At 71.0% G+C, this 56904-nt stretch carries 54 protein-coding genes and 1 riboswitch (2 of these 55 only partly in view); of the genes, 21 read left to right on the top strand and 33 right to left on the bottom strand.

The genetic code is table 11. The features are described 5' to 3' along the window. The 7 genes from murD to rsmH form a co-directional block, all read right to left on the bottom strand. On the bottom strand, window positions 1-147 hold the 5' end (the start) of the coding sequence (murD, locus tag ACIRRY_RS10595; RefSeq protein ID WP_403970358.1) for a UDP-N-acetylmuramoyl-L-alanine--D-glutamate ligase. 1287 nt of this gene lie to the left of the window's left edge; the window shows 147 of its 1434 coding nt (coding positions 1-147); its start codon is at window positions 145-147; the stop codon falls past the left edge of the window. Beyond that, window positions 129-1202: a phospho-N-acetylmuramoyl-pentapeptide-transferase gene (mraY, locus tag ACIRRY_RS10590; RefSeq protein ID WP_365309904.1), complete on the bottom strand. Its 1074-nt coding sequence runs from the start codon at window positions 1200-1202 to the stop codon at window positions 129-131. Before mraY ends, murD begins: the two co-directional genes overlap by 19 nt. Continuing rightward, a complete protein-coding gene (murF, locus tag ACIRRY_RS10585; protein WP_403970355.1) occupies window positions 1199-2617 on the bottom strand; it encodes a UDP-N-acetylmuramoyl-tripeptide--D-alanyl-D-alanine ligase in 1419 nt (472 codons plus the stop codon). Before murF ends, mraY begins: the two co-directional genes overlap by 4 nt. 4 nt (window positions 2618-2621) lie before the next feature. Then, window positions 2622-4142 (bottom strand): UDP-N-acetylmuramoyl-L-alanyl-D-glutamate--2,6-diaminopimelate ligase, encoded by a 1521-nt coding sequence (locus ACIRRY_RS10580; RefSeq protein ID WP_403970887.1) that lies wholly within the window; start codon window positions 4140-4142, stop codon window positions 2622-2624. A gap of 173 nt (window positions 4143-4315) precedes the next feature. Then, window positions 4316-6286 carry a peptidoglycan D,D-transpeptidase FtsI family protein gene (locus ACIRRY_RS10575; RefSeq protein WP_403970352.1) on the bottom strand — a complete coding sequence of 657 codons (1971 nt, stop codon included), beginning with the start codon at window positions 6284-6286 and terminating at the stop codon, window positions 4316-4318. Window positions 6287-6291: 5 nt separating this feature from the next. Then, entirely contained in the window at window positions 6292-6906 is a 615-nt protein-coding gene (locus ACIRRY_RS10570; RefSeq protein ID WP_403970350.1) for a septum formation initiator family protein, read from the bottom strand. A gap of 45 nt (window positions 6907-6951) precedes the next feature. Then, entirely contained in the window at window positions 6952-7908 is a 957-nt protein-coding gene (rsmH, locus tag ACIRRY_RS10565) for a 16S rRNA (cytosine(1402)-N(4))-methyltransferase RsmH (RefSeq protein WP_200681681.1), read from the bottom strand. Between the two features lie 439 nt (window positions 7909-8347). Between rsmH and ACIRRY_RS10560 the strand changes: the two genes are divergently transcribed. The 4 genes from ACIRRY_RS10560 (at window position 8348) to ACIRRY_RS10545 (ending at window position 13892) form a co-directional block, all read left to right on the top strand. After that, on the top strand, window positions 8348-8896 hold the full coding sequence (locus tag ACIRRY_RS10560; RefSeq protein ID WP_019067763.1) for a carbonic anhydrase: 549 nt from the start codon (window positions 8348-8350) through the stop codon (window positions 8894-8896). Between the two features lie 237 nt (window positions 8897-9133). Next, window positions 9134-10159, top strand: coding sequence for an AAA family ATPase (locus tag ACIRRY_RS10555; protein WP_403970346.1), 1026 nt, complete (start codon window positions 9134-9136; stop codon window positions 10157-10159). Next, window positions 10159-11514 carry a DUF58 domain-containing protein gene (locus tag ACIRRY_RS10550; RefSeq protein WP_403970344.1) on the top strand — a complete coding sequence of 452 codons (1356 nt, stop codon included), beginning with the start codon at window positions 10159-10161 and terminating at the stop codon, window positions 11512-11514. The genes ACIRRY_RS10555 and ACIRRY_RS10550 overlap by 1 nt, the downstream gene beginning before the upstream one ends. Beyond that, window positions 11511-13892, top strand: coding sequence for a DUF3488 and DUF4129 domain-containing transglutaminase family protein (locus ACIRRY_RS10545; RefSeq protein ID WP_403970343.1), 2382 nt, complete (start codon window positions 11511-11513; stop codon window positions 13890-13892). The genes ACIRRY_RS10550 and ACIRRY_RS10545 overlap by 4 nt, the downstream gene beginning before the upstream one ends. A 112-nt stretch (window positions 13893-14004) precedes the next feature. Here the strand turns inward: ACIRRY_RS10545 and ACIRRY_RS10540 are convergent, their stop codons facing one another. The 3 genes from ACIRRY_RS10540 to ACIRRY_RS10530 form a co-directional block, all read right to left on the bottom strand. Beyond that, window positions 14005-14400, bottom strand: coding sequence for a DUF3040 domain-containing protein (locus ACIRRY_RS10540; protein WP_200681676.1), 396 nt, complete (start codon window positions 14398-14400; stop codon window positions 14005-14007). A gap of 278 nt (window positions 14401-14678) precedes the next feature. Continuing rightward, entirely contained in the window at window positions 14679-15449 is a 771-nt protein-coding gene (locus ACIRRY_RS10535) for a methyltransferase (protein WP_403970339.1), read from the bottom strand. A 281-nt stretch (window positions 15450-15730) separates the two neighbouring features. After that, complete coding sequence (locus ACIRRY_RS10530; RefSeq protein ID WP_403970336.1) at window positions 15731-16270, bottom strand: SAV_6107 family HEPN domain-containing protein; 540 nt, start codon at window positions 16268-16270, stop codon at window positions 15731-15733. A 182-nt stretch (window positions 16271-16452) separates the two neighbouring features. Between ACIRRY_RS10530 and ACIRRY_RS10525 the strand changes: the two genes are divergently transcribed. The 5 genes from ACIRRY_RS10525 to ACIRRY_RS10505 all read left to right on the top strand — a co-directional run bounded on the left by ACIRRY_RS10525 (window position 16453) and on the right by ACIRRY_RS10505 (window position 22464). Further along, a complete protein-coding gene (locus ACIRRY_RS10525) occupies window positions 16453-17154 on the top strand; it encodes an ATP-binding cassette domain-containing protein (RefSeq protein WP_403970334.1) in 702 nt (233 codons plus the stop codon). Then, window positions 17126-19210 carry a YhgE/Pip family protein gene (locus ACIRRY_RS10520; RefSeq protein WP_403970331.1) on the top strand — a complete coding sequence of 695 codons (2085 nt, stop codon included), beginning with the start codon at window positions 17126-17128 and terminating at the stop codon, window positions 19208-19210. The genes ACIRRY_RS10525 and ACIRRY_RS10520 overlap by 29 nt, the downstream gene beginning before the upstream one ends. Before the next feature lie 62 nt (window positions 19211-19272). Continuing rightward, window positions 19273-19902, top strand: a complete 630-nt coding sequence (locus tag ACIRRY_RS10515) for a TetR/AcrR family transcriptional regulator (RefSeq protein ID WP_403970328.1) — start codon at window positions 19273-19275, stop codon at window positions 19900-19902. A gap of 366 nt (window positions 19903-20268) precedes the next feature. Further along, window positions 20269-20907 carry a DUF4126 domain-containing protein gene (locus tag ACIRRY_RS10510; protein ID WP_403970326.1) on the top strand — a complete coding sequence of 213 codons (639 nt, stop codon included), beginning with the start codon at window positions 20269-20271 and terminating at the stop codon, window positions 20905-20907. 45 nt (window positions 20908-20952) lie between these two features. Next, window positions 20953-22464: a phytoene desaturase family protein gene (locus ACIRRY_RS10505; protein WP_403970324.1), complete on the top strand. Its 1512-nt coding sequence runs from the start codon at window positions 20953-20955 to the stop codon at window positions 22462-22464. Window positions 22465-22467: 3 nt separating this feature from the next. Here ACIRRY_RS10505 and ACIRRY_RS10500 read toward each other — a convergent pair whose 3' ends face one another. From ACIRRY_RS10500 to ACIRRY_RS10475, 6 genes are all read right to left on the bottom strand, one after another. After that, window positions 22468-23451, bottom strand: a complete 984-nt coding sequence (locus ACIRRY_RS10500; protein ID WP_403970321.1) for a hypothetical protein — start codon at window positions 23449-23451, stop codon at window positions 22468-22470. Between the two features lie 56 nt (window positions 23452-23507). Continuing rightward, window positions 23508-24431 (bottom strand): methylenetetrahydrofolate reductase [NAD(P)H], encoded by a 924-nt coding sequence (gene metF / locus ACIRRY_RS10495; RefSeq protein ID WP_403970318.1) that lies wholly within the window; start codon window positions 24429-24431, stop codon window positions 23508-23510. Window positions 24432-24607: 176 nt separating this feature from the next. Then, window positions 24608-25282: a thiamine phosphate synthase gene (thiE, locus tag ACIRRY_RS10490; protein ID WP_403970315.1), complete on the bottom strand. Its 675-nt coding sequence runs from the start codon at window positions 25280-25282 to the stop codon at window positions 24608-24610. A 91-nt stretch (window positions 25283-25373) separates the two neighbouring features. Beyond that, window positions 25374-25745, bottom strand: a complete 372-nt coding sequence (locus ACIRRY_RS10485; RefSeq protein WP_403970312.1) for an Rv2175c family DNA-binding protein — start codon at window positions 25743-25745, stop codon at window positions 25374-25376. A 64-nt stretch (window positions 25746-25809) separates the two neighbouring features. Next, entirely contained in the window at window positions 25810-27039 is a 1230-nt protein-coding gene (locus tag ACIRRY_RS10480; protein ID WP_403970309.1) for an NAD(P)/FAD-dependent oxidoreductase, read from the bottom strand. Window positions 27040-27071: 32 nt separating this feature from the next. After that, window positions 27072-27422, bottom strand: a complete 351-nt coding sequence (locus ACIRRY_RS10475; RefSeq protein WP_403970306.1) for a hypothetical protein — start codon at window positions 27420-27422, stop codon at window positions 27072-27074. A 52-nt stretch (window positions 27423-27474) separates the two neighbouring features. Further along, window positions 27475-27586: riboswitch (TPP riboswitch) on the top strand. Here ACIRRY_RS10475 and thiO point away from each other — a divergent pair. The 5 genes from thiO to ACIRRY_RS10450 all read left to right on the top strand — a co-directional run bounded on the left by thiO (window position 27584) and on the right by ACIRRY_RS10450 (window position 32727). Next, on the top strand, window positions 27584-28738 hold the full coding sequence (thiO, locus tag ACIRRY_RS10470) for a glycine oxidase ThiO (protein WP_403970304.1): 1155 nt from the start codon (window positions 27584-27586) through the stop codon (window positions 28736-28738). Its footprint overlaps the riboswitch before it by 3 nt. Further along, entirely contained in the window at window positions 28735-28935 is a 201-nt protein-coding gene (gene thiS / locus ACIRRY_RS10465) for a sulfur carrier protein ThiS (RefSeq protein WP_403970301.1), read from the top strand. Before thiO ends, thiS begins: the two co-directional genes overlap by 4 nt. 3 nt (window positions 28936-28938) lie before the next feature. Then, window positions 28939-29733: a thiazole synthase gene (locus ACIRRY_RS10460; protein ID WP_403970297.1), complete on the top strand. Its 795-nt coding sequence runs from the start codon at window positions 28939-28941 to the stop codon at window positions 29731-29733. A gap of 104 nt (window positions 29734-29837) precedes the next feature. Then, entirely contained in the window at window positions 29838-31775 is a 1938-nt protein-coding gene (pknB, locus tag ACIRRY_RS10455; protein ID WP_403970295.1) for a Stk1 family PASTA domain-containing Ser/Thr kinase, read from the top strand. A gap of 91 nt (window positions 31776-31866) precedes the next feature. Next, entirely contained in the window at window positions 31867-32727 is an 861-nt protein-coding gene (locus ACIRRY_RS10450) for a deoxyribonuclease IV (protein ID WP_403970885.1), read from the top strand. A 29-nt stretch (window positions 32728-32756) separates the two neighbouring features. On the opposite strand, the gene ACIRRY_RS10445 is transcribed toward ACIRRY_RS10450, so the two are convergent. Next, a complete protein-coding gene (locus tag ACIRRY_RS10445; RefSeq protein ID WP_403970292.1) occupies window positions 32757-33371 on the bottom strand; it encodes a sulfite oxidase-like oxidoreductase in 615 nt (204 codons plus the stop codon). A 158-nt stretch (window positions 33372-33529) separates the two neighbouring features. Here ACIRRY_RS10445 and bfr point away from each other — a divergent pair, with 158 nt between their 5' ends. Then, a complete protein-coding gene (gene bfr, locus ACIRRY_RS10440) occupies window positions 33530-34006 on the top strand; it encodes a bacterioferritin (protein WP_019062355.1) in 477 nt (158 codons plus the stop codon). A 21-nt stretch (window positions 34007-34027) separates the two neighbouring features. On the opposite strand, the gene ACIRRY_RS10435 is transcribed toward bfr, so the two are convergent. Continuing rightward, complete coding sequence (locus tag ACIRRY_RS10435; RefSeq protein ID WP_403970289.1) at window positions 34028-34291, bottom strand: bacterioferritin-associated ferredoxin; 264 nt, start codon at window positions 34289-34291, stop codon at window positions 34028-34030. A gap of 172 nt (window positions 34292-34463) precedes the next feature. Beyond that, the gene (locus ACIRRY_RS10430) at window positions 34464-35816 is read right to left on the bottom strand and encodes a class II 3-deoxy-7-phosphoheptulonate synthase (RefSeq protein WP_317770918.1); all 1353 of its coding nucleotides are present in this window, start codon (window positions 35814-35816) and stop codon (window positions 34464-34466) included. A 63-nt stretch (window positions 35817-35879) separates the two neighbouring features. Between ACIRRY_RS10430 and ACIRRY_RS10425 the strand changes: the two genes are divergently transcribed. Further along, window positions 35880-35981: a trp operon leader peptide gene (locus tag ACIRRY_RS10425; RefSeq protein WP_403970286.1), complete on the top strand. Its 102-nt coding sequence runs from the start codon at window positions 35880-35882 to the stop codon at window positions 35979-35981. A 92-nt stretch (window positions 35982-36073) separates the two neighbouring features. Next, window positions 36074-37969, top strand: a complete 1896-nt coding sequence (locus ACIRRY_RS10420) for an anthranilate synthase family protein (RefSeq protein ID WP_403970283.1) — start codon at window positions 36074-36076, stop codon at window positions 37967-37969. On the opposite strand, the gene ACIRRY_RS10415 is transcribed toward ACIRRY_RS10420, so the two are convergent. The 5 genes from ACIRRY_RS10415 to ACIRRY_RS10395 form a co-directional block, all read right to left on the bottom strand. Next, a complete protein-coding gene (locus tag ACIRRY_RS10415) occupies window positions 37921-38916 on the bottom strand; it encodes a 2-hydroxyacid dehydrogenase (RefSeq protein ID WP_403970280.1) in 996 nt (331 codons plus the stop codon). The two genes, ACIRRY_RS10420 and ACIRRY_RS10415, sit on opposite strands and share 49 nt — an antisense overlap. A 71-nt stretch (window positions 38917-38987) precedes the next feature. After that, window positions 38988-40016: a 6-phosphofructokinase gene (locus ACIRRY_RS10410; RefSeq protein ID WP_403970277.1), complete on the bottom strand. Its 1029-nt coding sequence runs from the start codon at window positions 40014-40016 to the stop codon at window positions 38988-38990. A 121-nt stretch (window positions 40017-40137) separates the two neighbouring features. Further along, window positions 40138-40815, bottom strand: a complete 678-nt coding sequence (locus ACIRRY_RS10405; RefSeq protein ID WP_403970274.1) for a response regulator — start codon at window positions 40813-40815, stop codon at window positions 40138-40140. Then, entirely contained in the window at window positions 40812-42032 is a 1221-nt protein-coding gene (gene macS / locus ACIRRY_RS10400; protein WP_403970271.1) for a MacS family sensor histidine kinase, read from the bottom strand. The genes ACIRRY_RS10405 and macS overlap by 4 nt, the downstream gene beginning before the upstream one ends. Before the next feature lie 30 nt (window positions 42033-42062). Continuing rightward, a complete protein-coding gene (locus ACIRRY_RS10395) occupies window positions 42063-42821 on the bottom strand; it encodes a lysophospholipid acyltransferase family protein (protein ID WP_403970883.1) in 759 nt (252 codons plus the stop codon). A 226-nt stretch (window positions 42822-43047) separates the two neighbouring features. On the opposite strand from ACIRRY_RS10395, the gene ACIRRY_RS10390 reads away from it, so the two are divergent. Both ACIRRY_RS10390 and ACIRRY_RS10385 read left to right on the top strand, forming a co-directional pair. After that, window positions 43048-43860, top strand: a complete 813-nt coding sequence (locus tag ACIRRY_RS10390; protein WP_403970268.1) for an alpha/beta hydrolase — start codon at window positions 43048-43050, stop codon at window positions 43858-43860. Further along, window positions 43853-44458, top strand: coding sequence for a hypothetical protein (locus ACIRRY_RS10385; protein ID WP_403970266.1), 606 nt, complete (start codon window positions 43853-43855; stop codon window positions 44456-44458). The genes ACIRRY_RS10390 and ACIRRY_RS10385 overlap by 8 nt, the downstream gene beginning before the upstream one ends. A 158-nt stretch (window positions 44459-44616) precedes the next feature. Here ACIRRY_RS10385 and ACIRRY_RS10380 read toward each other — a convergent pair whose 3' ends face one another. From ACIRRY_RS10380 to ACIRRY_RS10355, 6 genes are all read right to left on the bottom strand, one after another. Next, window positions 44617-45375, bottom strand: coding sequence for an endonuclease/exonuclease/phosphatase family protein (locus tag ACIRRY_RS10380; RefSeq protein WP_403970263.1), 759 nt, complete (start codon window positions 45373-45375; stop codon window positions 44617-44619). A 269-nt stretch (window positions 45376-45644) separates the two neighbouring features. Then, window positions 45645-46598 (bottom strand): ROK family glucokinase, encoded by a 954-nt coding sequence (locus ACIRRY_RS10375; RefSeq protein WP_033284421.1) that lies wholly within the window; start codon window positions 46596-46598, stop codon window positions 45645-45647. A 265-nt stretch (window positions 46599-46863) separates the two neighbouring features. Then, a complete protein-coding gene (locus ACIRRY_RS10370) occupies window positions 46864-47349 on the bottom strand; it encodes a DUF5304 domain-containing protein (protein ID WP_403970260.1) in 486 nt (161 codons plus the stop codon). 82 nt (window positions 47350-47431) lie between these two features. After that, on the bottom strand, window positions 47432-48601 hold the full coding sequence (locus ACIRRY_RS10365) for an ArsA family ATPase (protein WP_403970257.1): 1170 nt from the start codon (window positions 48599-48601) through the stop codon (window positions 47432-47434). A gap of 209 nt (window positions 48602-48810) precedes the next feature. Continuing rightward, a complete protein-coding gene (locus ACIRRY_RS10360) occupies window positions 48811-49254 on the bottom strand; it encodes an SRPBCC family protein (protein WP_403970255.1) in 444 nt (147 codons plus the stop codon). 146 nt (window positions 49255-49400) lie between these two features. Beyond that, complete coding sequence (locus ACIRRY_RS10355) at window positions 49401-50156, bottom strand: metallophosphoesterase (RefSeq protein ID WP_403970881.1); 756 nt, start codon at window positions 50154-50156, stop codon at window positions 49401-49403. Window positions 50157-50494: 338 nt separating this feature from the next. Between ACIRRY_RS10355 and ACIRRY_RS10350 the strand changes: the two genes are divergently transcribed. After that, complete coding sequence (locus ACIRRY_RS10350; RefSeq protein ID WP_403970252.1) at window positions 50495-52291, top strand: AMP-dependent synthetase/ligase; 1797 nt, start codon at window positions 50495-50497, stop codon at window positions 52289-52291. Window positions 52292-52315: 24 nt separating this feature from the next. Here the strand turns inward: ACIRRY_RS10350 and ACIRRY_RS10345 are convergent, their stop codons facing one another. Then, the gene (locus ACIRRY_RS10345) at window positions 52316-53896 is read right to left on the bottom strand and encodes a GMC oxidoreductase (protein WP_403970879.1); all 1581 of its coding nucleotides are present in this window, start codon (window positions 53894-53896) and stop codon (window positions 52316-52318) included. 83 nt (window positions 53897-53979) lie between these two features. Beyond that, window positions 53980-55134, bottom strand: a complete 1155-nt coding sequence (locus ACIRRY_RS10340; RefSeq protein WP_403970249.1) for a glycosyltransferase family 4 protein — start codon at window positions 55132-55134, stop codon at window positions 53980-53982. A 396-nt stretch (window positions 55135-55530) separates the two neighbouring features. Between ACIRRY_RS10340 and ACIRRY_RS10335 the strand changes: the two genes are divergently transcribed. Next, window positions 55531-56766 carry a glycosyltransferase 87 family protein gene (locus tag ACIRRY_RS10335; RefSeq protein WP_403970246.1) on the top strand — a complete coding sequence of 412 codons (1236 nt, stop codon included), beginning with the start codon at window positions 55531-55533 and terminating at the stop codon, window positions 56764-56766. Window positions 56767-56790: 24 nt separating this feature from the next. Here ACIRRY_RS10335 and ACIRRY_RS10330 read toward each other — a convergent pair whose 3' ends face one another. Next, window positions 56791-56904, bottom strand: the 3' portion of a protein-coding gene (locus ACIRRY_RS10330; protein ID WP_403970877.1) for a hypothetical protein. The gene runs 1044 nt beyond the window's last position; the window shows 114 of its 1158 coding nt (coding positions 1045-1158); its start codon lies off the right edge, out of view; the stop codon is at window positions 56791-56793.

Genomic DNA, 56904 nt, shown 5'->3' with positions numbered 1-56904 from the left:
GTCGCCGTCGTTGACGACCGTGACGAGCGCGCCGAGGCCGTGCAGGACCTTGGCCGCCGGGATGCCGGAGACACCGAGCCCGGCGACGGTGACGTGCTTGCCCTCCCAGGAGAGCCCCTGCCCATCGGTCACTTTTCCGCTGCCCATCCCGCGTAGAAGAGGCCAAGGCCGACGATCACGCAGATGCCCTGGATGATCCAGAAACGGACCACCACGAGCACTTCGGACCAGCCCTTGAGTTCGAAGTGGTGCTGGAGCGGGGCCATGCGGAAGACCCGCTTGCCGGTGAGCTTGAAGGAGCCGACCTGGATGACCACCGACATGGTGATGAGGACGAAGAGGCCACCCATGATGGCGACGAGCAGCTCCGTGCGGGAGAGGATCGCCAGACCGGTGAGGACACCGCCGAGGGCCAGCGAACCGGTGTCCCCCATGAAGATCTTGGCCGGCGAGGTGTTCCACCACAGGAAGCCCAGACAGGCCCCCATCAACGCCGAGGCGATGACCGCGAGGTCGAGCGGATCGCGCACTTCGTAGCAGGCGTTCGGGTTGGTCAGGGTCGTCGCGTTGGCGCAGGATTCCTGGAACTGCCAGACACCGATGAAGGTGTAGGCGCCGAAGACCAGGACCGAGGCGCCGGTGGCGAGGCCGTCCAGACCGTCCGTCAGGTTCACGCCGTTCGACATCGCGAGGATCATGAACAGCGCCCAGATCACGAACAGGATCGGGCCGAGCTTCCAGCCGAAGTCCGTGATGAACGACAGCTTCGTGGAGGCCGGGGTGTTGCCGCGGGCGTCCTGGAACTGCAGGGCGAGCACCGCGAAGCTGATGCCGACGATCAGCTGGCCGGCCATCTTCGCCTTGGCCCGCAGGCCCAGCGAACGGCGCTTGACGATCTTGATGTAGTCGTCGAGGAAACCGACCAGACCCATCCCGACCATCAGACCGAGCACCAGCAGACCCGAATAGGTCGGCGTGTAGCCGGTGATGACCTTGGACAGGAAGTACGCGGCGACCGTCGCGAAGATGAAGGCGATACCGCCCATCGTCGGCGTACCGCGCTTGCTGCCGTGCGTGCGCGGGCCGTCGTCCCGGATGTACTGGCCGTAGCCCTTGCGGGCCAGCAGCTTGATCAGCAGCGGGGTGCCCACCAGGGTCAGGAACAGGCCGATGACTCCTGAGAACAGGATCTGCTTCATCATCGGACGGCAACCTCACCCTCGGTACCGGCCGCCTCGACGAGCGCCTGCGCCACGCTCTCGAGCCCGACCGACCGGGACGCCTTCACGAGAACGACGTCTCCCGGGCGCAACTCGCTGCGCAACAGGTCGACCGCCGCCTGTGCGTCGGACACGTGCACCGACTCCTCACCCCACGAACCCTCGTTATATGCGCCCAGTTGCAGCCAGGACGCTTCCCTGCCCCCGACCGCGACGAGCTTGCCGACATTGAGCCGGACGGCCAGCCGTCCGACCGCGTCGTGCTCGGCGAGCGCCTCGTCCCCGAGCTCGGCCATCTTGCCGAGCACCGCCCAGGTCCGCCGCCCCTTGCCCATGGCCGCGAGCGCGCGCAAGGCGGCTCGCATGGACTCGGGGTTCGCGTTGTAGGCGTCGTTGACGATGGTCACGCCGTCCGAACGCTCGGTGACCTCCATCCGCCAGCGGGAGAGGGAGCCCGCCTCGGAGAGCGCGGTGGCGATCTCGTCTGCGGACATGCCCAGCTCATGGGCGACGGCGGCCGCGGCGAGCGCGTTCGACACGTGGTGCTCACCGTACAGGCGCATGGTCACTTCGCTGCACCCGGAGGGTGTGTGAAGGCTGAAGGCGGGCTGTCCGCTGTCCGTGAGTCTGACGTTCTCGGCCCGTACGTCCGCTTCGCCGGACTCTCCGAAAAGGATCACCTTCGCCTTCGTACGGGAGGCCATGGCCCGTACGAGCGGATCGTCCGCGTTGAGGACCGCGACGCCGCCGTCTTCAACTGAAGGGAGCGCTTCTACGAGTTCACCCTTTGCCTGCGCGATCTGCTCCCGGCCGCCGAACTCGCCGATGTGGGCGGTGCCGACGTTGAGGACGAGGCCGATCTGCGGGGGCGTCAGATCCGTGAGGTAGCGGATGTGACCGATTCCGCGGGCGCCCATCTCCAGGACGAGGAACCTCGTCTCGGCGGTGGCGCTCAGCGCGGTCAGCGGCAGCCCGATCTCATTGTTGAACGATCCTGGCGTGAACACTGTGGGCGCCTTGCGGGCGAGCACCTGGGCGATGAGGTCCTTGGTGCTGGTCTTGCCCGCCGAGCCGGTGAGGGCCACGAGGGTCGCGCCGAGCCGTCGTACGACATGGCGGGCGAGGGCGCCCAGGGCGCTCTGGACGTCGTCCACGACGATCGCGGGGACGCCGACCGGGCGGGAGGCCAGGAGGGCCACCGCGCCCGCCTCGACGACCGCGTTCGCGAAGTCGTGGCCGTCGACGTGCTCGCCTACGAAGGCGACGAAGAGGCTGCCTGGTTCCACTTCCCTTGAGTCGCGGACCACCGGGCCGGTGACCTGGACGGACGGATCCGGTATGTCGTGCGTCTGCCCGCCGACGACTTCTGCGATCTCGGCGAGGGAGAGGGCGATCACAAGTTCATCCCTGGGTCTTCTGGATAGCTTCGCGGAGCACCTGGCGGTCGTCGAAGGGACGGACCACTCCGGCGATGTCCTGGCCCTGCTCGTGGCCCTTTCCCGCGACCAGCACGGTGTCCCCCGGCTGTGCGCGGGCGACCGCGGCGGCGATGGCGGCGGCCCGGTCCTCGAAGACCTGGACCTCGCCCCGCTCGTGCGCGGGCACGGACGCGGCGCCCTGGAGCATGGCCGCGAGGATCGCGAGGGGGTCCTCGGAGCGGGGGTTGTCCGATGTCAGTACGGCGGTGTCGGCGAGCCGGGCCACGGCGGCACCCATGGGCTCACGTTTCGTCTTGTCCCGGTCTCCGCCGCAGCCGAGCACGACGTGCACCTTGCCCTCGGTGACCTTGCGCAGCGCGCGCAGAACCGATTCGACGGCGTCCGTCTTGTGGGCGTAGTCGACGACCGCGAGATACGGCTGCCCGGCGTCCACGCGCTCCAGGCGCCCCGGCACGCCCGGCACCGCGGCGATGCCGTCGGCGGCGAGCTGCGGGTCGAGGCCCGCGGTGGCCAACGCGGCGATCGCGGCGAGGGTGTTGGCCACGTTGAAGGAACCGGCCAGCGGCGATCTCGCGGTGATCAGCTCGCCTTTGGGGCCGACCGCGGTGAACGTCGAGTCCATGGGGCCGATCTCGACGTCCTGGGCACGCCAGTCGGCGTCCGGGTGGCCTTCGGCGGAGTAGGTGACCACGGGGATCGTGGCCTCGGCGGCGAGCCTGCGGCCGTACTCGTCGTCGAGGTTGACCACTCCCTGCCGGCTGCGCAGCGGCGTGAACAACTGTGCCTTGGCCTGGAAGTAGTCCTCCATGCCCGAGTGGAACTCCATGTGTTCCGGGCTGAGGTTGGTGAAGACCGCGATGTCGAAGATGCAGGCGTCGACCCGGCCGAGGACCAGCGCGTGGCTGGAGACCTCCATGGCGACCGCGTCGACCCCGCGCTCGAGCATGACCGCGAACAGGGCCTGGAGATCGGTGGCTTCGGGGGTCGTGCGCTCCGACTTCATGCGCTCGTCGCCGATGCGTGTCTCGACCGTGCCGATCAGACCGGTGGACCGGACCGTCCTCAGGCCGCCCTCCACGAGGTACGCGGTGGTGGTCTTGCCGGAGGTGCCGGTGATGCCGATCTGGAGCAGATCGCGGCCGGGATGACCGTAGATCGTGGCCGCCAACTCGCCCATCTGGCCGCGCGGATCGGCTACGACCAGCACCGGCAGGCCCGTTGCCGCCGCGCGGTCGGCACCGGCCGGGTCCGTCAGGACGGCGACGGCACCGAGGCCGGCCGCCTGGCCGACGAAGTCGGCGCCGTGCAGACGGGCGCCGGGCAGCGCGGCGTACAGGTCGCCGGGGCGGACGGCGCGCGAGTCATGGGTGATGCCCGTGACGTCGGCGGCGGTCGTCGGCCCGGCGGCGCCCACTTGGTCGGCGAGTTCCGCGAGGGGTGTGGCGGAGAGCTGCGCCGGCCTGGGCGGCCCCGGATATGTCACGGATGCGCCCTTCTGAGGGGGTTGGGACTGATCGGCGGATGGCACGGCGGTGAGCGTACCGGGCGCACCCTCCGGGGAGCGAAGCGAGGGGCGGGGCCCGCTGTCCTGCTGGGCCTGGTTCCCGGACTGGGAGGTGATCATGGTCACGGATCGGTTCCTGGCTGTTGCGCTGATCAGGGCGTGAAGGTCACGGGCAGATTCGCGGCCTTCGCCCCGGTGGGCGGGACCTGGAGGGTCTTGAGGGCGAACTCCATCACCTGCTTGTAGATCGGTCCGCAGATCTGACCGCCGAAGTAGCTTCCGCTGGTGGCGTTCTGGATCGCGCAGTAGACGGTGATGCGGGGGTTGTCGGCGGGCGCGAACCCGGCGAACGACGAGGTGTAGCCCTTGTACTTGCCGGTGGCGGGATCCACGCGGTTGGCGGTGCCGGTCTTGCCCGCGACCCGGTACCCCGGAATCGCGGCCTTACCGCCCGTGCCCTGCTCGTCGTCCACCACGGACTCCAGCATCTGGGCGAGGGTCTTCGCCGTCTTCGCACTGATGACCCGGGTCTTCTTGGGCGTCGCCGCGGGCGTGAAGCGGCCGTCGGGCCCCTTCGTGCCGCGCACCAGGGTGGGTTCGACGCGGACTCCGCCGTTGGCGACCGTCGAGTAGACGGAGGCCGCCTGGAGCGCGTTGAGGGACATGCCCTGGCCGAAGGGAATCGTGTACTGCTGCGAGGTCGACCACTTGGCGGCGGGCGCGAGGATGCCCTTCGTCTCGCCGGGGAAGTTGAGCCCGCTGTAACTGCCGATGCCGAACTTGCGCAGATACGAGTACAGGACCTGGTTGGCCTCGGGCTGGGTCTTGCCGAGCTGGCCGGCCGCCTCGATGGTCCCGATGTTGCTGGACTTCGCGAGCACACCGTTGAGCGTCAGGTTCCAGGTCGCGTGGTCGACGTCGTCCTGGAAGAGCCGGTCGCCCCGGTGCAGCCGGTTCGGCACGACGACATGCGTCAGCGGGGTGGCCGCGTTCTCCTGGAGTACGGCGGCCATCGTCATGACCTTGGCGGTGGAACCGGGCTCGTAGGCGTCCTGGACGGCCGCGTTGCCCAGGGAGGCCGCGCTGGCCTGCGAGAGGTCGTTCGGGTCGAAGCCGGGCGCGTTGGCCATGGCGAGGATCTCGCCGGTGCGGGTGTCCTGCACTATCACGTACCCGCGGTCCGCCTTGGACTTCTTCACCTGCTCGGCGATGGCGTTCTGCGCGGCCCACTGGATGTCACGGTCGATCGTCAGCTCCACGTCGGCACCGGGCACCGCAGGCGTCTCCGTGGAGCCCGCGGTGGGCACCTGGAGACCGCCGGACTGGGCATAGCGGACCTTGCCGTCCTTGCCGGTCAGGTCCTTGTCGAGCTGCTGCTCGACCCCGCCGCCGCCCTTGCCGTCGGCGTTGACCCAGCCCAGTATCCCGGCGGCGAGATCGCCGTTCGGGTACACGCGCTTGGTGGTGGGGACGGCGAGGACACCGGCCAGGACGTTGACCGTGGCCGGGTCGGTCGAGGCCTTGGTGTTGAGCGCGCTCTTCAGGTCCTTGATCTGCTTCCAGACCTGCGGGGTCTGCCGGTTGGCGAGCACTACGTAGCGCAGGTTCTTGTTCGCCGGCCTGAGCTTCTTGACGAGGGAGGCCTGGTCCACACCGAGGATCGGGGCGAGGAGGGCGGCCGCCTGTTCCGGCCCGTCGTCGATCTTCAGCTGCTTGCGCGTGAACAGCGTCGGGTCGGCGGTGATCGTGTACGCGTCCACGCTGGTCGCGAGGGCCACCCCGGAACGGTCGGTGATCTCACCGCGCTCGGCAGCCAGGACGTAGTCGACGTACCGGTTCTGCGCGGCCTTGGCGGCGTACGCGCTCGCGTCGACGGCCTGCACCTGGAGCAGCCGTACGACGAACGCGATCAGGACGAGGGTCAGCGCGAGGCTGATCATGCGCAGGCGGGGGCGGGGGCTGCCGAGGCGGAGGGAGTTCGGGCCCGCCGGGCGAGCGGCGGGAGGGGCCGGTGCCGGGCGGCGGGCCGGGCGGGCGCCGGGCCCGGGGCGGCGCCGGGCATCGGGCCGTTCGGGCCTGGCCGGTCCGGGCACTCGGCGGCGCGGCGGTTCCCTGTCGGACACTTCCGTCACCTGCCGGGTGTTGTCGGGGTGGAGGACTGGACTGTCGAGGTCTGCGCGGTGGAGGTCCGGGCTGTGGAGGACTGCGCGGGCTGTACGGGCTGAGCGGCTCGGGGCGTGGTCGCGGCGGGCGAGGCCACGGGGGCCGCCGCGCCGGGTGCGGGGGTCGGGCTCGGACTCGCGCTCGGCCTGCTGATGAGCGCCTCGGGGGCGAGCACAGCCGGTGTGCTCAGGGTCTTCTCGGCGGTGGCCTGCTCCGGGACACCCTTCACCGTGCCGTTGGGGTCGAGGAAGGCGGGGTCTCCCCCGGGCACCATGCCCAACTCGTGGGCCCGGCGCTGGAGGGCGTCGGGTGCGGAGTAGGCGTCCACGTCGCGCTGGAGCGCTTGCTCCTCGTCGGTGAGGCTCTTCGTCTGCTTCTGGAGGTCGTCCAGTTTGAACTGCCCTTCGCTGAGCGCGGAGTTCAGCACGAGCAGTCCGATCAGGCCACCGCCGAGGAGGAGCACGACAAGGAGGACGAACGGGGTCCGGGCCGCGTGGATCCCGCCGGTCTGCGCGGGCCCGGTCGGAAAGAGCCGCGCGAGTCGGGCGGCCCTGCCCCTCAGTTCGGGTTTCCTACTCACTCACGCACCCCGCACCCCAACACCCCGCACCGACTTGGTACGTATTCACCCGATGTCCTCCCTGATGCGCTCGGCCCCCCGCAGCCGCGCGGGTGCCGCCCGCCGGTTCTCGGCGACCTCTTCCTCGGTGGGAAGTTCGGCACCGCGCGTCAGGAGCTTGAGCCGGGGCTGGTACTGCTCGGGCACGACCGGCAGCCCAGGAGGCGCGGTGTTGGCGGCGCCGGCCGCGAACACCTGCTTCACCAGGCGGTCTTCGAGCGAGTGGTACGACAGGACGGCGATCCGGCCGCCCACGGCAAGGGACTTCACGGCGGCGGGGATCGCGCTCTCCAGGACGGACAGTTCGCCGTTGACCTCGATGCGCAGCGCCTGGAAGGTGCGCTTGGCCGGGTTGCCGCCGGTGCGCTTGGCGGCCTGGGGCAGCGAGTCGCGGATCAGCTCGACGAGCCGCGCGCTGTTGCCGAACGGCTCCTTGTCGCGCTCGCGGACGACCGCGGACACGATCCGCTTGGCCTGCTTCTCCTCGCCGTACGCCCGCAGGATGCGGACGAGTTCACCGGGCGCGTAGGTGTTGAGGACCTCGGCGGCGCTGATGCCGGTCGTCTGGTCCATGCGCATGTCCAGGGGCGCGTCCTGGGCGTAGGCGAAGCCGCGGTCGGCCTCGTCCAACTGCATGGAGGAGACGCCGAGGTCGAACAGAACGCCCTCCACGCGCGCGAGGCCGAGCCGCTCCAGTACCTCGGGCAGTTCGTCGTAGACGGCGTGCACGAGGGTGGCGCGGTCGCCGAAGGGGGCGAGGCGCTCGCCGGAGAGGCGCAGGGCCTCCTTGTCGCGGTCCAGGGCGACGAGGCGGGCCTCGGGGAACCGGGTCAGCAGGGCCTCGCTGTGCCCGCCGAGCCCGAGGGTGCAGTCGACGACCACCGCTCCCGGGCGCTCCAGCGCGGGGGCCAACAGGTCCAGGCACCGCTGGAGCATCACCGGGACGTGTCGACTCTGGCTCAAGGGGCCCTCTCAGGTCCGGCACGGGCCGTACGCACCGCCGGGTCCCCGCCCTCCCTCAGCTCCGCTGGGGGACCCCAGAGAAGGGGAGGCCTGCCGGCACCGGAAGCGTCAGCCGACCGGGAGCGGGAGGAGGCCGAGCCGTACGTACGCGCCGCGCACGTGGGGAGAATCCGGAAAATCGCCGGATTCTCCGGGAAAAGTCCAGCAGGGAGAGCCTCGCCTCCCGCTTCGCGCAACTTTAGTCCACGCTGTCTCACGGTCAATCAACCGGCCTGCGCGTCGCGGGCCCGGGTGCGTGCGAAGCCTCAAAACGGGAAGAATCACCCACACGGGTGCACCCCCGCCACCCGTGTGGGTTACCTCACAAGAGGACGCGATGACGCTCTTTTTCCCCTCCCGCACCGAGACCGCACCGCCGGTGACCAGTACCGTCATAGATATGACGACCTCCGCATCCGTACCCACAGAGTCCGAAGGCGCCATAGCTCACGGCGGGACCGTGACGGACCGCCTTGTCGACGCCAACGCGCAGTATGCCGCCGCCTTCACCGATCCCGGGATGGACGCCCACCCCGTCCTCCAGGTGGCCGTGGTGGCCTGCATGGACGCCCGCCTCGACCTGCACAAGGCGCTCGGCCTCCAACTCGGCGACTGCCACACCATCCGCAACGCGGGCGGCGTGGTCACCGACGACGTGATCCGCTCCCTCACCATCAGCCAGCGCGCGCTCGGCACCCGCAGCGTCGTGCTCATCCACCACACAGGCTGCGGCCTGGAGTCCCTCACCGAGGAGTTCCGGCACGACCTGGAGATGGAGGTCGGCCAGCGCCCCGCCTGGGCGGTGGAGGCCTTCCGGGACGTCGAGCAGGACGTACGGCAGTCCATGCAGCGTGTGCGCACCTCACCGTTCCTGCTGCACACTGATGACGTGCGCGGCTTCGTCTTCGACGTGAAGTCGGGTCTGCTGCGCGAGATCGACCCCGCCTGACGCGCCCGCCCGCCCCGAAAATTTCGAAAAGCTCAGCACTGGGACCGCCCAAAAGGTCATAAGACCCGACAAAGCGAAGGCAGTTGTCCACAGGCGAGTGACACGAACCGGTAACGGCAACAAGAATGCGGGTGTGGCGTCGCGCGGAACTTTTTCCGCGCGGTGTCCGTGTTTCGGGGTGGGCCGGTCCGCATCACACGCGTCGGCCCATGGAAAGAACGGGCCGAGGAGGGCCGGGTGACGACCTATGACGATCGAGCGAGCCTTACAGATCTGACCGCCACTGTGGAGCGAGTCCGCAGTTCGGTGGAAGGAGTGATCGAGGGCAAGCCCGAGGTCGTACGGCTTTCGCTGACCGTGCTGCTCGCCGAGGGACATCTTCTGATCGAGGACGTTCCGGGTGTGGGCAAGACAATGCTGGCCAAGGCGCTGGCGCGGTCGATCGACTGCTCGGTGCGGCGAATCCAGTTCACGCCCGACCTGCTGCCCTCGGACATCACCGGTGTGTCCATCTGGGACCAGCAGCAGCGGGACTTCGAGTTCAAACCGGGCGCCATCTTCGCGCAGATCGTGATCGGCGACGAGATCAACCGCGCCTCGCCGAAGACCCAGTCCGCGCTCCTGGAGTCCATGGAGGAGCGCCAGGTCACCATCGACGGCCAGACCTACGAGCTGCCCAGCCCCTTCATGGTGGTCGCCACGCAGAACCCGGTCGAGATGGAGGGCACCTATCCGCTGCCCGAGGCCCAGCGCGACCGCTTCATGGCCCGGGTCTCCATGGGCTATCCCAGCGCGGAGGCCGAGCTTCAGATGCTGGACATCCACGGCGGGGCGAGCCCGCTGGACGACCTCCAGCCCGTGGCGCACGCGCACGACATCGTCAAGCTGGTCGAGGCGGTCCGCGGCGTCCATGTCGCCGACCCGGTGCGCCGATACGCGGTGGAGCTGGTCTCCGCCACGCGCAACCACGCCGACCTCAGACTCGGCGCCTCCCCGCGCGCGACGCTGCACCTGCTGCGCGCGGCGAAGGCCTCCGCCGCCCTCAGCGGCCGCGAGTACGCGCTGCCGGACGACATCCAGGCGCTCGCGGTGGCGGTCCTGGCGCACCGCCTGCTGCCCACCGCCCAGGCCCAGCTGAACCGTCGTACGGCGGAGCAGGTCGTCCAGGAGATCCTCCAGCGCACCCCCGTGCCCGCGGCGCCGTCCCCGCAGAGCGGCCTGGGTCTCGGGGGGTACGGCCAGCAGCCTCCCCGGAGGCTGTGATGCCCCCCGGGGAGGCGGAGACCGACCGGGACGAGAAGGGCGGTGTCCGTACGGCCCTGGCCGGGCTGACCACCCGGGGACGCTCGTTCCTGGCCGCCGGTATCGCCGCCGCGGTCTGCGCGTACGTCCTGGGTCAGAGCGATCTGCTCCAGGTCGGACTCCTGCTGGCCGTGCTGCCCCTGCTCTGCGCGACGGTGCTCTACCGCACCCGCTACCGGGTGGCCGGCAGCCGTCGGCTCTCCCCCGCGCGCGTGCCCGCCGGCAGCGAGGCCCGCGTCCATCTGCGGATGGACAACGTCTCGCGGCTGCCCACGGGCCTGCTGATGCTCCAGGACCGGGTGCCGTACGTGCTCGGCCCGCGCCCCCGCTTCGTCCTGGACCGGGTCGAGGCGGGCGGCCGGCGCGAGGTGTCCTACCGGGTCCGCTCCGACCTGCGCGGCCGCTATCCCCTGGGCCCGCTCCAGCTCCGTCTGACGGACCCCTTCGGGATGTGCGAACTGACCCGCTCCTTCTCGACCTTCGACACCCTGACGGTCATCCCGCGCGTGGAGGCCCTCCCCCCGGTCCGCCTCAGCGGCGAGGCCAAGGGCTACGGCGACGGCCGCAACCGCTCGCTGGCCCTGGCGGGCGAGGACGACGTGATCCCGCGCGGGTACCGCTACGGCGACGATCTGCGCCGTGTGCACTGGCGCTCCACCGCGCGCTACGGCGAGCTGATGGTGCGCCGCGAGGAGCAGCCCCAGCGCGCCCGCTGCACGGTGCTCCTCGACACCCGGGGCATCGCCTTCGCGGGCCAGGGCCCGGACTCGGCCTTCGAGTGGGCCGTCTCGGGCGCCGCCTCCGTCCTGGTGCACATGCTGGAACGGGGCTTCTCCGTACGGCTGTTGAGCGACACCGGCAATTCGGTGCCCGGCCAGGACGCCGACGGGTTCGCGGGCGCGAGCCAGGAGTCGGCGGACGCGGCCGGGCTGATGATGGACACCCTCGCGGTGATCGACCACTCGGACGGCGCGGGCCTGTCCCGGGCCTACGACGTCCTGCGCGGCGGGAACGAAGGACTTCTGGTGGCCTTCTTCGGCGACCTCGACGAGGAACAGGCGGCCATCGTCGCCCGGATGCGCCAGCGCAGCGGGGGCGCTCTCGCCTTCGTGCTGGACGCCGACGGCTGGGTGCGTGAGTCGACCGACGTCTCCGGTCCCGGGGACGAGCAGGAGGAGCGGCTGCGGATGCTGCGCGACGCGGGCTGGACCGCCGTGGGCGTGCCGCGCGGCGCGTCCCTGACGGACCTGTGGCAACAGGCGGACCGGGAGCGCAACGGCATCACCGCGACCGGCCTCGGGAAGGGATGGGCATGAGCGGGCGGGCACGACTGGCGATCTGCGCCTGGGTGGCCACACTGCTGGCGTCCTGCGCGCTGCTGCCCCTGGTCTCCCCGGCGACCTGGATCGTCCAGGCCGCCTTCATGCTGGCGATCCAGACCGGGGTGGGTGCGGCGACCCGGCGGGTCCCCCTGGCCCGGCCGCTGACCGTCGCGGCGCAGGCCCTGGTCACGCTGCTGATGCTGACCCTGGTCTTCGCGCACGCGCAGGCCCTCGCCTGGATCGTCCCGGGCCCCGAGGCCTTCCGGCACTTCGGCGATCTGCTGCAACAGGGCTCCGACGACGTCTCCCGGTACGCGATCCCGGCACCGCTGCACGACGGCATCCGGCTGATGCTCATCGGCGGTGTCCTGGTGATCGGCCTCGCGGTGGACACGCTCGCGGTCACCTTCCGCAGCGCGGCCCCGGCCGGACTGCCGCTGCTCGCGCTGTACTCGGTGGCCGCCGGACTGTCGGAGAGCGGTTACGGCTGGCTGTGGTTCCTGCTCGCGTCCTCCGGCTATCTGATGCTGCTGCTGGCCGAGGGCCGGGACCGGCTCGCCCAGTGGGGCCGGGTCTTCGGCGGGGCGCCCCGCACCACCTCGGGCCCGGAGTCCTCGGGACCGCTCGCCCCGGTCCGTACCGGGCGGCGGATCGGCGCGGTCGCGATGGCCATCGCCCTGCTGCCGCTGCCCACCATCTCGGGCGGCCTGCTGGACACCGCCGGGACCGGCGTGGGCGCGGGCACCGGGGGCGGCGGCACGATCTCCGCGGTCAACCCGCTGGTCTCGCTCCGCGACAGCCTGAACGTGGACGAGAACCGCCAGGTCCTGTCCCTGCGGACCAGCACGAACGACAGCTCGGACATGTATCTGCGGATCGTGTCCCTGGACGACTTCGACGGCACCACCTGGAAGCCGTCCCAGCGGCACATCGAGGGTGTGCCGGGCACGTTCCCCACCCCGACCGGCCTCGGCGCCGACATCAAGCGCTCGGTGATCCAGACCCGGATCTCGGCCGCTGACTGGTACGCCCAGGACTGGCTGCCGATGCCGTACCCGCCCAGCGGCGTGAAGATCGACGGCAGTTGGCGCTACGAGCCCGTGGGCATGACCGTCGTGGGCGATCACGGCCAGAACACCCGCGGGGTGACCTACACGGTCAACAGCCTCGATGTGCAGCCGACCGCGGAGCAGTTGGCCACGGCGCCGGAGCCGTCGGCGAACCTGAGGAAGCAGTACACCGAGGTGCCGAAGTCGCTGCCCGCGGTAGTGGCCGACACCGCCCGCACGGTCACCGCGGGCTCGACCAGTCACTACGAGCAGGCGGTCAAGCTCCAGGACTACTTCGCGGTGAGCGGCGGCTTCCAGTACGACACCCAGGTGGACGTCGGCACCGGCCGCGACGCGATCGCCAAGTTCCTGAAGGACAAGCAGGGCTTCTGCGTCCACTTCTCCTTCGCGATGGCGGCGATGGCCCGCACCCTGGGCATTCCGGCCCGGGTCGCGGTGGGCTTCGCGCCGGGCACCCCGGAGGCGAACGGCACGGTGTCGGTGGGCCTGAAGGACGCGCACGCCTGGCCGGAACTGTACTTCGAGGGCGTGGGCTGGACCCGCTTCGAGCCGACCCCCAACCGGGGCTCGGTGCCGTCGTACACCCAGTCGACCACGCCCGGCAGCGACATCCCGGACCCGGCCGGCTCCTCGGCGGCGACGAGCGCGGCGCCCTCCGCGGCCCCTTCGACGAGCGCGAGCTGCACGGCCCAGATGCAGAAGCTGGAGGGCTGCGCGAGCCAGGCCCCGGCGATCGTGGCGGGCGACGACTCGAACGGTCCCTCGTGGCTCGTGGAGGTGGTGCTGATCAGCCTGGGCGTGCTCCTGCTGCTGGCGCTCCTGTTCTCGCCGCTGCTGTGGCGGACCCGGATGCGTTCGGTACGGCTGGGAGCACACGGTCGTGGCGAGGCGGAGGCGGCGATCCACACGCTGGCGGTGTGGGAGGAAGTGACCGATACGGCCTGGGACTTCGGGATCTCGCCCGACGATTCGCTGACCCCGCGCAAGGCGGCCGCCCGGATCGTGCGGCTCGGGCAGCTCGACCCGCCGTCCGCCGCCTCGGTGCATCGGGTGGCGGATGCCGTGGAGCAGGTCCTGTACGCGCCTCGGCCGCAGTTGGCGGCGGGGCTCGCGAAGGACGCCCGGCGGGTGATCGTCGGGTTCCGGGACACGGCCGACCGCTCCGCGGAGCTGCGCGCACTGGTCGCCCCGCGCTCGACCGTCCGGGTGGTGTGGGCGCTGTCGGCCTGGTGGACGTCGGTGACGACGCGGGCGGCGGCGCTGCGGCCGAACCTGCGCAAGCCGTCCGACCAGCAGGGCTGAGGGGCACTGCGAGGGAGAAGCAGGGCACAGGTGAGGGGGTGACCACCGGTTCGGTGGTCACCCCCTCACTCGTGTCTTGAGGAGCGCCGTGTGCGCTGCGGGCCGGGTGCCGCTACTGGCCCTGTTGCTCGTCGCGGCGGCGCTGCCAGCGCTGCTCGATACGATCCATCACCGAGCGCCGCTGCCGTCCCTGACGGCGGGCGTGCGGTGCGCCCGCGGCGGGCTGTTCGCCAGGCTTGGGGGCTTTGCGCCAGCCGGTCACGACGAGCACCGCACAGCCCAGCATGACGAGGAACCCCATCACGCTGACCCAAATCTGCTTGGCGACCATTCCTGTCATGAGGAGCGCAATACCCACGAGGAAGCCGGCCATCGCCTGGTAGACCCGTCTCCGGGTGTACGTGCGCAGCCCGCTTCCCTCAAGCGCTGTCGCGAACTTGGGATCTTCGGCGTACAGCGCTCGCTCCATCTGCTCGAGCATTCGCTGCTCGTGCTCCGAGAGCGGCACGGAGTCCTCCTCATCGTGCAGTCGCCGGGGCGACCCGGGGGGTCCCTTCAGGATAGGCAGGGAATCGCCCCCGTGAAACCCGCCCCTCTACGCCAATTGACCAACCGGAATCCGACAAGGCCGTTCCGGCTCGCTGAAGCTTCCATTCCCCAGCGACCCTCCCGTCATGCCGGGCGGTCTCCCTCGATCATACGGCGCCGGGCCCCCGATCGGGGGGCCTGTGGCGTACTCCATGTGCGGCCGAGCCCCTGATCAGGGGGTCCGGCACGGGAGGCCGCTCACGCCTCACCGGCCCCTCGCGTCTCGCCGAGCACATGAAGCTGCGTGGCCACGGAGTGGAACGCCGGGAGCTCGGCCGCCGCGGCCTCCAGCTTCAGCAGCGCGTCCAGGGCGCCGGGTTCGGTGTCCACGAGCACTCCGGGCACCAGGTCGGCGAAGACCCGCACCCCGTGCACGGCGCCGACGTGGAGCCCCGCGCCCTCGACGAACGCGGCGAGCTGGTCGGCGGTGAAGCGGTGCGGGACGGGATCGGCGGCGCCCCAGCGGCCGTTCGGGTCGTCGAGGGCCTGCCGGGCCTCCGTGAAGTGGCCGGCGAGGGCGCGCGCGATCACGGCACCGCCGAGCCCGGCGGCGAGCAGGCTCAGGACGCCCTCGGGGCGCAGCGCGGCCACCACGGTGCGGACGCCCTCGGCGGGGTCGTCCACGTACTCCAGGACGCCGTGGCACAGCACCGCGTCGTAGCCGCCGCGCCCGACCACGTCGAAGAGGCCGTGGGCGTCGCCCTGGACGCCCTGCACACGGTCGGCGACACCGGCCTCGGCGGCGCGGCGCTCCAGCGCGAACAGCGCGTTCGGACTCGGGTCGACGACGGTGACGCGGTGCCCGAGGCGGGCGACGGGCACCGCGAAGTTGCCGCTGCCGCCTCCGGTGTCCAGGACGTCCAGCGCGTCCCGCCCCGTGGCCTTGACCCGGCGGTCGAGGGCGTCCTGAAGGACGTCCCAGACCACGGCGGTACGGAGGGAGGCGCGGGGGCGGCTCGGGTCCGACACGGCAGTTGACTCCTCGGCGCGGCACCGCCTGTGCACGGCGGAGCGAACGGGCTGCCTCCCCGGCCCGGAGGCGGGCGGAGGGAGGGCTTCAGGCGCCCTCCACCCTATTGCCTCCGGTGCCGTACCTGGTCATGTGTCTCGCGCGGCGACCTCCGTGCGAGCGCTCCGCCGGCCGAGCGGTGATGAAGCTGCGGGTCGGTGGGGGCCGGTCGCGCGCACACGGCGGAGCCGCATATCGACACAGCCCCGCGGCCCTTCGGGTCGCTCCGCCTCACCGGGGTTCATCCCGCGCGGTCCTCCGGCCGCTCCGGGTCCTGGCGCGGCTGGGGCAGGACCGGCTGGAGGACGAGCATCCGCTCGACCAGGCGCAGGAACATCGCCACGTCGCGTATGAGGTCGTCGGCGTCCCGGCGGGTCGCCGCGCCCTGGATGCCCGCCTCGGCCCGGGCCCGGCGCCGGGCTCCGGAGGCGAACAGGGCGCTCCACTCGGTGAGTTCGGGTGCTATCTCGGGGAGCACTTCCCAGGCGCTGCGGATGCGGCCCCGGCGTCGGCCCGTGGGCTCCGGCTGGACCCGCGCGGCGAGTACCGCGGCGGCGGTGCGCAGAGCTGCCAAGTGGGCTGTCGCGTAGCGCTCGTTCGACGTCTCGAGAACGGCTGCCTCGTCCAGTCCCGCGCGGGCCTGGGCCAGGAGGTCGAGGGCGGCGGGCGGGGCCGTGGCCCGGCGGAGCACGGGGTGCACATCGCTCGCCGGGCCGGTCAGTGAGGGGGCAGGGCCGGCGGCGCGGCGCCGGCGGGCGGCGGCTGCGGACGGGTGGGCCATGACGAACCTCCTGTCGTCGTGTGACGGCACGCCCAGTCAGGTAGTGCCGTATGTGCCCATCGTGAGGTATGGCACTGACAATCCGTTCTGACCTGCGCTTTTGCTTCGATCGAAGGTTCGCGTTAGTTTTGCACTGACTGGTCAGTGCAAAATTTCGATGTGCGGGCAGGGATTGGGGAACCGTGGGTGGGGTCGGTGTCACCACCGAGGACTTCGGGCTGAGGGGGCCGCGCGGCTGGGCGTTCCGGGGAATCTCCCTGGACGCCGGGCCCGGCTCGCTGATCGCCGTGGAAGGACCGTCCGGGTCCGGGCGTACGAGCCTGCTGCTCGCGCTCACCGGGCGGATGAAGGCGTCCGAAGGGACCGCCTCCGTGGGCGGGTTCACGCTGCCGAAGCAGTCGGCGGCCGTCCGGCGGGTCAGCGCGCTCGCCCATGTCGCCGGGGTCACCGACCTCGAACCGGCGCTCACCGTCGGCGAGCATCTGCGCGAACGGGCGCTGCTGCAAAGGCGGTTCGGGGACTCCGTACGGGGGCTGCTACGTCCGCGATCGGAGCGGGCGGTCGAGGCGGGGCTGCGGATCGAGCGGGCGCTGACCGCAGCCGGTCTCGACCTCGCGGAGCTGCCCAAGGGCGCCCGGACGGCAGTACGGGATCTGGAACGGCCGCAGGAGGTGCGGCTGTCCATCGCGCTGGCGCTCATCGGGCGCCCGGCGCTGCTCGGTGTGGACGACGTGGATCTCAAGCTCTCGGATGCCGAACGGGCCGAGATCTGGGGCCTGTTGAGGTCCCTCGCGGATTCCGGAACGACCGTCGTGGCGGTGTCCACCGAAGGAACCGAGGGAACGGAGAAGGCCGATGCACGCGCCACGACTGGCCGCGCTTGAGCTACGGCGCTTCGGCAGGGGCAAGCTGCCGCGCGCCGCGCTCGTCGCCCTCCTGCTGCTGCCGCTGCTGTACGGCGCCCTGTACCTGTGGTCCTTCTGGGACCCGTACGGCCGCCTGGGCCGCATCCCTGTGGCGCTCGTCAACGACGACAAGGGGGCGAGTGCCGACGGGAAGAGGGTCACGGCGGGCGACGACATCACCCGGGGGCTGCGCGACAGCGGGACGTTCGCGTGGCACGAGGTGAGTGCGGCCAGCGCGCGGAAGGGCGTCGAGGACGGCACGTACTACTTGTCGTTGACGATGCCGGCCGACTTCAGTGAGCGCGTCACCTCCAGCGCGGGCGACTCCCCGGAGACGGGCGCGCTCCAGGTGCGGACGAACGACGCGAACAACTACATCGTCGGGCAGATCTCCCGGACGGTGTTCAGCGAGGTGCGGTCGGCCGCGTCCACGAAGGCCTCGCGGTCCTTCCTGGACCGGATCTTCGTGTCGTTCTCCGACATCCACGGCGAGACCGTGAAGGCGGCCGACGGCGCCGACCGGCTCAAGGGCGGCATCGGTACGGCCGAGGAGGGCTCCAAGGATCTCGCCGACGGCCTGAAGGACGCCAAGGAGGGCAGCGGCACGCTCTCCAAGGGCCTGAAGAGGCTCGACTCGGGCGCCGGTGACCTGGAGGACGGCTCGCGGCAGGTGGCGGCCGGGACGCAGACCCTCGCCGACACCGTCAACGGGGTCGCGGACAAGGTGGGGCCCTTCCTTGAGGACAACGAGAAGACCATCGGGGACACGGCCCAATTGGTGGCCGACTCGGCGAAGACGATCCGCGCCAACCTGGGCACCCTGGTGAAGACGGCCCCGATCGCCGCCAAGGGCGCGCACGCGGCTTCGGACACCCTGGACGACGTCTACAGGGCGCGCTGCGAAACCGCCGTCCTGGAGGACGCCGCCTGTCCCGACCTGAAGAAGGCCGTGCAGGCCGCCTCCGATGTGGCAAAGGTGGCCGACGACGTGAACAGCCTGGTCGTCGATCAGAACGGCGACCTGAAGAAGCTCGACGCCGGCCTCGGCACGCTCCAGACGCAGGCCCAGGCGCTCGCCGACCGCGCACCGCACCTCTCCGAGGACCTCGACGACGCGGTGGCCGAAATCAACAAGCTGAACGCCGGTGCCGGGAAGGTCGCCGCGGGCGCCAAGACCCTTCACACCGGGCTCGGCACCGCCAAGACGGGCGCTGCCACTCTGGACACGGGTGTCGGCAGGCTGAAGACGGGCGCCGTGGATCTGAGCGGCGGCCTGTACAAGCTCGTCGACGGCTCCGGGAAGCTGGCCGGCGGACTGCACGACGGCGCCGCGCAGATCCCGGACTACGACAAGCAGGACCGCGACCGGCGCACCGGCGTCATGGCCGACCCGGTCCAACTGGCCTCCCAGGACCTGCACAAGGCGCCCAACTACGGCACCGGATTCGCCCCGTACTTCATCCCGCTGTCCCTGTGGGTGGGCGCGATGGTGGCCTACATGCTGATCGCGCCCATGAACCGGCGCGCGCTCGCCGCAGGTGCCTCGGCCTGGCGGATCGCGCTCGCGGGCTGGCTGCCGGTGGTCGCGGTCGGGGTGCTCCAGACGGTGGCCCTGATGGCCGTACTGCACTGGGCGATCGGCCTGGAGATGGCGCGGGCGGCCGGCGCGATCGGCTTCCTGTTCCTGGTGACGGCGTGCTTCGCGGCGATCGTGCAGTGGCTGAACGCACGCTTCGGGGCGGCGGGCCGGATCCTCGTACTCGCCCTGCTGATGCTCCAGTTGACGTCGGCGGGCGGCACCTATCCGGTGCAGACCAGCCCGGGCTTCTTCAACGCGATCCACCCCTTCTTGCCGATGAGTTACATAGTCGAGGCCCTACGGAGGCTCATCACGGGCGGTGGTCTCGAACCGGTGTGGCACGCGTGCGTGGTGCTCACCGCCTTCACCGCGGGCGCCCTCGCGCTGACCGCGCTGTCCGCGCGCCGCCGCCAGGTGTGGACCCTGGACCGGCTGCACCCGGAGCTGACCCTGTGACCCCGCCCAGGACCCCGGCACCCGTGCCCGGCGCCGGAGCCGGGCCTGTGACAATCAGGCCCATGGAAAGCAGCAGCACCCCGTCGGGCGGCAGCACGCGCCGCGAGGCCACCCGGCAGAAGCTCTACGAGGCGGCCGTCACGCTCATCGCCGAACAGGGCTTCTCGGCCACCACGGTGGACGAGATCGCGGAGCGTGCCGGGGTCGCGAAGGGCACCGTCTACTACAACTTCGCCAGCAAGTCCGTCCTCTTCGAGGAGCTGCTGCGGCACGGAGTGGGCCTCCTCACCGCCTCGCTGAGGGAGGCGGCCGAGCAGACCGCGCGGGACGGCGGCAGCAAGGTGGACGCCCTGGACGCGATGATCCGCGCGGGCCTCGGCTTCATCGCCCGCTACCCGTCCTTCACCCAGCTCTACGTGGCCGAGCTGTGGCGCACCAACCGCTCCTGGCAGCCCACGCTCATGGTGGTGCGCCAGCAGGTGAACGCGGCCATCGAGGACGTGCTGCACGCGGGCGTGGCGAACGGCGAGTTCAGCCCTGAGATCGATGTCCGGCTGACCGCGGCCGCGCTGGTCGGGATGGTCCTGGTGGCCGCCCTGGACTGGCAGTCGTTCCAGCCGGAGCGCTCCCTGGACGACGTCCACTCGGCGCTGTCCCGGCTGCTCCAGGGGCGGGTCAGCGGGGGGCACTGAGCGCACGCGCAGAAGCGCCGGTCCGATGTGGCCGCGTCCCCCGCGGGCCACCTCGAACCGGCGCCTCCTTGTGCTTCCCCCGTACGTTCCCCCTGTTGAAACCCCCGTCGGTCGGTCCCCCTGGGTTCCCCCGTGCCTCGCTTCCGCCGACGTTCCGGCGGAAGCAGCGGCCAAGGGCGCGGGCCCCGTTCCGCCGCCCCGTGTCGGCGGTACCGGAGCCGCGCCCCTTTCCGTGTCCCCACTCTCTCGTTCGCGCAGGTCGCACCCCATCCGCGCGCGTACTCATCTCACTCCCTAGGTACGGATACTCAGCCGTACGCACTCAGGCCCAGGCCGCCTCGTTGCCGAGTGGTTACTATCGCCTCCGTGTCCGTACTCCCCCTGGTCTTCACCAGCGGCTGGGCCAGCGGCATCAACGCCTACGCGGTGGTGCTGCTGCTCGGCGTCTTCGGCGCGACCGGGGTGAGCGACGCCGTCCCCGAGACGCTGCAACGCCCTGAGGTCCTCATCGCGGCGGCCGTGCTGTTCCTGTGCGAGGCCGTCGCCGACAAGATCCCCTACGTCGACTCCGTGTGGGACTCCGTGCACACGGTGATCCGGCCGGCCGCCGGAGCCTGGGTCGGCGCGGTCCTCGCGGGCCACAGCGGTTCGCTGAACGACGTGGCGGCGGGACTGATCGGCGGTTCGACGGCGCTGGCCAGCCATACCGTCAAGGCCGGGACGCGGATGGCGATCAACACCTCGCCCGAGCCGTTCAGCAACGTGATCATGAGCTTCGCGGAGGATCTCGGGGTCGGCGGGATCGTCTCGTTCGCGATGTTCCATCCCCAGGCGGCGGCGATCATCGCGGCCGTGCTGCTGGCGGCCGGACTCACCGTCCTGTTCTTCCTGATCTCGCGGATCCGGCGCTTCCTGCGCCGCCGGGCCCAGCGCCGGGAGGAGAAACGGCTGGCCGCGCAGGTGGGCTCCCCACCCGGCCGGCCACCGGACCCACCGCCCTGGTGACAGCCCGTGGCCGGATTGTCGGTGGCGGCCGATAAAGTCGCGGGCATGGCACGGATTGCGGTGATCGGCGCCGGCATGGGCGCGATGGCGGCCGCTGCCCGGCTGGCCGTCGCGGGCCACCGGGTGGTGGTGTACGAGCGTACGGAGACGTACGGCGGTGCGGTGCGCCGCTTCGAGCGGGACGGGTTCGCCTTCGACACCGGCCCCGGACTGCTGCCCGTGCCCGCGGTCTTCCGCGACCTGTTCATCAAGACCGGCAAGGAGCCGCTGGAGGACCTGGTCGAGCTGGTCCAGGTCGACCCGTCCTCCCGGCACGTCTTCGCGGACGGCACGGCGGCGTCGTTGCCGAACGCCTCCCGCGCGGGTGTCGTCACGGCCCTGGACGAGGCACTGGGCGGCGGCGCGGGGCAGCGCTGGGGCGACTTCCTGATCCGGGCCCGCGAGGCCTGGGACCGCACCCGCAGGCCCCTCCTGGAGGAGCCCCTGTGGCCCAACTGGTCGGTGCTGGCCGACCAGGAACCGTATCCGGCGGTCCCGCACAAGAGACTGCTGCGCACCCGCCGGGCGAGCACCCTCGCCGAGATCGGCGCCTGGGAACTGCGCGACGAGCGCCTGACGGCCCTCCTGGAGAGCCACGCGCTCGCGTACGGCCTCGAACCCCGGACGGCTCCGGCGAGCGCGGCCGTGCTGCCGTACATGGAGCATGCCTTCGGCACCTGGTATGTCCGGGGCGGCATGCGGGAGTTGGCGCGCGCGGTGTACGAGCGGTGCGTGGCGAGAAGGGTCGAGTTCGTCTTCGGGGCCGAGGTCGCCCGGGTCCTGGAGAAGGACGGGCGGGCGGCGGGAGTTGAGCTGGCCGACGGCTCGGTGGTCGACGCGGACCATGTCGTCGCCGACGTGGACCCCGCGCGGCTGCGGGCGCTGACGGACCGTCCGCTGGACGAGGACGGCGATGTGCGGGCCGATCCGGCCGCGCCCCGGCCGGTGCGGTTCACGCTCCTGCTGGCGCTGCGCGGCCCGCGCGAGGCCGGAGCCGTCCACCGGACGGTGGTCCACGCGCCGGACCGCGAGGCCGAGTTGGACTTCCTGGCCTCCCCCGGCGGCGACGAGCCCCGCTGTCCCACGGTGACGGTGCTGCGCCCCGACGACCCCGCGCTGCGGCCGGACGACGAGCACGAGTCGGCGGTGGTGTCCGCCGTACTGTCGGGCGAGGCCGACTGGGACGACGAGGGCACGGTCCGGCGGTACACGGACTTCCTCCTCGAAGCCGCCGGACGGGCCGTACCGGCGCTGCGGGAGCGCCTGTTGTGGCACGAGGTGCGCACACCCGGGGACACGGGGAGCGAGACCGGCGCCCGCTCCGGAGCCGTACCCGCTCCCTCGCTCGCCGCCGACCGGGGCCGATTCCTGCACCCGGCGAACACCACCCGCCTGCCCGGGCTCTACCGGGTCGGCGGCTGGTCGCACCCCGGCGGCGGGCTTCCGCACGCCGGAATGTCGGGGGCGCTGGTCGCCGGACTGATCGTGGAGGGACCGCAGTTCAGAGGGTCTCAGTAGGCTTCAGAAACGGTACTGCTCGTCGTAGCCGGTGTTCTGCTGCGGCTGCTGCTGGCCGTTCTGGGCGTTGCCGTCGTACGGGTACTGCTGCTGCTCCGGCGGGACCTCGCCGCCGTAGGTCTCGTCGTTGCGCTGCTGCGGGACCCACACCCCGCCGGCCGGGGTCTCGCCGCCGTAACCGGTGTTGCCGTACTGGTCCTGGGTGTAGCCCTGCTGGGGGTACTGCTGCTGGCCGTCGTAGCCCGTGTCGTAGCCGGTGCCGCCGTAGGTCTGCGTGCCGATGTACGGGTCGGAGTAGGCCGCGTACTGCTGCTGGCCGGTCGTGTCGTAGCCGTACTGCTGCTGGTCGTAGCCCGCGTAGTTGGCGTCGTAGCCGTAGGACTGGTCCTGGGTCTGGCCGGCGGCCGCTGCCGCGTAGGCCTGGTCCGTGCCCGCGTAGTCGGGGTCGGTGGCGTTCGCGAACGCGGCGGCGCTGTAGACGCCGTAGGAACCGGTGTCGTCCGGGAGGGGCTGCGGCTCGTAGACCGAGGTGGACTCGGCGGCCGTGGGGGTGAGGGGGCGGTTCGGGGTGAACACGTCGTCGCGGTCGAAGTCGTCGTCCTGGCCGAAGGCCGACTTGTTCTGGCCGTACTCCTGGAAGCCGCTCTCCGCCCCTTGGAGGCCGGAGGCGTCCAGGCTCGGGTCCTGCTCGTCCGGCTCGCCGCGGCGGCGCTTGGTGCCGCCCGCGCCCGGCCGGCCGGAGACCGCCCAGCCGGCTTCGAAGCCGCGGCGGAACGACAGCGTGACGTAGGTCTGGCCGACGGCGAAGGCCACCGCGCCCAGGGCGATCACGGCGACGTTGGGGATCAGCACCCCGAGCACGACGCCCAGGAAGCCGCCGAAAGCGAGCAGCCGCCAGCGCAGCCTCGCCTTGTACTGCAGCAACACCTCACCGAGCAACCACAGTGCGACGATGCCGAACGCGATGTAGAGGACCGTCCAGCCCATGTACGCCCCTCTCCCAGTGGCCGCTACGCAGTGTGTCGTATGTCCGGGCGGCCGGTCTAGGCCCGCGGTGGGTGGTGCAGGCCCAGGTTCTCGTAGATTTCCAGCGTCGCCGTGGAGTTGTTCAGCGTGATGAAGTGCAGTCCTGGCACTCCCTCGGCCAGCAGCCGGGCGCAGAACTCCGTGGCGAAGTCGATTCCGATCGAGCGTACAGCGGCCGCATCGTCTTTGGCTGTGAGGATTCGCTCTTTCAGAGCGGCCGGGATGTCGGCGTTGCTGAGCTGCGGCAACCGCTCCAGCATCCGGACGCTGGTCACCGGCATGACCTCGGGGATGACCGGGGTCGCGCAGCCAGCGGCCTCGACACGGTCGCGCAACCGCAGGTACGACTCGGGTTCGAAGAACATTTGCGTGATCGCGTAGTCGGCGCCGGCCCGGCACTTGTCGACGAAGTGCGCGACGTCCGTGTCCCAGTCCGGGGAGCGCGGGTGCATCTCCGGGAAGGCGGCGACGCCGACGCAGAAATCGCCCGACTCCTTGATGAGCCGGACCAGTTCGGCCGCGTACGTCAGCCCCTGGGGGTGCGCCACCCAGTCGGCCATGGGGTCGCCGGGCGGGTCGCCGCGCACCGCGAGGATGTTGCGGATCCCGGCGTCGGCGTACTGGCCGATGATGTTGCGCAGTTCGGCGACGGAGTGGTCGACCGCGGTGAGGTGGGCGACCGGGGTGAGCGTGGTGTCGGCGACGATCTGCTCGGTCTCCCTGACGGTGCCCGCGCGGGTCGAGCCGCCGGCGCCGTACGTCACGGAGACGAAGTCGGGGGCGACCGCCTCGACCCGCCGCAACGCGCTCCACAGGTTCCGCTCGCCCTTCGGGGTTTTCGGCGCGGAGAACTCGAACGAGTAGGTCCCCTTGCCGGTCGCGAGCATGTCGCGCACGGTGCGTGCGCGATCAGTCCTGGTGGATGCGGTTCCGAAGGCCATACCCGCAGGTTAGTCAGGGCGTGGCGGTGACCCAACCGGAACGGGGAATTTGCCTGTTTTGTCGCCCTCTTGTCCACCCATCGGACGGCGAAGCTCCAACCGTACGACCGTCAGGCTCCAGCCGTATGACCGTCACGCCCCAGCCGCAGGACCATCGGGCTCCAGCCGTACGCCCCTCAGGCCTGCCGCAGCCGCTTGGCGAACTCCGCCGCCGCCGCGCCCGGGTCGTCGGCCTCCGTGATCGCCCGTACGACGACGACCCGGCGGGCGCCCGCTTCGAGCACCTCGTCGAGGTTGCCGAGGTCGATGCCGCCGATGGCGAACCAGGGGCGGTCGGTGCCCAGGGCGGCCGTGTACCGGACCAGGTCGAGGCCGGGGGCGTGCCGGCCGGGCTTGGTGGGGGTGGGCCAGCACGGGCCCGTGCAGAAATAGTCCACGCCCTCCTGGACGGCGGCCGCGGCGGCCTCGTGCTCGGCGTGCGTGGAGCGGCCGATGAGGATGTCGTCGCCGAGGATCGCGCGGGCGGCGGGGACCGGGAGGTCGCCCTGGCCCAGGTGCAGTACGTCGGCGTCGGCGGCGTGGGCCACGTCCGCGCGGTCGTTGACCGCGAGGAGCCTGCCGTGCCGGGCGCAGGCGTCGGCGAACACCCGGAGGTGCTCCAGTTCCTCGGCGGCCTCCATGCCCTTGTCGCGCAGCTGCACGATGTCGACCCCGCCGGCCAGGACCGCGTCCAGGAACTCCGCGAGGTCGCCCTGGCGTCTGCGGGCATCCGTGCAGAGGTAGACCCGGGCGTCGGCGAGTTCGGCGCGCGCGGCGGCGGCCGCGGTGGTGGTGGTGGTGGTGTCGGGCATGCGTGTGTCCCCCGTTGTCATGGCGTCGTGATGCCGTGTTCGGGCCGCGGACGAACGTCGCCGCGGCCCGAACACCGGTCGGTCGTGCGGGTCAGACGGCGAGCGCCTGGGCGCGGCGCTTCACCTCCGTGCCGCGATTCTCGCTCAGGGCCTGCGCGGGGGTGCCGGGCAGGCTGGGGTCGGGGGTGAAGAGCCATTCGAGCATCTCTTCGTCGGAGAAGCCGTCGTCCCGCAGGAGCGTCAGGGTCCCCGTGAGGCCCTTGACGACCTTCTGCTCGGCCCCGTCGATGAAGGCGGCGGGGACGTGCAGTGCGCGGTTCTCACCACGGCGTACGGCGATGACTTGGCCCTCCTTGACCAGCTGCCGCACGCGTGTCACCTCGATATCGAGCACTTCTGCGATGTCGGGCAGCGTGAGCCAGGCGGGGACGAGAGCATCGATCTTTGCGTCAATCTCGGTCACGTAAACAGCGTGCCATCCCGGACTGACAGTCGGAAGTCGGGCCGGTCCGACCCGGGGGTACGAACTAGGCGATAGCCGCCTTCATCGGCAGAGAAGGGTCCGCAAGCAATACGGGATTCATCCGGGTCGCCGACTCGATCAGGCGGCGGCCCTGGGCCAGGTCACGGGGGCGGCCGACCGCCAGGAGGGCCACCAGACGGTCCTCGCGCAGCCAGCAGACGCTCCACGCCGGGGTGGCCGGGTCACCGCGCCACAGGGTGGTGTCGGCGGACCCGTGATGGCCGGCGTACTGGACGAAACGGCCGAACTGCTCCGACCAGAAGTACGGCACCGGGTCGTAGACCGCCGGGGTCTCCCCCACGATGTTCGCGGCGACCGTGCGCGGGCCCTGGAGGGCGTTGTCCCAGTGGTGGACCAGAAGGCGCTCGCCGTACCTTCCCGAAGGGAAGGAGGCGCAGTCGCCGACCGCGTACACGTCCGGCACCGAGGTGCGCAGCCCGTCGTCGGCGAGGACCTCGCGGTGCGCGCCCAGTTCGATGCCGGAGCCCGCCAGCCAGGCGGTGGCGGGGCGGGCGCCGATGCCGACCACGACGGCGCCCGCGGGCAGCCGGGTGCCGTCGTCGAGGACCACCTCGCCGGGTTCGACGTGCGCCACGCGTGCGTGGGTGCGCAGCGTGGCTCCGGCTGCGGCGTACCAGGCGGCCATCGGGGCGGCCACCTCTGCGGGCAGCGCACCCGCGAGCGGCCGGTCCGCGGCTTCCACGACGGTCACCGCGCAGCCCGCCTCGCGCGCGGCCGAGGTGAACTCGGCGCCGATCCAGCCCGCGCCGACGACCACGATGTCGTGCTGCCTGGTGAGCACCGGCCGCAGCCGCTCGGCGTCGTCCAGGGTGCGCAGCAGATGCACCCCGGGGATGCCGTCGGCGCCCGGCAGCCGGATCGGTTCGGCGCCGGTCGCGAGCACGAGGACGTCGTAGGGCACCGGGCCCTCGGCGGTGTCCAGTTCGTGGTCGGCGGGGCGCACGCCCACCACCTCGCGCCCGAGTTGGACCTCGATGCCGAGCGCCTCGAAGTCGACGTCGAAGGCGGAGCCCTCGGCCTTGCCGAGCAGGACGGCCTTGGACAGCGGGGGCCGGTCGTAGGGCTGATGGGGTTCCGCGCCGATCAGCGTGACGGTGCCGGTGAAGCCCTGTTCGCGCAGGGCGACCGCGGTCTGCACCCCGGCCATGCCCGCGCCCACGACGACCACGCGCCGTCCCGTCCCCGCGCCCTGTCCCCGTGTCTGCTCGCTCATCCGATCACCATAGACACCTGACAAATCGTCAGTCAGGGGGCGCGGTCAGTGACCTGTTCCACAACACTCGTCCCGCTGCCCGCCTGGGACTCCCACTCCCAGGTCTCCTCCAGGCGCACGCGGCCGTCGGGCAGCTCGACCACGTCGGACACGCAGTGCCCGCCGGACGTCGTCCCGTCGGTCTTCAACTGCACGTACCGGAAGTCGAGTCGGTCCCCCGCGCGCGTGCCGACGAGATGTCCGCGGACGACGTCGCCGCCCGTGTACTCGGCCCAGATCTCGCCGTCCCGCTCGTGGTACGCGAACCGGGTGCGGGTGCCGACCTGCCCCGGCGCCTGATCCTCGACCGGGGCGAGGACGAGACCGTCGAGCGAGCGGGCCATGGACGGAGGCTCCCTTACTGGGACATGGGGTACGGGCTAGGGTGGCCAACGTACAAGCACTCGCGGGAGTCCGGACGCACCGGGCTGAGAGGGAGGCTGGCGGCCTCCGACCGTAGGAACCTGATCCGGGTCATGCCGGCGAAGGGAGGGGCTGGACGCCCATGCCTACACGTACGTCAGACGTCCTCGTCGTCGGGGGCGGGATCATCGGCCTGGTCACGGCCTGGCGCGCGGCCCAGCGCGGGTTCGCGACGGCTCTGGTGGACCCCGAGCCGGGTGGCGGGGCCGCCCAGGTGGCCGCCGGCATGCTGGCCGCCGTCACCGAACTGCACTACGGCGAGCAGACCCTGCTCGCCCTCAACCTCGCCTCGGCGCGCCGCTACCCGGACTTCGCGGCCGAGCTGACCGACCTCACCGGCCTGGACCTCGGCTACCGCCGCTGCGGCACCCTCGCCGTCGCCCTGGACGCCGACGACCGCGCCCACCTCCGTGAACTGCACGCCCTCCAGCACCAGTCGGGGCTGGACTCCGAGTGGCTGTCCGGACGCGAGTGCCGGCGCCTGGAGCCGATGCTCGCGCCGGGGGTGCGTGGCGGGCTCCGGGTCGACGGGGACCACCAGGTCGACCCTCGGCGGCTGGCACGCGCGCTGGTGGCCGCCTGCGAGCGCGCCGGGGTCGTCCTCCACCGGACGTGGGCCGAGCGGCTGACCGTCGTACGGGAGCGGGCCGCCGGGGTCGTCACGCGCGAGGGCGAGACGCTGGGCGCGGACCAGGTGGTGCTCGCGGGCGGCAGCCTCAGCGGGCGGCTGGCAGGGGTCCCTGACGACGCCCTGCCGCCCGTACGGCCCGTCAAGGGGCAGGTGCTGCGGCTGACCGTGCCGGAGCGCCACGCGCCCTTCCTGAGCCGGACCGTGCGGGCCGTGGTGCGCGGCAGCCACGTCTATCTCGTGCCGCGCGAGAACGGCGAGCTGGTCGTCGGCGCCACCAGCGAGGAGCTGGGCTGGGACACCACGGTGACCGCGGGCGGCGTCTACGAACTGCTGCGCGACGCCCACGAGTTGGTGCCCGGGATCACCGAACTGCCGCTCACCGAGACCCGGGCCGGACTGCGCCCCGGGTCCCCCGACAACGCGCCGCTGCTCGGCCCGACCGCCCTGCCGGGGCTGCTGCTGGCGACCGGGCACTACCGCAACGGCGTGCTGCTCACACCGGTCACCGGTGACGCCCTCGCGCAAGCGCTGGCCACCGGTGAACTCCCGGACGAGGCACGCCCGTTCACACCGAAGCGATTCGCTCTCACGGAGTTGTCCGCATGAACGTCTCCGTCAACGGGGAGTCCCGGATGATCGATCCCGGCACGGCGCTCGACGCCCTCGTGCGGACCCTGACCCCGTCGCCCTCAGGCGTGGCCGCCGCCCTCAACGAAACCGTCGTCCCGCGCGCGGAGTGGCCCTCGACCGCCCTCTCCGAGGGAGACCGCGTCGAGGTCCTCACCGCCGTCCAAGGAGGCTGACCCATGGCCGACGATCCGTTCGTCCTCGGTGGCACGCCCTTCACGTCCCGACTGATCATGGGCACCGGGGGTGCGCCCAGCCTCGACGTCCTGGAGCGCGCGCTGGTGGCCTCCGGTACGGAGCTGACGACGGTCGCGATGCGGCGCGTCGACGCCTCCGTGCACGGTTCGGTGCTGTCCGTGCTGGAACGGCTCGGTATCCGCGTGCTGCCGAACACCGCGGGCTGCTTCACGGCGGGCGAGGCCGTGCTGACGGCCCGGCTCGCGCGGGAGGCGCTCGGGACGGCACTGGTCAAACTTGAGGTGATCGCCGACGAGCGCACGTTGCTCCCCGATCCCATCGAGCTGCTCGACGCCGCCGAGACGCTGGTCGACGACGGGTTCACGGTGCTGCCGTACACGAACGACGATCCGGTGCTGGCGCGGAAGCTGGAGGACGTCGGGTGTGCGGCGATCATGCCGCTGGGGTCGCCGATCGGGTCCGGGCTCGGGATCCGCAATCCGCACAACTTCCAGTTGATCGTGGAGCACGCGCGCGTGCCGGTGATTCTGGACGCGGGGGCCGGTACGGCGTCCGACGCGGCGTTCGCGATGGAGTTGGGGTGTGCGGGGGTGATGCTCGCGTCGGCGGTGACGCGGGCGCGGGAGCCGGTGCTGATGGCCTCCGGCATGCGGGCGGCTGTGGAGGCGGGCCGGTTGGCGTTCCGGGCGGGGCGTATCCCCCGTCGGTATTTCGCCGAGGCGTCCTCCCCGACAGCGGGACTGGCACGGCTGGACCCGGAACGCCCGGCCTTCTGAACGCCCTCTCCCCAGCGTGCGATCCGTCACAGGTCGGCTTCAGTACCGGCCCGATTCTGGCCGAAAAGACCGTGCTGTCAGCCTCGGCTCGTACACTCACCTGCGTGGATACGACCCTTCATGACCCTCTCGTCGGGCAAGTGCTCGACGGCCGCTATCGCGTCGACGCGCGGATCGCCGTCGGCGGGATGGCCACGGTCTACCGGGCCGTGGACACCCGCCTGGACCGGGTTCTCGCGCTCAAGGTGATGCACCCGACGCTGGCGGCCGACGCGCACTTCGTGGACCGGTTCATCCGCGAGGCCAAGTCCGTGGCGCGCCTCGCGCATCCGAACGTGGTGCAGGTCTTCGACCAGGGCGCCGACCGGTCGTACGTCTATCTGGCGATGGAGTACGTCGCCGGCTGCACCCTGCGGGACGTGCTGCGCGAGCGCGGGGCGCTGCAGCCGCGGGCCGCGCTGGACATCCTGGAGCCGGTGCTGGCCGCGCTGGGCGCCGCGCACCGGGCCGGGTTCGTGCACCGGGACATGAAGCCGGAGAACGTGCTCATAGGGGACGACGGCCGGGTCAAGGTCGCCGACTTCGGTCTTGTCAGGTCCGTGGACACGCATACCAGCACCACGGGGGCCGTGCTCGGCACGGTGTCGTATCTCGCGCCGGAGCAGATCGAGGGCAGCACCGCCGACCCCCGGGTCGACGTGTACGCGTGCGGTGTCGTCCTCTACGAGATGCTCACCGGCCAGAAGCCGCACGACGGGGACTCCGCCGCGATCGTGCTCTACAAGCACATCCACGAGGACGTCCCGCCGCCCTCGGCGCTCGTGCCGGGGCTGGCGTACGAGCTGGACGAGCTGGTCGCCACGGCCACCGCGCGCACCCCCGATCTGCGGCCCTACGACGCGGTCGCGCTGTTCGGGACGGTCCGCGAGGCACGGGCCCGACTGAGCGACGAGCAGTTGGACGCCGTGCCGCCGCAGGCGCTGACCTCGGAGCATCCCAACGCGGAGAACCGTACGAGTGTGATCCCGCGCTCGCTCACCGTGCCGCGTCCGCTGCCCGTCAACGAGGACGACGGGCCCGGTGACCCGTTCAACCGGACCAGCCGGTTCGAGAGCGGGCCGCCACTGGCGCCGCCCCGGCGACGCGAGGCGCGGCGGCCCCGGCGCGGGCTGCTGGCGGTCGTCGCCGCACTGCTGCTGATCATCGGGGTCGGGACGGGCGTCTGGTACATCAACTCCGGCCAGTTCACCGAGGTCCCGCTGCTGCTGGCGAAGACCGAGGCCCAGGCGAAGGAGCGGCTGGACGACGCCGGTCTCGACGTCAAGAAGGTCGACCACGCCTACAGCGACACCGTGAAGCGCGGCACGGTCATCAGCACGGACCCGGTGTCCGGCGCCCGTATCCGGAACAACGACTCCGTGGCCCTGACCATCTCGGACGGCCCGGAGACCGTGAAGGTCCCCGATGTGACGGGCCTCGCCCTGGGCAAGGCGCAGGCCCTGCTCAAGACGGACGGGCTGGCGGCCGGCATGGTCACCAAGGAGTTCAGCGACGACGTCCCCAAGGGCTCCGTGATCAGCACGGACCCCGAGGCGGGCACCACGCGCCACTCGGGCTCCGCGATAGCCCTGACCGTCAGCAAGGGCAGCGCGGTCGACGTGCCCGACGTCACCGGTGAGGACCTGGACGACGCGAAGGCGGACCTCCAGGAGGCCGGTCTCAAGGTGACGGTGTCCGCCACCCAGGTCACCTCGGAGTACGACGCGGGCCAGGTCGCCGAGCAGACCCCGGCCGGCGACAGCCAGGCCGCCGAGGGCGACACGGTGACGCTCACGGTGTCCAAGGGCCCGGAGCTGGTCGAGGTCCCGAGCGTGGTCGGCGCGACTGTCGACGCGGCGACGAGGCTCCTGGAGGAGTCCGGCTTCAAGGTCAAGGAGGACCGCGGTCTGCTCGGCCTGTTCGGCGACACCGTGAAGAACCAGTCCGTGGACGCGGGCGAGCAGGCCCCCAAGGGGTCGACGATCACGATCGAGATCCGGTGACGGGGGCGGCACGCGCGCGTGACACCCTGGACGGGTGAGCAGCGAGTCCCCCTCCAGCACCCCCGCGTTCCCTTCCGACGCCCCGTCCCGCATGCCGTCCCGCAACCCCGTCGGCGGCCATGTCCCGGTCGCCGGCGGTCTGCACTCCGTGGGCCTGTCCTACGCCCGTGAGCTGGCCGCCGAGACCGTGCAGGTCTTCGTCGCCAACCCGCGCGGCTGGGCCACACCGGTCGGGAACCCGCGCCAGGACGAGGAGTTCCGCGCGGTCTGCGAGGCCGAGTCGATCCCGGCGTACGTGCACGCCCCGTACCTGATCAACTTCGGCTCGCACACCGAAGCCACCGTGGAGAAGTCCGTCGAGTCGCTACGGCACTCGCTGCGGCGGGGACGGGAGATCGGCGCGCTCGGGGTGGTCGTGCACACCGGGAGTGCGACAGGTGGGCGGGAGCGGGCGGTGGCGCTGGCCCAGGTGCGGGAGTATCTGCTGCCGCTGCTGGACGAGTTGACCCACGACGACGATCCGTTCCTGCTGCTGGAGTCGACGGCCGGCCAGGGTTCCTCGCTGTGCTCGCGGACCTGGGACTTCGGGCCGTACTTCGAGGCGCTGGACGCCCATCCGAAGCTGGGCGTGTGCCTGGACACGTGCCACATCTTCGCCGCCGGGCACGATCTGACGGGCCCGAGCGGTATGCACCAGACCCTCGATCTGCTGGTGGACACGGTGGGCGAGGGACGGCTGAAACTGATCCATGCCAACGACTCCAAGGATGTCGTCGGCGCCCACAAGGACCGGCACGAGAACATCGGGTCCGGCCATATCGGCGAGGACCCGTTCCGCGCGCTGATGACCCACCCAGCGACCGCGGGCGTACCCCTGATCATCGAGACGCCCGGCGGCAAGGAAGGGCACGCGGCGGACGTGGAGCGGCTGAAGAAGCTCAGGGACGCGTAGCCCCGAAGGGTCGGCGACACTGCGGGGTCCTACAGCTCGGGCCCCTCACCAGGCCCTTCCTGGTACGAGTACCGCTGCTCCCGCCAGGGATCGCCCACGTTGTGATACCCGCGTTCCTCCCAGAACCCCCGCCGGTCCGCCGTCATGTACTCGACGCCCCGGACCCACTTCGGGCCCTTCCAGGCGTACAGATGGGGGACGACCAGGCGGAGCGGGAAGCCGTGTTCCGCGGTGAGGAGTTCGCCGTCCTTGTGAGTGGCGAACAGGGTGGCGTCGGACGCGAAATCGGCCAGTCGCAGATTGGCGCTGAAGCCGTACTCGGCCCAGACCATGACATGGGTGACGGCCGGTGCGGGCGGGGCGGTGTCCAGGATCGTGCGGGCGGGGATGCCGCCCCATTCGGCGCCGAGCATGCTGAACTTCGTGACGCAGTGCAGATCGGCCACGACCGAGTCGTAGGGCAAAGCCGTGAACTCGTCGTGGTTCCAGCAGTGCTTGCCGCCGTCGGCGGTGGCGCCGAAGACCCTGAACTCCCAGCGCTCGGGGCGGAACTTGGGTACCGGGCCGTAGTGCGTGACCGGCCAGCCGCGCTGAAGTCGCTGGCCGGGCGGCAGCTCGGACTGTTCGACCCCTCTCTGACCCATGGCTCCATCCTGACAGACGGGGGGCGGTGCACATGACCGGCTCTGGGCGGATTCGGGCAACTCCTACTAAGCATGCACTTACTGGACGACGTCTTCGCGCCGGTGCAATCATGCGGCGCACCCCACCAGTTCCCCCCGTTGTGGAAGGAGCCTCTGCGATGCAGGGCGACCCCGAGGTCCTTGAATTCCTGAACGAGCAGCTCACCGGTGAGCTGACCGCGATCAACCAGTACTGGCTGCACTACCGCATCCAGGACAACAACGGCTGGACCAAGCTCGCCAAGTACACGCGTGAAGAGTCCATCGACGAGATGAAGCACGCGGACAAGATCACCGAGCGCATCCTGATGCTCGACGGTCTGCCGAACTACCAGCGGCTGTTCCACGTCCGGGTCGGCCAGACGGTCACCGAGATGTTCCAGGCGGACCGGCAGGTGGAGGTCGAGGCGATCGACCGCCTCAAGCGCGGGATCGAGGTGATGCGCACGAAGGGCGACATCACGTCCGCGAACATCTTCGAGGACATCCTTGAGGACGAGGAACACCACATCGACTACCTGGACACCCAGCTCCAGCTGATCGAGCAGCTCGGCGAGGCGCTCTACATCGCGCAGCAGATCGAGCAGCCCAGCTAGGACCGCTCCACCGGACCGGCTCTAGGCCGCGTCCTCCAGCTCGGCCATTCCGGCTCCGGCCATTCCGGCTCCGGCTAGTTCGGCGAGGATCGGCTCGCCCTGGTCCGCCGCCTCGCGGCGCGGGCAGGCACCCCGGCCCAGCAGTGCCTGGATACGGCGTACGCACGACCCGCAGTCGGTGCCCGCCTTGCAGGCCGAGGCTATCTGCCGGGGGGTGCAGGCACCGCCCTCCGCGTGCTTCGCGACCTGCGCCTCGGTCACACCGAAGCAGTTGCAGACGTACACGCGGGTCACCTCCCGGGCGGGGATCGAAGTAGTCGCGCCATCCCGACAATCGGTGAGGCTAACCTAACCTTACCCGCCGCGCAGGTGCCGCAAAAGTGCCGTGGGGCGGGGATCGTATGTGATCCCCGCCCCACGGCACACTGCTGTAACAGGTGAACCCGATACTGATCTGCTACTGGTCCCTGTACATCTCGGCGACGAGGAAGGCCAGGTCAAGGGACTGGCTGCGGTTGAGGCGCGGGTCGCAGGCCGTCTCGTAGCGCTGGTGGAGGTCGTCGACGAAGATCTCGTCGCCGCCGCCCACGCACTCGGTGACATCGTCACCCGTGAGCTCCACGTGGATGCCGCCCGGGTGGGTGCCGAGGCCCTTGTGGACCTCGAAGAAGCCCTTCACCTCGTCGAGCACGTCGTCGAAGCGGCGGGTCTTGTGACCGGAGGCCGCCTCGTACGTGTTGCCGTGCATCGGGTCGGTGATCCAGGCGACGGTCGCGCCGGACGCGGTGACCTTCTCGACCAGCTCGGGCAGCTTGTCGCGGACCTTGTCCGCGCCCATCCGCACGATGAAGGTCAGCCGGCCGGGCTCACGGTCCGGGTCGAGGCGCTCGATGTACTGGAGCGCGTCCTCGGCGGTCGTCGTCGGGCCGAGCTTGATGCCGATCGGGTTGCGGATCTGGGAGGCGAACTCGATGTGCGCGCCGTCCAGTTGACGGGTGCGCTCGCCGATCCACACCATGTGCGCCGAGACGTCGTAGAGCCTGCCGGTGCGCGAGTCGACGCGGGTGAGGGCCGACTCGTAGTCCAGCAGCAGCGCCTCGTGCGAGGAGTAGAACTCGACGGTCTTGAACTCCTCCGGGTCCGTCCCGCAGGCCCGCATGAAGTTCAGCGCGCTGTCGATCTCGCGCGCGAGCTGCTCGTAGCGCTGGCCGGACGGGGACGACTTCACGAAGTCCTGGTTCCAGGCGTGCACCTGGCGCAGGTCGGCGTAGCCGCCGGTGGTGAAGGCGCGGACCAGGTTGAGCGTGGAGGCGGACGCGTTGTACATCCGCTTCAGGCGCTCGGGGTCCGGGATGCGGGACTTCTCGTCGAAGGCGAAGCCGTTGACCGAGTCACCGCGGTACGTCGGCAGTGTCACGCCGTTACGGGTCTCGGTGCCCTTCGAGCGCGGCTTGGAGTACTGGCCGGCGATACGGCCGACCTTCACGACCGGCACCGAGGCGGCGTACGTGAGCACGGCGCCCATCTGGAGCAGGGTCTTCAGCTTGTTGCGGATGTGGTCGGCGGACACCGCGTCGAAGGCCTCGGCGCAGTCGCCGCCCTGGAGGAGGAACGCCTCTCCCTTGGCGACGGCCGCCAACCGGGCGCGCAGCTGGTCGCACTCGCCCGCGAAGACGAGCGGCGGATACGACTCGAGGTCCGCGATCACTGCGCGCAGAGCCTCGGTGTCGGGGTACTCGGGCTGCTGCGCCGCGGGCAGGTCTCGCCAGGTGTTGCCAGCGCTGGCGCTGGTCTTAGCGTTCACGGTCACGCCCTCAACATTACGGGGTCGTGTCGAGTCGTTTTCCCGCGGCTCGACAGGTGAGACGCCCCAATGCTCACTTGTGCGTGGGGTAGGGTGCCTCGCATGTTCGCGCACTCGACCCAGCACACGATCCAGAACTGGTGGTGGACCGCTCATCCGGCGGCCCACTGACTGCGCGTACTCCCAGTACTCCGCGAAGGCCGCCCGAGGGCGGCCTTCGGCGTTTCCGGGGCCGTTCCTCACCCACCGATGGCAGAGGAACCATGGACCTGACACAACTGCTGACCGACGACCGCCCGTTCGCCCTGCTGCGCCGGCGCACCCCGGGCCACGACCACGACGTGATCGAGGTCATGACCGGCCCGGTCGCCTCCTACGACCGCCTCGCCGACCTCCCCGCCGAGGGCCTGGCCCTGATCCCCTTCCGCCAGATCCGCGAGCGCGGCTTCGACGTCCGCGACGACGGCACCCCGCTGTCCTTCCTCACCCCCGAGGAGTCGTACGGGATCCCGCTCGCCGACGCCCTGGAGCAGCTCCCCGCGCACGACGTCCGGGTCGAGGGCGGTGGCTTCGACGTGGACGACGAGGCGTACGGCGAGATCGTCGGGCGGGTGCTGCGGGAGGAGATCGGGCGCGGCGAGGGCGCCAACTTCGTCATCCGGCGGACGTACGAGGGCGAGATCCCGGGGTACGGCAGGGCGGACGCGCTGGCGTTGTTCCGGCGGCTGCTGGTGGGCGAGCGGGGCGCGTACTGGACATTCGTCGTGCACACGGGTGAGCGCACGCTCGTGGGCGCGAGCCCTGAAGTGCACGTCCGGATGTCCGGCGGGACGGTCGTCATGAACCCGATCAGCGGGACGTACCGCTATCCCGCCGAAGGCCCCACCCCCGAGCACCTGCTCGCCTTCCTCGCCGACGGCAAGGAGATCGAGGAGCTGTCGATGGTCGTCGACGAGGAGCTCAAGATGATGTGCACGGTCGGCGACATGGGCGGGGTCGTGGTCGGGCCCCGGCTGAAGGAGATGGCCCATCTCGCGCACACCGAGTACGAGTTGCGCGGCAGGTCCTCGCTGGATGTGCGCGAGGTCCTGAAGGAGACGATGTTCGCGGCGACCGTCACCGGCTCGCCCGTGCAGAACGCCTGCCGGGTCATCGAGCGGTATGAGCCCCTCGGGCGGGACGGTGTCGGGCGCGGCTACTACGCCGGCGCCCTCGCCCTGCTCGGCCGCGACTCCGGCGGCGCCCAGACCCTCGACTCCCCCATCCTCATCCGCACCGCCGACATCGACCCGGCCGGCCGGCTGCGGGTGCCGGTCGGCGCGACCCTCGTCCGTGGCTCCGACCCGGCGGGCGAGGTCGCGGAGACCCACGCGAAGGCGGCGGGAGTGCTCGCGGCTCTGGGCGTACGGCCGTCCCGGCCGCGGGACGAGAGCACGCGCCCCCGGCTGGCCGACGACCCCCGTGTGCGGGCCGCGCTCGACGGGCGCCGCACCTCGCTGGCGCCCTTCTGGCTGCGGATGCAGGAGCGGTCCGAGGAGCTGACCGGGCACGCGCTGGTCGTCGACGGGGAGGACACCTTCACGGCGATGCTCGCGCACGTGCTGCGGTCGAGCGGCCTCGAGGTGACCGTGCGGCGGTACGACGAGGAAGGGCTGCGGGAGGCGGTGCTCGCGCACGAGGGGCCGGTGGTGCTGGGGCCGGGCCCCGGTGACCCCTCCGACACGGCCGACCCGAAGATGCTGTTCCTGCGGGAGCTGACCGCCGAGGTCCTCCGGGACAACCGGCACGGTGTCCTCGGCGTGTGCCTCGGGCACGAGTTGATCGCGGCGGAGCTGGGCCTGGACATCGTACGGAAGGAGGTTCCGTACCAGGGGGCGCAGACGGTGATCGAGCTGTTCGGGCGGGAGGAGACCGTCGGCTTCTACAACAGCTTCGTGGCGCGCTGCGACGACGAGGCCGCCGCCGAACTGGCCGCCCATGGTGTGGAGTTGAGCCGGAGCGAGCAGGGGGAGCTGCACGCGCTGCGGGGGCCGGGGTTCGCCGGGGTGCAGTTCCACCCCGAGTCCGTGCTGACGCTCGACGGGGCCGCTGTCGTACGGGAGTTGGTGGGTCAGCTGCGCGGGACGAGCACGTTCTCGGAGCGGCGGCCGGCCGTGTAGTCGAGGACGTTCCGCACGGTGGCGTCGATGATCTGGCCGACGGCGTCCTCGGTGTAGTACGCCTGGTGGGACGTGACCAGGACGTTCGGGAAGGTGACCAGGCGGGCCAGGGTGTCGTCGTCGACGGCCTCCAGGGACTTGTCGAGGAAGAACAGGCCCGCCTCCGCCTCGTAGACGTCGAGGCCGACGCCCGTGAAGCGGCCCTCGCGCAGTTCGGCGACGAGGGCCGCGGTGTCGATCAGGCCGCCGCGGCTGGAGTTGATGAGGATCGCGTCGTCCTTCATCACCTTCAGGGCGTCGGCGTCGATGAGCCGCCGCGTCGCCGGCAGCAGCGGGACGTGCAGGGTGACCAGGTCGGACTCGGCGAGGAGCTGGTCCTTGGGGACGTAGGTCATGCCGAGTTCCACGCAGGCCGGGTTCTCGGCGACGTCCCAGCCGAGCAGCCGCATCCCGAAGCCGTGGGCGATCCGGGTGAACGCCTCGCCGATCTTGCCGGTTCCGAGCACTCCGACGGTACGGCCGCGCAGGTCGCGGCCCATCAGGCCGTCGAGGCGGAAGTCGAAGTCGCGGGTGCGGGTCGCCGCGCGGACGATACGGCGGTTGACCGCCATCGCGAGGGTCCAGGCGAACTCGGCGACGGAGTGCGGCGAGTAGGACGAGACGCGGGCGATCGTCATGCCGAGACGCTCGGCGACGTCGAGGTCGATGTTGTTGAAGCCGGTGGAGCGCTGGGCGACGAGCTGGGTGCCGCCGGCCGCGAGGGTCTGCAGGACGCGGGGGTTCAGGTCGGCGTTGACGCTGGTGGAGATGATCTCGTGGCCCGTGGCGATGGGGGCGGTGTCCTCGTCGAGGAAGACGCTCAGACAGCGGACCTCGTGGTGGCCGGCGAACGCGCTCTCGATCAGCGGCTTCTCGTCGGCCTGGACACCGAAGGCGAGGATCTCCACGAGTGCTCCCGTTCTGGTGGGTTATGGGCCGAATATACGGCCGACAACCCACCAGCGCCGGTTCGGCCGGTTCAGCCGAAGAAGACCCCGACCTCCTCGTACAGCTTCGGGTCGACCGTCTTGAGCCGGGCCGTGGCCTCCGCGATCGGCACGCGGACGATGTCCGTGCCGCGCAGGGCGACCATCTTGCCGAAGTCGCCGTCGCGGACGGCCTCGATGGCGTGCAGGCCGAAGCGGGTGGCGAGCCAGCGGTCGAAGGCGCTGGGGGTGCCGCCGCGCTGGATGTGGCCGAGGACGGTGGTGCGGGCCTCCTTGCCGGTCCGCTTCTCGATCTCCTTGGCCAGCCACTCGCCGACCCCGGACAGCCGGACGTGCCCGAAGGAGTCGAGGGTCCCGTCCTTCAGCACGACCTCGCCGTCCTTGGGCATGGCCCCCTCCGCGACGACCACGATCGGGGCGTACGACGCCTTGAAGCGGGACGTGATCCAGCCGCACACCTGGTCCACGTCGAAGCGCTGCTCGGGGATGAGGATGACGTTCGCGCCGCCCGCGAGCCCGGAGTGGATGGCGATCCAGCCGGCGTGGCGGCCCATGACCTCGCAGACCAGGACCCGCATGTGCGACTCGGCGGTGGTGTGCAGCCGGTCGATGGCCTCGGTGGCGATGCCGACGGCGGTGTCGAAGCCGAAGGTGTAGTCGGTGGCGGACAGGTCGTTGTCGATGGTCTTCGGTACGCCGACGCACGGCACGCCGTACTCGTCCGAGAGCCGCGCGGCCACCCCGAGGGTGTCCTCGCCGCCGATCACGATGAGCGCGTCGACCTCCTGCGCGGCGAGGTTGGCCTTGATCCGGCCGATGCCGTTCTCCAGCTTCAGCGGATTGGTGCGGGAGGAGCCGAGGATGGTGCCGCCGCGGGGCAGGATGCCGCGCACGGCGGGGATGTCGAGACGGACGGTGTCGCCTTCGAGCGGGCCTCGCCAGCCGTCCCGGTAGCCGACGAAGCCGTAGCCGAACTCCTGGACGCCCTTGCGGACGATGCCCCGGATGACGGCGTTGAGTCCGGGGCAGTCGCCGCCTCCGGTCAGTACTCCGACGCGCATGGAAATATCCCTTCGCCGCAGTTTCCCGTGACAGCCACGCTAATGGTGATCCAGGTCACAGAGGGATGGGCGGGAAGGTCAATTCAGCTGAATTGTGGGGCAGTTGATCTACCCGGCCGGTCTACGCGTCGTCGAGGCCGCGCTCTATCGCGTACCGGACCAGCTCCACCCGGTTGTGCAACTGGAGCTTGCCCAGGGTGTTCTGGACGTGGTTCTGCACCGTGCGGTGCGAGATGACCAGGCGTTCGGCGATCTGCTTGTAGCTCAGGCCCTTGGCGACCAGGCGCAGTACCTCGGTCTCGCGGTCGGTGAGTTGGGGCGCCTTGGGCTCGTCGCTGCCCGAGGCCGGTGCCGGGTCGGAGGCCAGGCGCCGGTACTCGCCGAGGACCAGTCCGGCGAGGCCCGGAGTGAACACCGGGTCGCCGACCGCCGTCCGGCGCACCGCGTCCAACAGCTCTTCCGTGGAAGCCGACTTGAGCAGATAGCCGGTCGCGCCGGACTTCACCGCCTCCAGCACGTCGGCGTGCTCACCGCTCGCGGAGAGGACCAGGACGCGCAACGCCGGGTTGGCGCCCACCAGTTCCTTGCAGACCTGGACGCCGGGCATCGCCGGCAGGTTCAGGTCGAGGACGAGGACGTCGGGGGCCGCGGCCCGCGCCCGGCGTACCGCCTGCTCGCCGTCCCCGGCGGTGGCGACCACGTCGAGACCGGCCTCGGCCAGGTCGCGGGCGACGGCGTCCCGCCACATCGGGTGGTCGTCGACCACCATGACCCTGATCGGGCTCCGCTGCTCACTCATCGTGTCCCCGCCTTCCCCCGCGCCTTCGGTACCTTCAGCTCAACTTCCGTGCCCTGCCCGGGAATCGACACCAGCTCGGCGCTGCCCCCGAGGTCCCGCAGCCGCCCCCGGATCGACAGCGCGACCCCGAGCCGCCCCTCCCCCTCGGCCTGCGCCAGCCGCCCCTCGGGGATACCGGGCCCGTCGTCCCGTACGGTCACGACGACCTCCCGGGGCTCGTCCTCGACCAGGATCCACGCACGGGCGTCGTCACCGGCATGCCTGCGCACATTGTCCAGGGCGGCCCCGACCGCGGCGGCCAGCTCCTTCGCCGCGTCCGCGGGCAACGGCACCGGAGCCCCCGGCTCGGCGAAACTCACCTTCGCGGCGGCGTACGGCGCGAGCAGCGCCCGAAGATCGACCGGCCCGCCGTCGTCATCGTCGGACTCTTCCTCCACGACTCTCACGACCGCGCCCTCCGCCGCGTCCAGCGAGACCCGGGAGACCGGGACCAGGCCGCCGGAGACCAGGGTGCGCAGCGCGATCTCCTGTTCGCCCGCCATCCGGCCCAGCTCGCCCGCGTCACCGCCGAGCACGGCACCGCGCCGCTGCACCATGGCCAGCACCTGGAGCACGCCGTCGTGGATGTCCCGGGCGAGCCGTTCCCGCTCCCGGGTGGTGGCCTCGATCTCCAGAGCACGGGCGAGGGTGCGCTCGGAGGCACGGGCGACCTCCACGACGTAGCCGATGGCGATGGAGGCGACCCAGACGAGGACCACGTTGTGGACGGTGTCGCGGGCCGGGGAGCCGCGCTCGATCAGGTTGGCGACGGCGACCGGGGTGGAGGCGAACGCGGCCCAGCGCCAGCCGCCCTTGATGGCGTAGGCGAGGACCGAGCCGGCGGTCCATATCGACGGCAGGGTGGGGCCGCCGCTGTCGATGTGGTGGGCGTCGGCCGCGAGCGGGGTGAGGACGATGCCGACCAGCGCGACCGTGAGGTCGGCGGCGAGGAAGCGCTTGGTGCAGGCGACCGCGCTCTGGACCCGGGGCAGGGTGACGATCGTCCAGACGAACAGGACGGCGTAGAAGGCGATCGCGATGCCCGGACGGTCGAACTCGTCGTAGGCGGCGGCGAACAGCCCGATCGCGTACAGCATGGTCAGCACCCGGTAGCCGCTGAGCGCGCGCCACAGCGGCTGCTCGACGGACATTCTGACGACACGTACCTGCTTGGCCAACTCCCCCACCCCCGACACAGACCGCCCCCTCTAGGGGCTGGTCTGTTCCTTCTCCGCCTCTGCGAGTGCGGCCTTGGCCGCCTTCTCGACTGCCTTCTCCACTTCCTTGTCGGCCTTCGCCGCGTCCGCGATCCGCCGCTTGGCGGCGGTCGCGTAGATGTCGACGTACTCCTGGCCGGAGAGCTTCATGATCTCGTACATGACCTCGTCGGTCACCGCGCGCAGGACGAAACGGTCGTGCTCCATGCCGCTGTACCGGCTGAAGTCGAGCGGCTTGCCGATCCGGATGCCCGGGCGCATCAGCTTCGGCATGACCTTGCCGGGCGGCTGGATCTTCTCGGTGTCGATCATCGCGACCGGGATCACCGGGGCGCCGCTGGCGAGCGCCACGCGCGCGAGGCCGCCGGGCTTGCCGCGGTAGAGACGGCCGTCCGGGGAGCGCGTGCCCTCCGGATAGATACCGAACAGCTCACCGCGCTCCAGGACGTCGATCCCGGCCTTGATCGCGGCCTCGCCCGCCCCGCGCGCACCGGAGCGGTCCACCGGGAGCTGGCCGGCGCCCTTGAAGAACGCGGCCGTCAGCTTGCCCTTCACCCCGGGCGTCGTGAAGTACTCGGCCTTCGCGATGAACGTCACCTTGCGGTCCAGGACCGCGGGCAGGAAGAACGAGTCCGAGAACGAGAGGTGGTTGCTCGCCAGGATGGCGGCACCCTCGTCCGGAATGTTCTCCAGGCCCTCCACCCAGGGTCGGAAGGCGACCTTCAGCGGTCCCCCGATGGCGACCTTCATCGTGCCGTACAACAACCGAGTGCCTCCCGTTTCCGTCGATCAGACCTTAACCCGGAGCACTGTCAAAGGACCCGACGACCCTGGTCGGTGTCAGTGCGGTCGCGTACGGTTAACCGCATCTGGACTTGTTCACATCCCTCTCATGAACTCGCGTCCTATGATCACGCCTCTCTCATGAACACGCCTCTCCCATGAACTTGCCCCTCTCATGAACAGGAGACCGAAGGTGCCGGTCCTCCCCGGAGCCGAGCCGTACCGCCACGAGGGCGGGGAGGTCGGAGTGCTCCTCTGCCACGGCTTCACCGGTTCCCCGCAGTCGCTGCGCCCCTGGGCGGAGCATCTGGCCGAGCGCGGCCTCACCGTGTCGCTGCCGCTGCTGCCCGGGCACGGCACGCGCTGGGAGGACATGCAGCTCACCGGCTGGCAGGACTGGTACGCGGAGGTGGACCGCGAGCTGCGCGCCCTGCGCGAGCGCTGCTCGCAGGTCTTCGTCGCGGGCCTGTCCATGGGCGGCGCGCTGGCCCTGCGGCTGGCCGCGAAGCACGGCGACGAGATCAGCGGTGTCGTGGTCGTCAACCCCGGTATCAAGGTGCACGGCCTCGCGGCGTACGCCCTTCCGGTGGCCCGCCACCTGGTGCGTACGGCGCCGGGTATCGCCAGCGACATCGCGAAGGAGGGCAGCGAGGAGGTCGGGTACGACAAGGTGCCGCTGCACTCCGCGCACTCCCTGCGCAATTTCTTCCGGCTGGTCGACCGCGAGCTCCCGCAGGTCACCCAGCCGCTCCTGCTGCTGCACAGCCCCCAGGACCATGTGGTTCCGCCGGCCGACTCGGCTCGTGTCCTCAGCCGGGTTTCCTCGACCGACGTGACGGAGATCCTGCTGGAACAGAGCTACCACGTCGCGACGTTGGACCACGACGCGGACCGGATTTTCGAGGAGAGCTTCGCGTTCATCGGCCGGCTCGCACCCAGTGCCGGCAAGCAGGTGTCCGACACGGGCCGGGTGAGCGAGCAGGAAGGGACGGCCACAGGTGGCTGAGCACGACTCCGACCGCGAGGGCCTCGAACCGGACGAGCAGGGCGTCCCGTTCGACGAGGAGGCCGCGTGGGCCGCGATCGTCGCCGGGTACGGCGACGAGCCCAAGGATCCGCCGGGCGCCAAGCCGTTCAAGTCGATCGAGGACCTGGCGCTGCTGGATCCCGAGAAGAACGACGCCAAGTCCACTGACAAGGCGGAGAGTTCACAGAGCCCGGTGAGCGCCGACACGGAGGAGCCGCCGGCGCCCGCCAAGCCGTTGGGCAGTTCGGTCTCCTTCGCGCCCGGCGTCGGCGGGCCCCGTGACTACAGCTCGCCGGACGCCTCCGAGGAGGACTTCGACGAGGACGACGAGGGCCACTTCGTACCGCCGGAGCCGCCCCCGCTGCCGGAGGCCGACGTCACGGCCAAGTTCGCCTGGCTCGGGGTGATCGGCGGCCCGATCCTGCTGCTGGTGGCGGTGCTGCTCGGCTGGGACATGACGTGGTGGCTGGCGACCGTCGGGATCGGCGGGTTCCTGGGCGGCTTCGCCACGTTGGTGATGCGGATGCGGACGGACGAGGAGGACGGGGACGATCCGGGGCGGGGCGCGGTCGTCTAGCGGCTGGCCCGCGGGGATTCCGAGGGCGGCGTGGACCGGGAAGTGGTCCGTGGCCGCCCTCACGGCAGTGTCTCTCGACGCCCCCCTCGCACTGCTCGGCCCCGGTGGGCCTCACAGGCTTCGGGTGGCTGCGCCGGACTCCGCCCGGCGGCTGTGGTTCAGGTCGCGGGCACGCGCAGTGCGGCCAGCACGGGGAAGTGATCGGTCGCCCCCTTGATGTCGGCCTCCGTCACCCCCGGCAAGCCCAGTGGCACCCCGCACCCGAGGACCTCGATGCCCGGCGTGGCGAAGATCGCGTCGATGCGTTGGAAGGGGTTGCCGGGGGTCCAGGTGTGCTCGGCGCCCCAGGGGGTGGTGGCCCAGCAGTCCTGGAGGTCCTTGGCCAGCCGGGTGAAGGTCCGGCCGTCGGGGCGGTCGTTGAGATCGCCGCCGGCGATCGCGTGGTCCACGCCCATTCCGGCCAGCCGGTCGAGGAGCATGCCTGCCTGGTCGTAGCGCTCGTCCTGGCGAAGGCTGAGGTGGCAGCTGAGGACGCCCAGGCGGGCGGCTCCGAAGTGGACGACCGCGGTCGCGAAGCCTCGGCGGTGTTCGCCGGGGGTCAGGGGGAGGAGTACGTCCTCCGTGCGTTCGACCGTCGCGCGGAGCGAGCAGAGGAGGGCCGGGCCTGCGGCGGTGCCTCCGCCGGAGAGGACGACCAGGTCTGATGCGGAGGCCAGGCGGGCGAGCTTCTTGCGCCAGCGGAAGAAGAGGGGGGCTTCCTGGATCAGGACGAGGTCCGGGGCGCAGGCTCTGATCACCCGGGACAGGGCGGCGGTGTCGTCGCGCATCGAGCGGATGTTGTAGCTCAGGACGCGGATGATCGCGGAACCGTCGGGTTCAGTGCGGGAGTTGGGTAGCAGCGGGGTCGAGGTCGCCATGCCGATCAAGATACGACTAAGCGTGGGAATGTGCGGGTCGTGTGTCGGCTGCGGGTCCGCTGTGGCTGGTCGCGCCGTTCCCCGCGCCCCTGAAAGCAAAAAGCAGGGCGCGAGGTACGTGGGCGACTGCCGGTCGGATGTGGCCGGTCGCGCCGTTCCTCGCGCCCCTGAAAGCAAAAAGCAGGGCACGAGGTACGTGAGCGACTGCCGGTCCGCTGTGGCTGGTCGCGCCGTTCCCCGCGCCCCTGAAAAGCAAAAAGCAGGGTGACTTACATGATCGGGTCGGGTTCCCTTGCCAGGTCTGCTGCTCCGACCATGCCTGCCTTGTTGCCGAGTTGGGCGGCGATCACGTCGGCGACGGGGCGCCAGTTGCCGCCTACCAGCCAGCGTTTGTAGGACTTGCGGATCGGGTCGAGGACCAGTTCGCCCTCGTCCGAGAGGCCGCCGCCGACGATGAACGCGGAGGGGTCGAAGAGGGAGGCCAGGTCGGCGAGGCCGGCGCCGGCCCAGCGGGCCAGTTCGCGGTAGGAGTCGACGGCCACCGGGTCGCCCTGCCGGGCGGCCATGGAGATGTGCTTGCCCTCGATGCCCTCGGGGGTGCCGTCGCCCAGCGAGAGCAGTACCTCGGCGGACTCGGGGGTCGCGTTGGCACGCTGCTTGGCGTAGCGGACGAGGGCGCGGCCGGAGGCGTACTGCTCCCAGCAGCCCTGCGAACCGCAGCCGCACAGCAGGCCGTCCGGCACCATGCGGATGTGGCCGAACTCGGCGGCCACCCCGAAGTGCCCGCGCCGCAGCTTGTTGCCGATGATGATGCCGCCGCCGAGGCCGGTGCCGAGCGTGATGCAGATGACGTTGCGGTGGCCCTTGCCGGCGCCGAACTTGTACTCGCCCCAGGCCGCGGCGTTCGCGTCGTTCTCCACGACGACGGGGAGGCCCACGCGGGCCTCGACCTTCTCCTTCAGCGGCTCCTGGCGCCAGTCGATGTTCGGCGCGAAGTAGACCGTGGAGCGCTGACGGTTGACGTAGCCCGCGGCACCGATGCCCACGCCGACGATCTCGTGCCCGGCGCGTGCCCCGTCGACCGCGGCGGCGATGGCGTCGACGATGCCCTCGGCCGTGCCCGGGGTCGGCACCTTGTGGGTCGAGAGGATGTTGCCTTCCTCGTCGACCACGCCGGCCGCGATCTTGGTGCCGCCGATATCGACGCCGATGGTGAGTCCCATGAATCCCTCAGTTTCGGTCGAGCCCCGCTACGGCCCACCGTACCCGAGGGGTCGACGTCGGAATCGCGGCGCCGGTCCGCAGAACGGGACCCCTCGGACCTGTCGGGCGGTGCGCGCCACGGACGCGGGGTTCGGCATGCCCGGCCTGCCGCGTCGCCGTAGGTCACCGGCTTCTTCCTCGGCCTCGCGGCCGCACGCGCCACACCCGCTCACCGGCGCCCGTCAGGCACCGCCGATCTCCCGCGGCCTGATCCGCCGGGCCGGCCTAGTCGAGGTCGATGCGCTCCCCCGGGCCCGGGTCCTCGCCCCGGTCGCGGCGGTCCTTCAGTTCGCTGTCGCGTGCCGTCCAGCGCTGTTCCTGGGCCTGGACGGCGGAGCGGTACGCGGCGAGGAGTTCGCCGCCGGCCGCCGCGAGGTGGTCGAAGACGTCCGGGTTGCGTTCGATGACGGGCTCGACGGCGGCCCTGGCCTGCTGGACGACCTGCTTCACCACCTGCTGGGCGGCCGGTCCGGCGACCTGGCCGAGCAGCGGGGACTGGAGGCCGGACAGCTTGTCCGCGACGGTGTCGACGAGCTTGCGCAGTTCCTCGGCGGCCGAGCCCGGGGGCGGGCCGTACTGGGTGCGGCGGCGGGCCTTCTCCGCCGCGAGGTCTTCGGCGGCCGCCGTCGCCCAGGCGTCGGCGTCGGTCGCCCGTACCTCGTCGAGCGCCTCGTCCTTGCCGGCGTCGTACGGGGGGAGCTCTTCGCTCATGACGGACTCCTGACTACGGTTCGTCTCTACGACGTTACCCGAATGGGCGTACGTGCTTCACCGTCTCCGCGCCCACCAATCCTCACCGTCCCTGGGGCCACAGGTCCGGGTCGGGCGCGAAGCGGATGCGCAGTTCGCCCTCGCGCAGCGCGGCACCTGCCACGGTGCAGCGGCGCAGGGCCGACGGCAGCGGCACGATACGGCGGAACCGGCCGACGGTGACGACGAGTTCGTCACCGCGCCGGACCAGGTCGAGGTCGTCCCGTATGGCGCCGGGCAGCGGGATGTGCCAGACCAGCACGCCGTCCTCGGCCAGCCTGTCCGTGACGGGCCACTCGACCGTGGAACCGGCCGGGTTGACACCGGGCACCGCGAGCGCGGCGAGATCGTCGGCGCCGCGCGGGTCGTGGCCGAGGTGGGCCACGTGATGGACGTCGTACGTGCCCTGCCACTCGTCCAGGGTCTTGCGCTGCTGCACGCCCAGGCCGGCGAGCCAGGTGTCCTCGACGGACTCCGGGAGCACCCGGTTGGCCACCAGCACGTCGGGGCGCAGTCCGCGCAGGGCGAGGGCCAGGCCTGCGGCGCGGACGGCGTCGACGCCCGCCGGTCCGGGCTCGGCGATCAGGCGTACGGATGTGTTCCGGTCGGCGAGAACGGCTTCTACGGCGGCCAGTTCCACGTCCCAGCGGCCCGCCGTGTCGTAGAGCCACTCCGAGGGCATCGGGACGCCGGCGAGACGGCCGAGGACCGGGCGCAGGGCGCGGGCGGCCTGCCGTTCGGCGGGGAGGAGGCGGCGGAGGTAGCGGCGGAGTTCCTCGGGGAGGGCGAGGAGGGCGAGGGCCTGGGGGGTGGGCGGTAGGTCCACGACGAGGAGGTCGTAGGCCTCCGACAGGGCCGCGTCCCGCAGTGCGCGCAGGAGGGTCAGTTCCTCGGCGCCGGGGAGGGGGGTGAGTTCCTCGGCGTCCAGGCGTGCCGCGCCCAGGAGTTCGAGGGCGGTGGTGGCGCGGTCCTGGAAGGCGGTGAGGTCCGCGCGGAACGACTCCGTCGCGTCCGGGCGCCAGGCGGTGAGGTGTTCGGCGACCCGTGCCGGCGCCGGTCCCGTCGCCACGCCCAGGGCGGCGCCGAGGGTGTCGGCACGGTCGGCACCGAGGAGCAGCGTGCGGGTGCCGGTGCCTGCGGCGGCTTGTGCGGTGGCTGCGGCGAGGGTGCTTCGGCCGCTGCCGCCTGGGCCGGTGATCAGGAGGGTACGCATATGAGTGAACGGTAGTCGCTCGGTGGGGGCTGGGCGCCGCTGCCGAGGGCTCCGCCCCCGGACCCCCGTCGGCCCTGAAGGGGCCTCGTCCTCGAACGCCGGACGGGCTGATTGTGCGGGCCTGTGCTGGAAAGGCCCCGGACGAGCCAGCAGATGACCGGCGCTGAGAGGTGACCGGCTCTGAAGAATGGCCGGCGCTGAAAGGGCCCCTACTTCTCCCCCGACTCCACCCGCTTCTTCAGCCCCGCCAGCGCCCGGTCGATGATGACCTTCTCCGCCTTGCGCTTGATCATGCCCAGCATGGGGATCTTGACGTCCACCGTGAGGAGGTACGTGACCTCCGTCGCCCCCGCGCCCGTGGACTTGAGGAGGTAGGAGCCGTCCAGGGAGCGCAGCATCTGGGACTTGACGAGGGTCCAGGAGACCTCGTTGTCGCCGGTCCAGGTGTACGCGAGGGTCTGGTCGTCCTTGATCGCGCCGGCGTCCATGACGAGGCGTACCTGTTCGGCGCGGCCCCGTTCGTCGGTCTTGAGGACGTCCGCCTCCTTCACCTCGCCGGTCCAGTCCGGGTAGCGGGCGAAGTCGGCGATCACCTCCATGACGTCGGCCGCTGCCGCCTCGATCGTGATGCTCGAACTGGTGTGTTCCGCCATCGCTGTGGCTCCTCCAGATGCGGACCGGCAGGGCGTCGTCGTGCGCGTGTGCGTGCAGCGTGAAGGCTACCTCTCCGCCGACCGCCCCCACGCACCCCCTACCTGCGGACATCGGGGGCGGGCACAACGGATGCCACCAACACGAGTCACCATTCGAGCACCCACGGCTTGCCGCTCCCCGCGAAGTGACCCACGTTCACGCACTCCGTCGCCCCGATCCGCATCCTGCGCACCAGCGGCTGGTGGACGTGGCCGAAGAGTGAATAGCGGGGCCTGGTGCGGCGGATGGCGTCCAGGAGGGCACGGCTGCCCCGTTCGAAGCGGCGCGCGACCGTGTCGTAGACCAGCTCGGGGACCTCGGGCGGGATGTGCGTGCACAGGACGTCGACCTCGCCGACCGCCTCGATCTTCGCGGCGTACTCCTCGTCGCTGATCTCGTACGGCGTGCGCATGGGGGTGCGCAGGCCGCCGCCGACGAAGCCGAAGGTGCGGCCGCCGATCTCGACCCGTTCGCCGTCGAGGACCGTCGTGCCGGGGCCGGCGTACTCGGGCCACAGGGTCGGCATGTCGACGTTGCCGTAGGTGGCGTACGTCGGGGTGGGGAAGGCGGCGAACATCTCGGCGTACTGCTTGCGGACCGCCTTCTCGATCAGGGCCGCGCGGTCCCCGCCGACCGCGCCCCAGAGGCGGGCGCCGAGTTCGCGGGCCTCCTCGAAGCGGCGGGCGGTGCGCAGCTCGACGAGGCGGTCGGCGTTCTCCTCGCCGAACAGCTCGGGGAAGATGCCGCGCGAGTGATCGGCGTAGTCGAGGAAGAGGACGAGGTCGCCCAGGCAGATCAGGGCGTCGGCACCCTCACCGGATCTGGCCAGGTCACGGGCGTTGCCGTGCACGTCACTGACCACATGGATGCGCGTCCCGGAGCTGCCGGCTGGTGTGGGTGCCATGACGATCAAGCGTAGGCGTGTGCGGCAAACGTGAACAGTGGCGGCGGACCTTGCGGTTACTGGCCAGTCAAGAAAGGCGTGGACTACTGTGCGCGAGGAAACACCAATCTGTGTGACGCAGCGAACATCTCGCCGGACCCCCCTGTCGTAGGACCCATACCGACGGGTAACGTCCGGGCAGTCCAGTCGTGCTCAGGATTTCAACCACCCGGTCCTGACGCACCTGCCCGAGCCTTGGACCGGACCGTCGCATCACACAACGTCGTGGCGCCGGCGCCCTATGAGGAGCAGCAGTCTTGCGCGAGTTCAGCCTTCCGGCTTTGTACGAGGTCCCTGCGGACGGCAATCTGACCGACATCGTCCGCAGAAACGCCGCGCAGCACCCAGATGTCGCCGTCATCGCCCGTAAGGCGAACGGCGGCTGGCAGGACGTGACCGCGACGGTCTTCCTCGCCGAGGTGCACGCCGCCGCCAAGGGGCTGATCGCCTCCGGCATCCAGCCCGGCGACCGGGTCGGGCTGATGTCCCGTACGCGGTACGAGTGGACGCTGCTCGACTTCGCGATCTGGTGTGCGGGCGCGATCACCGTGCCGGTGTACGAGACCAGCTCGCCGGAGCAGGTGCAGTGGATCCTGAGCGACTCGGGTGCCACCGCCGTGATCGTGGAGCAGGACGTGCACGCCGCCGCCGTCGAGTCGGTGCGCGCGCAGTTGCCCGCCCTCAAGCACGTCTGGCAGATCGACACCGGCGCGATCGAGGAGCTGGACCGCGCGGGCAAGGACGTCAGCGACGCGACCGTCGAGGAGCGCAGCTCGCGGGCGAAGGCCGACGACCCGGCGACCATCGTGTACACGAGTGGCACCACCGGCCGCCCCAAGGGCTGTGTGCTCACGCACCGCAGTTTCTTCGCGGAGTGCGGCAACATCGTGGAGCGGCTGCGGCCGCTGTTCCGTACCGGCGAGTGCTCGGTGCTGCTGTTCCTGCCGCTCGCGCACGTCTTCGGGCGGCTCGTGCAGATCGCGCCGATGATGGCGCCGATCAAGCTGGGCCTGGTCCCGGACATCAAGAACCTCACCGACGAACTCGCCTCGTTCCGGCCGACGTTGATCCTCGGTGTGCCGCGCGTCTTCGAGAAGGTCTACAACTCGGCGCGCGCCAAGGCGCAGGCGGACGGCAAGGGCAAGATCTTCGACAAGGCGGCCGACACCGCGATCGCGTACAGCCGCGCGCTGGACACACCGGCGGGCCCTTCGCTGGGGCTGAAGATCAAGTACAAGACCTTCGACAAGCTGGTCTACAGCAAGCTGCGCGCGGTGCTCGGCGGCAAGGGCGAGTACGCGATCTCCGGCGGCGCCCCGCTGGGCGAGCGGCTCGGCCACTTCTTCCGGGGGATCGGGTTCACCGTCCTTGAGGGGTACGGGCTGACCGAGTCCTGTGCGGCTACGGCCTTCAACCCCTGGGACCGGACGAAGATCGGCACCGTCGGACAGCCGCTGCCCGGCTCGGTCGTACGCATCGCGGACGACGGCGAGGTGCTGCTGCACGGCGAGCACCTGTTCAAGGGCTACTGGAACAACGAGGCCGCCACGGCCGAGGCGCTGGCCGACGGCTGGTTCCACACCGGGGACATCGGCACCCTCGACGAGGACGGCTACCTCAGCATCACCGGGCGCAAGAAGGAGATCATCGTCACCGCGGGCGGCAAGAACGTCGCCCCGGCCGTGATCGAGGACCGCATCCGCGCGCACGCGCTGGTCGCGGAGTGCATGGTCGTCGGTGACGGGCGGCCCTTCGTGGGCGCGCTGATCACCGTGGACGACGAGTTCCTGGGCCGTTGGTCGGCCGAGCACGGCAAGCCGGTGGGTTCCACCGCGGCGTCGCTTCGCGCGGACCCGGATCTGGTGCAGGCGATCCAGGACGCTGTCGACGACGGCAACGCCGCGGTGTCGAAGGCGGAATCGGTGCGGAAGTTCCGCATTCTGTCCTCCCAGTTCACGGAGGAGTCGGGCCACTTGACGCCGTCCCTGAAGCTCAAGCGCAATGTGGTGGCCAAGGACTACGCGGACGAGATCGAGGCCATCTACCAGAAGTAGACGGGTAGTTGGGGCGTTCGGAGTTTAGAAGTCCTCGGCGAGGACCCGTTCCAGCGTGCGTTCGGCGAGCGCGGTGATGGTGACGAACGGGTTTACGCCGATGTTGCCGGGCACCAGCGAGCCGTCCGTGATGTACAGCTTCGAATACCCCTTCACCCGGCCGTAGTTGTCGGTCGCGTTGCCCAGCACACAGCCGCCCAGCGGGTGGTAGCAGAAGTCGTCCGCGAACACCTTGCTGGGCGTGCCGAACAGGTCGGAGCGGTAGACCGTCGCGTTGGCCGAGTTGATCCGGTCGAACAGCTTCTTGGCCATCGCGACCGAGACCGCGCTCTGTGCCGCGGTCCAGCCCAGCTTCACCGTGCCGCTCGCCGAGTCGTAGGTGAAGGAGGCCCGTTGGGGGTTCTTGGTGATCGCCAGATAGAGGCTCACCCAGGTCTCGAAGCCGATGGGCAGCGGGGCGATCTCCGCGAAGACCGGGTTGGCGGTGTTGGCCCAGTCGTCGATGCCCATGACCGGCATCGTCGCCTGGTTGGCGCCGGTGGTGTCCCAGATGTGGTTGGCGCGGCCCACCATGGTGTTGCCGTTCGGTCCCCAGCCCGCCCCGACCGTGGAGTTGAGCGCGGGCAGGGTGCCCGTGTCCCTTGCCCGGACGAGGAGTTCGGTGGTGCCGAGGCTGCCGCCGCCGAGGAACAGATAGGTGCAGCTGTACTGCTTGGTCTCGACGACGGCGCCGGTGTCGTCGATCCGGTTCACGCTCAGGACGTACGACCCGTCGCTCGCGCGGCTGACCCCGGTCACCTTCTCCATGGTGTGGATGGTGACCTTGCCGGTGCCGAGCGCGGAGGCGAGGTAGGTCTTGTCGAGGCTCTTCTTGCCGTAGTTGTTGCCGTAGATGACCTCCTGGGCGAGCGCGGACTTGGTGGCGGTGCCGGCCGCCTCCTGCTGCATGTAGCCGAAGTCGTAGACGTTGGGCACGAAGGTGGTCGTCAGACCGGTGTTCGTGGCGGCCTTCCGCGAGGTGCGGGTGAACTGGTACCACTCGGTCGACTCGAACCAGGTCGGGTCGACGGTGTTGACGCCGAGCATGGTGCGGGCGCGCGGGAAGTACGTGTTGTACATCGCGGTCGCGTCCACGGCGGGGAACTGCTCGGTGAAGTACGACTGGCGCGGGGTGACCGCCATGCCGCCGTTGACCAGCGAGCCGCCGCCGACCCCGCGTCCCACGTACACGGACATGGCGTCGTAGTGCACGCGGTCCAGGACGCCGGGATACAGGCCGATGTCCTTGTTGACGACGTCCAGCCACAGGAAGCTGGCGAGCGGGGCCTCGGTGCGGGTCTTGAACCACATCGAGCGCTGGTCCGGGGCGGCGGTGGAGCAGAAGATCTTGCCGTCCGCCCCTGCCGTGTTCCAGAGCTTGCCCATCTCCAGGACGAGGGTGGTGACGCCGGCCTGGCCCAGGCGGAGGGCGGCGACCGCGCCGCCGTAGCCGGAGCCGACGACGATCGCGGGTGCGGTCTGGACGGCGGCGGGTTCGACGGCCTGCGCGGACTGGAGGCCGATACGGGTGAGACCGGCGGTGGCGGCGGTCTGGAGGGCGATCATGCCCAGGATTTGACGTCTCGTCAGCTGATGCTGCGTCAGTTTTGCTGTCATGCGCGCAGCATCTGCGGATTATCCGGTTCCGCCTAGCCCCCCGTGTGCAACAAGGTCTTCAACTTCTCCGCGAGTAGATCCCAGCGCCACTTCTCCTCGACCCAACTGCGGCCCCGCTCCCCCATGTTGCGGCGCAGTTCCGGGTCCGCGAGCAGCGCGACGATCCGGTCGGCGGCCTCCTCCGGGGACCCGCCACGCACGACCCACCCGGTCTCGCCGTCGAGCACGGCGTCGGGCGCGCCGCCGGAGTCACCGGCGACGACGGGCAGCCCGGTGGCGGACGCCTCCAGGTAGACGATGCCGAGCCCCTCGACGTCGAGCCCGCCGCGCCGGGTGCGGCACGGCATCGCGAAGACGTCACCGGCGCCGTAGTGCGCGGGCAGTTCGGACCAGGGCACGGCGCCGGTGAACCGCACGGAGTCGCTCACACCGGTCTCCCGCACCAGCCTGCGCAGGTCCTTCTCGTACGGTCCGCCGCCCACGATCAGCAGGACGGCGTCGGGCTGCCGGGCGAGGATGCGCGGCATGGCGAGGATCAGCGTGTCCTGCCCCTTGCGCGGCACGAGCCGCGAGACGCACACGACGACGGGCCGCTCGGTCAGCCCGAGCCGCGACCGCACCTCGTCGCCGCCGGACCCGGGATGGAAGACCTTCTCGTCGACGCCGGGCGGCAGTTGGACCATCCGCGCCGCGGCCTCCGGGCTCAGCGCACCGGCGATCCGCGACCGCGTGTACTCCCCGAGGTAGGTGATGGTGTCCGTCGACTCCCCGATGCGGTGCAGGAGTTGACGCGAGGCGGGCAGTTGCGCCCACCCGGCCTCGTGCCCGTGAGTCGTGGCCACGAGCCGCTCGGCACCGGCCTTCCGCAGCGCCGGCGCCATCAGCCCGAGCGGCGCCGCGGCCCCGAACCACACCGCCGTACACCCGTGTTCACGCAGCAGCCCCACAGCCCTGCGGGTCGCGGCGGGCGTCGGCAGCAGCATCGTCGTGGCGTCCCGTACGACGGTGAAGGGCTGCTCCGCGTCGAAGGCGGCCGTCGCCTCCACGCCCTCCCGACCGCGCTTCCAGGTCGAGGCGTAGACGACGAGCCGCTCGGGCTCCAGCCGTAGCGCCATGTTGTGCAGGAAGGCCTGGATGCCCCCGGGCCGGGGCGGAAAGTCATTGGTCACGATCAGGGTCTTGCGCACGCGGCAGACCCTACCGGGCGAGGGTCTGTCCGGCGGAGCGGGCCACGGCGGAGCGCCGGCTGCCGGACCGGTGCCGGTGAGCGGGGTGTGGTGCGTGCGGCTGCGAGGCGGAGGAGGCGTGGACCCGAGCGGCCGCGGCCGGCCACGCGATGGAGGTCCTCCCGGTGGGGCGAAGCCGAGGCCGGGGAACCGGCGAGTGACGACAACGCGGCCGGGGAGCCGCACTCCATCAGGACAGTGGGGAAGCGCGTGCCACACCCCGCGTCCGCGGCGGGACCCACCGGACCGGCCCCAGGGTTCACAGCTCCGCACGGCCGCGCTTCATGGCCCTCGCACAGGCCTTCGGGAGATCATGTGCCCCTCAAAAGCGGCACGCGGCACGGAACAGGGGCTCACGTGGAGATTGCGGGCGCGAGACGGCGGCTGGCGCTGCTGCTGGGGACCTGGGGACTGACCAGGCTGGTGCTGCTGCTGTTCGTCTTCAAGGTGCTCGTGTTCCCGGGTCCCGACGTCACCAGCGATGTGTCGGTGATCTACCAGGGCTGGTACGACACGCTCCGCCACGGCTCCTTCCCGCTGGACGACGTCACCTGGCAGTACCCGCCCGCCGCCGCCCTCCCGATCCTCTCCCCCGCCCTGCTGGGCTTCCTGGACTACGCGTCGGCGTTCTTCGTCCTCGCCTTCCTGGCCGACCTGACGGTCCTGGCCCTCCTGCTCTACACGGGCCTGCGCCCCGGCCGGACGCTCCGCGGCGCCTGGGTGTGGGTCGCGGGCGTCCCGCTCCTCGGCCCGACCGTGTACGCGCGCTACGACGTGATGGTGACCGCCGTCGCCGTGGCCGCGCTGCTCGCCGGTGCCCGGCACCCGCGTGTGATGGGCGCGCTGGCCGGCTTCGGGGCGCTGTTGAAGGTGTGGCCGGCGCTGCTCCTGCTGGGCGCGGTCAAGCGCCGTGCGTGGGGCGCGGCGGCGGTGACGGTCGCGGTGGTCGCCGGTGTCTTCGCGGTGTCGATGCCGGGCGCGTTCGCCTTCCTGACCTTCCAGCGCGAACGGGGCACGGAGGTGGAGTCGCTGGGCTCGCTGGTCTTCCATGTGGCCCGGCACTTCGGCTGGCGGGGCGAGGTGCTCCTGAACTACGGCTCGGTCGAGTTCGTCGGCCCGTACGTCGACCAGGTCAGCACCGCGGCCCTGGGTCTCACCGCGCTGGTCTTCGGCTGGCTCATGCTCTGGCGTCTGATGGCGGCCCGCTTCCTGCCCCACACCCTCGCGGACGCGGCCTTCGTGGCGGTCCTGATGTTCACCGTCACCAGCCGGGTGATCAGCCCCCAGTACGTCGTCTGGCTGATCGGCCTGGCCGCCGTCTGCTCCTGCTTCCGCGCCAGCCGCATGCGCCTCCCGGTCGGCCTCGTCCTGGCGGCGGCCTTCGTCACGGTCCTCGAATTCCCGCTCTGGTTCGCCCACGTGGTCGCCAGCGACGGCCTGGGCATCGCCCTCCTGCTCCTCCGCAACGGCCTCCTGGTCGCCGCGGCGATCACCGGCGCACGCGAGCTGTGGCGGGCGTCGGTCACCTGGGCGGACGTACCGCCGCTGCCGACTCAGGCGACGCGGTCGAAGGCGACTTCGGCGTCGCCCTGAGGTTCGAGGCAAACCCCGCTGAAATCAGCCGAGTTGAGCCTTGAGAAAGTCCCGCCACTGCTTTGTGAAGTCGGCCAGGGTCGTACCCAGGACGTTCTTCAGCGCGTCCTCCACCGCCCCCGCCCGCTTCTTGTGGGC

It is taken from the genome of Streptomyces sp. NPDC101776 (assembly GCF_044766845.1).
Classification (GTDB): domain Bacteria; phylum Actinomycetota; class Actinomycetes; order Streptomycetales; family Streptomycetaceae; genus Streptomyces.
Note: the sequence above shows the minus strand (reverse complement) of the source record. Positions and strands in the feature narration are given on the sequence as shown.

Bases quoted from the DNA above. Each gene is read 5' to 3' on its own strand.
- ACIRRY_RS10515 (WP_403970328.1), top strand. From the start codon at position 19,273: ATGGAAAGCAGCAGCACCCCGTCGGGCGGCAGCACGCGCCGCGAGGCC.
- bfr (WP_019062355.1), top strand. From the start codon at position 33,530: ATGCAGGGCGACCCCGAGGTCCTTGAATTCCTGAACGAGCAGCTCACC.
- ACIRRY_RS10520 (WP_403970331.1), top strand. From the start codon at position 17,126: ATGCACGCGCCACGACTGGCCGCGCTTGAGCTACGGCGCTTCGGCAGG.
- metF (WP_403970318.1), bottom strand. From the start codon at position 24,431: ATGGCCTTCGGAACCGCATCCACCAGGACTGATCGCGCACGCACCGTG.
- ACIRRY_RS10345 (WP_403970879.1), bottom strand. From the start codon at position 53,896: ATGATCGCCCTCCAGACCGCCGCCACCGCCGGTCTCACCCGTATCGGC.
- ACIRRY_RS10505 (WP_403970324.1), top strand. From the start codon at position 20,953: ATGGCACGGATTGCGGTGATCGGCGCCGGCATGGGCGCGATGGCGGCC.
- ACIRRY_RS10550 (WP_403970344.1), top strand. From the start codon at position 10,159: ATGCCCCCCGGGGAGGCGGAGACCGACCGGGACGAGAAGGGCGGTGTC.
- ACIRRY_RS10500 (WP_403970321.1), bottom strand. From the start codon at position 23,451: ATGGGCTGGACGGTCCTCTACATCGCGTTCGGCATCGTCGCACTGTGG.
- thiO (WP_403970304.1), top strand. From the start codon at position 27,584: ATGCCTACACGTACGTCAGACGTCCTCGTCGTCGGGGGCGGGATCATC.
- ACIRRY_RS10480 (WP_403970309.1), bottom strand. From the start codon at position 27,039: ATGAGCGAGCAGACACGGGGACAGGGCGCGGGGACGGGACGGCGCGTG.
- ACIRRY_RS10370 (WP_403970260.1), bottom strand. From the start codon at position 47,349: ATGAGCGAAGAGCTCCCCCCGTACGACGCCGGCAAGGACGAGGCGCTC.
- mraY (WP_365309904.1), bottom strand. From the start codon at position 1,202: ATGATGAAGCAGATCCTGTTCTCAGGAGTCATCGGCCTGTTCCTGACC.
- ACIRRY_RS10420 (WP_403970283.1), top strand. From the start codon at position 36,074: ATGGACCTGACACAACTGCTGACCGACGACCGCCCGTTCGCCCTGCTG.
- ACIRRY_RS10360 (WP_403970255.1), bottom strand. From the start codon at position 49,254: ATGGCGGAACACACCAGTTCGAGCATCACGATCGAGGCGGCAGCGGCC.
- thiE (WP_403970315.1), bottom strand. From the start codon at position 25,282: ATGCCCGACACCACCACCACCACCACCGCGGCCGCCGCCGCGCGCGCC.
- ACIRRY_RS10450 (WP_403970885.1), top strand. From the start codon at position 31,867: ATGCCGTCCCGCAACCCCGTCGGCGGCCATGTCCCGGTCGCCGGCGGT.
- ACIRRY_RS10445 (WP_403970292.1), bottom strand. From the start codon at position 33,371: ATGGGTCAGAGAGGGGTCGAACAGTCCGAGCTGCCGCCCGGCCAGCGA.
- ACIRRY_RS10380 (WP_403970263.1), bottom strand. From the start codon at position 45,375: ATGGCGACCTCGACCCCGCTGCTACCCAACTCCCGCACTGAACCCGAC.
- ACIRRY_RS10375 (WP_033284421.1), bottom strand. From the start codon at position 46,598: ATGGGACTCACCATCGGCGTCGATATCGGCGGCACCAAGATCGCGGCC.
- thiS (WP_403970301.1), top strand. From the start codon at position 28,735: ATGAACGTCTCCGTCAACGGGGAGTCCCGGATGATCGATCCCGGCACG.
- ACIRRY_RS10425 (WP_403970286.1), top strand. From the start codon at position 35,880: ATGCTCACTTGTGCGTGGGGTAGGGTGCCTCGCATGTTCGCGCACTCG.
- ACIRRY_RS10560 (WP_019067763.1), top strand. From the start codon at position 8,348: ATGACGACCTCCGCATCCGTACCCACAGAGTCCGAAGGCGCCATAGCT.
- ACIRRY_RS10460 (WP_403970297.1), top strand. From the start codon at position 28,939: ATGGCCGACGATCCGTTCGTCCTCGGTGGCACGCCCTTCACGTCCCGA.
- ACIRRY_RS10405 (WP_403970274.1), bottom strand. From the start codon at position 40,815: ATGAGTGAGCAGCGGAGCCCGATCAGGGTCATGGTGGTCGACGACCAC.
- ACIRRY_RS10395 (WP_403970883.1), bottom strand. From the start codon at position 42,821: ATGAAGGTCGCCATCGGGGGACCGCTGAAGGTCGCCTTCCGACCCTGG.
- ACIRRY_RS10530 (WP_403970336.1), bottom strand. From the start codon at position 16,270: ATGGCCCACCCGTCCGCAGCCGCCGCCCGCCGGCGCCGCGCCGCCGGC.
- ACIRRY_RS10545 (WP_403970343.1), top strand. From the start codon at position 11,511: ATGAGCGGGCGGGCACGACTGGCGATCTGCGCCTGGGTGGCCACACTG.
- ACIRRY_RS10365 (WP_403970257.1), bottom strand. From the start codon at position 48,601: ATGCGTACCCTCCTGATCACCGGCCCAGGCGGCAGCGGCCGAAGCACC.
- ACIRRY_RS10410 (WP_403970277.1), bottom strand. From the start codon at position 40,016: ATGCGCGTCGGAGTACTGACCGGAGGCGGCGACTGCCCCGGACTCAAC.
- ACIRRY_RS10475 (WP_403970306.1), bottom strand. From the start codon at position 27,422: ATGGCCCGCTCGCTCGACGGTCTCGTCCTCGCCCCGGTCGAGGATCAG.